We start from the raw sequence: 57,671 nt of genomic DNA, 5'->3' as shown, positions 1-57,671 counted from the left end.
GAAAGCCCCCACTGATTAAAGTTTCACTTTATCAAAAAAGACTCCGTTATATAGCAAACTCCTCTTTTACAATATGTATATTATCTCTAATCGAAAGTTCTCACAACTTTGTTTCATACATTACATAAAAGTTAAGAAGATTCTAAGCATAAAAACGCTATCCCCACATTATTTTTTTTGCAAGGAATGTTTGTATAGGTATAAAGTAATATTGATTTGATTTTGAAAAATCCCTGAAAATGCCCCAAAAATTACCCCTTTTTTTGTCAAAAAATAGTTTTTCCTCTATACCAATAGTGAAAAGTATCTATACTAAATCTTCCGGATAATGTTTCTCAATTTACTATATATTCCATTCGTGTTAAATTTGAATTGAAAAAGGTTTCTTTTTCATTACTTCCCTTTTCAAACCTCGAAAGCAATAAGATGGATGACGACACTCCTAGGAGTGTCTTTTTTTTCCACATCATCACATTGATTCTAATAAGAAATCTTTACAATATTTTTGTGATTAATTAAGAAATATATATTCCAACCTATAAAAATTATTTTACAATGATGAAAAACTTTCCTATCATTTCTTTCTGTGCATATTGAAAAGTTTCTAAAATCAGTTCTGCATATGAACCAAGAAATTGTTTACTCTCTTCAAAACATTCCCATTCAATCGTTAAAGGAAGAGCTATCCATCCAGTTAAACAATCCCATAAAGCATCAGCATTTTCTCCATAATACTCTGGGAAATCTAACTTTTCCTTTAATATTTTATGCAAAACTTCCTTGCTTATAAATTCATGTCCTTTTAAAACTATTTTTTCCATATTAATTTTCCCCTTGTTTTAGTAAAAGCTTTATATAATCTGTAGTTTAATAAATTATCCCATCATGTCACTTTATACCATGTCCCATCGTATTTACAAGGTGATAATTCTCCTATTTGTTTAGTTGTTCTAATAACAGGTGTAATACCCAATAAATCATTATTGTTGTTATAACTATCCTTACTTTGTTGATGTAAAAATTGTAGTTGTAATTCTGCTAAATGTTTATTAATATTACTCTACATGTCATTTTTTGTAATCCCCATACTCCCCTCTCCCAGACGGCTTCGAGGAACATGCCGAGTTCTTTTGTGACTTCCTTGCAATTTCAAAAGTTTGACACATCTATGGAAAAAGCTTATAAAGAAAAGTGAAGTTCCTATTATTCGCTTTCATGATCTTTGACATACCTTTTCTACTTTATTGCTAGGACAAGGTATTCATCCGAAGATTATAAACGAACGACTCGTACATAAAAGAAGAAGTATCACATTGGATACTTACTCTCACGTTGTACCAGATCTTCAAGAAAAAGCTGCAGAAGATTTTGCAAACAATCTATTTCATAAACAATAATGTTTGCAAATGTGGATTTTGCATAAAAATACTCGCAAATCCACATGACATTGAAAGGAGTTAAAAACATGAAAGAAATCAAATCAGAAAAAGAATTCCGCGATCTTATCGCAAAAGAAAATCCAGTAGTAGTTAAGTTCTTCACAACATGGTGCCCAGATTGCGTGCGTATGGACAATTTTATCAATGATATAATGGAAGAGTTCAATAAATTTGAGTGGTATTCCATTAATAAAGATGAGTTCCCAAGCATTGCTGAAGAATATCAAGTAATGGGAATTCCAAGTTTATTAGTGTATCAAAACGGTGAAAAGCTTGGTCATCTACATAGTGCAAATGCAAAGACAGAAGAGCAAGTTACTGAGTTTTTAGAAGTATATTAATAAAATATAAAAACTTACAAAAAAGCGCTTAGAAGCATATCTAAGTGCTTTTTTGTCTTTTTTGCCCTTACGAAACAATGTTCCCCCTTTCTTAAAATGCTAAAAGTACACAACAATGTTTGTATAGACCCACACGACCTTCGTTTGATACGCTTATACATAGAGAATCTTTGAGAGAAAGGTGCGTGAATAGTATGGAATCACTTTCTAACAAAGCTGCTGATAAAGGGGCAATGCTAAGCATTGTTGCTTATATATTTTTATCAACTGTTAAAATTGTAATAAGCTACATAGCTGTTTCTAGCTCATTGCGTGCAGATGGTCTTAACAATTTAACTGATATTGGCGCATCACTAGCTGTATTAATTGGGTTGAAAATTTCCCGAAAACCTCGCGATCCGGATCACCCATATGGTCACTTACGCGCGGAACAAATCGCTTCACTCGTCGCATCCTTTATTATGATGACGGTCGGATTCGAAGTTATCGTGAATGCTGTTCAATCCTTTTTCAAGGAGGAACAAACAACCCCTAATTTAGCAGCAGCTTGGGTTGCTTTGTTTTGCGCTGCTATTATGTATAGCGTATACATATATAATCGTAAAATTGCAAAGGAAACAAAAAGTAAAGCACTAGAAGCGGCCGCAAAAGATAATTTATCTGATGTTCTTGTAAGTATTGGGACAGTTATTGGTATTTTCGGTTCACAGTTTCAAATGCCTCTTCTTGATCCAATTGCAGCACTTATCGTCGGCATCATTATTTGTAAAACAGCTTTGGATATTTTCAAAGAAGCGTCACATCTGTTAACAGATGGCATTGATCCAGACAAAATGAAGCAATATGCCGAAACAGTTAAAACGATTCCAGGCGTTGAACACATTGTGGACATACGAGCACGCATGTATGGAAATCAAACGTATGTTGATATTACTATCGAAGTAGACGCACACATGGACGTAAGTGAAAGCCATCGTATTACTGATGAAATTGAAGAAAAGTTGCAACATAAATACAATATTTGGTACACACATATTCATGTGGAACCAATGCAAAAAGAACATATATTTAGTTATCAAGACCTAAATTCAAAAAAACTTAAAAAATAAAAGGTCCTAACATATTATATATGACTAATACGTTAGGACCTTTTATTTTTGGTAATGATTTTTGAAACTGAATTTGAATCGTATTTTTTGTTGAAGAACTATATCGACAAAAGATCAATCTCCACCTCTTGAATTCCCTGATCATTGCTGATCCTAAGCCAAACAACTATACCGCCTCTAGCAAAATAATTAACATATCATATTCAAGAAAGATTAGTTAGCTAATAGCATATGTTTTTATTGAAAGGGTGTGATTGAATTATGGATCGGCAGAAATGGGGCGTTGGAGGATTAGTATTCGTTGGCTGCATGTTTCTTGGTGGAGGAGTAGGATCTTTATTAGGAAGTTCCCAAATTGGATGGCTGATAGGAATGGGTGTTGGATTTCTTGGGATGGCTTTAACGAGACTGATTAGAAAATAACAGAACAAATGTTCTTTTTCCGGTAAATAAGGCAATATGCATGTAAATAATTACTTACATACTAGCCCTGTAACATGTAGCAATCGTACTCATACAAAGCCACTCTCTAACAGAAAGTGGCTCTTTTTTTCAAATTCACACCATGAACTTCTCTCATCATGTCGTTCCTTGTCCGTTTACCTTTTCATTTTTCCAGTATTGTTGACTAAAGATCTCGGCTAGTACTTCAACAGAGTTGTTTATTTCTTCCATATTGTTATCTACTCCACCGATTTCAATTAGTAATGAATTAGAGGATAAAGTGAAACTTTAATCAGTGGGGGTTTTCTTCATACCCCACTGATTATCAGCCCTCACCAATCGGGCTTTTACGGGCAGTTTATCTCCCGCCTAACTTCTTCAGAAAAGCGGCAGCGGCTCGCTCAGAATCGCAGGACGCCCACGCACAGGGCGGAGAGGCGCTTTTTGCCTCGTCCGAGGGGGCGAAACGACCGGAGATTCTAGCCGCTAGAGCTAGGCAACAAAGAAATGTGGAAGTGGCTCGTCCAGAATATGAGGGGGATGGAGCTTCTGACGTAGAGGTGTTTTTTTACCTCGCAGGAAGAAGCGAAGCCACCGAACATTCTAGCCACTGGAACTGGACAATGCTTCCGCTGAATTTTGAGGCGGGAGTATTACTGCCCACAAATAGCGGGATAAATTTGAGTCCTCAAGTTTTGTCGTCAGACAATAGGTGACTAACGGGTGCTTTGAACAAGAAAATAAAGGTGAGTACATATTATACATGACTAATATGCGCTCACCTTTATTTTTTAAGGATTTTTAGCTTTTAGGTCTTGATAAATTATTAGTTCATACAATTACTTGTCACTTTGATACAGAAGATTTATTGTCAGCTACATGTGGGAAAAATGTTTGATGAAACATGATACATAAAATAAGCCAACTCCCCCCAGCAGCCCAGCCCGCTAAAATATCAGACGGATAATGTACCCCTAAATATATACGACTAATAGAAATGGAAAAGATAAGAAAACAGGCAATAACAATAAGCAATAATTTTTGATGCAATTGTAGGCGATGTTCGGTAATTGTAATGTATGCAATAAACCCTAGAAATGCAACAGCATTCATCGCATGTCCGCTCGGAAAGCTGTAACCTGTCGCCGTAACAAGTTGTGATATATCAGGGCGTGGTCGTTCATACCATATCTTTAACATATAGTTCAAATGGCGCGAACCATAAAAATTTATCATTAACAAAATTGCTGTCATGTATCGTCTTCGAATCAAAAAATACATAAACAGGATAAACAATACAGGAAAATATACCTTTTTTGATCCAATATAAGACATCCATACAAAAAAAGCGGTAAAATATTCATTACGAAAGCTTTGTATATAATTACTTACTACATGATCAAATTGATCAATGAAAGATGTTTCATAAGAAAAAGATAGTCCGACAAAACCAACGAGTAAAACAAAAAGTAACATATATAAATGTCGATATCTCTTCATCTGCATAACCTCACTATACAAAAATGGAGCGGGTGTTTTATTTTCCCTCTCCATTTCTTTTTTATGCATGAATCATCACGAAATATAACTGCTAATTTTTTGCTGCATTGTTGGAATATCTTCACGCTTCACTGTGAAACGTAAAACCTTTTCATCCATATCTAAAGCTTCCGATAATAGTCCAGCAATTCCTCTTGCTTTTCGATCTACTTCCATCACAATTTCTAAACTATCGTATGAACGCGGGATGATTAGAAGTTCTAATTCATCGAGCTTTCCATAATATTGTCCGGATACAGGAACAAATTCAAACTCTTGTGCGAATGGTACATGATCGCGCAAACGGTATGGAAGTTCTTCACATTCAGCTTGATGGAGACGAAACCCAAGATTTTGGACTGCATCTAATACACTTTTTAATAACAGATTGGGAAGTATTTGAATGTAATCACAGTCGCTTGGGTCAATACTGAGTTTAATATCGAGACCAGTCTGTACCCAAACGGTTTTCATTCCAAATGTTACCGGCGCTTCAATCGGCATCGGGAAAGAAAATGGAATTTCTCGTTTTTCATTTATTCCGATAGTAATAGGAGTTGTTAAACGAACTTTCTTTAAATCATATGTTGAACTCATTTTCTTATCATCTACTTCGCGAATATACGTCGTAGATAACGTTAAATAAATACTATCAATTTCTTGTGCTACTGATCCGCCAGTAATATGTACAACCCCTGTAATTTCTTCTCCGATAAGCCATTCTTCCTGTGTTAACACAGTATCAACTTTTGCACTGCCAATACCAATGCTTGCTAAAAACTTTTGGAACATGTATCTCCCAACCTTTCTAATATACAGCGTACATCTTCTATTAATTCTTGAACATTTTCGTAATACGGCTCTTTCATTTGTAACATCCGCATAATTACATCACTGCTATTTACTGATAATGTCAATTCTTCATACCAAGGTCTTTCTTCTTTTGAAGATTCATAACTAGAATACAGCAAAAATAAAACAAAATGTCCTAGAGCATAAAAATCACTACGATAATGAATTTCACGCATATATGCTTGTTCCCCTTTATAAGACCCGGCACGTTCATCATTTTCACCAATAAAGCGAGCTAATCCAAAATCAATAATAGATATGTCATCACCATTCATTAAAATATTAGGAATTCGCAAATCGCGATGCACAATACCTTGACTATGAAAATAGGAAACAACATGAAGCACTTTATATAAAATTAGAAAAACTTCTTTCTCTGTATACATTTCTCCATATTCAAAAATAAAATCTTCAAATGTCTTCCCACGCATTTCCTCCATTACAAAAAAAGGTTCTTTTCTCCATGTGAAACTATGAAAAAAACTAGGAATTGCACGGTGCTTTAACTGCTGTAAAATCGCTTGCTCATATGTAAACGATTTCCTACCTGATGCATAACGCTGTTTACTTTTTCGAAGTTGTTTTAATACTTTTTCCTCACGAGACGACATGTCAGTAACAAGATATGTAAAACCATAACTTCCCATACCGAGAATACGCTGAATTTGATACCGCTGTGCAACGACTGTATCGATGGACAGCGGCCGATCAAACCATGCCAATACTTTTTGAAAATCCATCAACTACTAGAGAAAAAACTACGACTTTTATGTTTTCTTTTATAATGCTGATGCCCATACCCATGAGATGGATGATGCTTATTATAATCGCTGCTAGAATACGAACGACGTCGATGTCGATAATCACTACTGGAGTAAGAGCGGTATTTATGTTTATTCCCCAGCAAAGAATCAATAATTTTTTTGAACATCACTTCACCTCTTCAGAAAATTTTCACTTTTATTATACCAAATACAACACAATATAGTGATAGCGATTTTATAATTTATAAAATGCAAAAACGACGAGTCTGTCCCGTCGTTACTTCCCTTCATCACCTTCATCAAATATTTCATCAATCATACATTTCTCTAATAAATAATCGAATGCAATGTCTGCAAGATCTTCAATTTCCTCGCGTTTTGGTACATAGCCTCTTACAATTAATTGCTCATAAAAAAATTCCGCAATTTCTTCCGTATCAATCACGACTTCTATTTCCTTCATGAGCATCACCCCTTTAATTCTGTTTTATGAAGAAAAATAGAAATTATGTATAACAATAGAAAAACATTTTTCTTTTCTTGCTAGATATATAGGTTATATGAAAAGACACTTTTGCATAAGATGTAGTACAAGCTATATAAAGGAGGAAAACACAATGAAATATAAACAAGAAATGATACATACAGAGGAAGATTTTGTACATGATGATAAATGGGTGGACAAGCTTATTTCTATATTTATTATCTTTTTAACAATCGTAGGCATACCATATACAACTTATATTTTCTTTCAATTCCTTTTCTCTTTCTAAGTTATTTTTTTTCGGATAATTTAATTAAATAATTACGTACAACTTCCATCACAATTTTATATTCTTCATCTTGAAATGTGTCATATAATGTTCTGTAATCATTAAAAATATCTAGTAAACCATCAATAATCTCTTTTCGATTCGTTTTTATACTTACTTTTTTCGAATTATTAATAGACTTTAATTTACCTAAATCAAGCTTATTCATACCTGCCTTATCTTGTTTCATCTTCTTTAAAATGACATTTGCTGTTTGTGCATTCGCGATAAGTGCCAAATCAGATTCATCCGCTTCTAGCCACTCTCCATCTGTAATACGAGATAATTCATAAATCGTATCTTCCCATGCATCATTTTTATAACGCCATACTTCCGTCCGGTAGCCAACAACACGAAATACATCTTTTTCATAGCCTGTTACTTGAACGAGGTCACCAAATGTAAATTTATAATGTAGTTCAATCCACTCTAATTCACCATCTTTCATTGCTTGTTCCGTCACAAGCTGTAATGTATGTTCTACATAAAATCCATCGTGATTGTTCACTTCATATACATAAACGCCGTCAAGCATTTTTATATTTGTGACTTTACCGACCGTACCATATAACGTAATCACGACTATATCTCCTATATTGTATTTGGGTTGCTTTTTTCTCGTCATGTCTCTCTCTCCTTTTGAAGTCGTGATTTTAAGTATGTGACGATAACAGTATATGCGACCCACTTCGAAAACGCTTATCACATGAGGTTGTATAATTGAATATTTTTTCATAAAAAATACACTCCACTATCGGAGTGTACATAACACAAATTGAAAATGATTAATTAAAACGGTCTAAAAATAGACGTTTTACTCTACCGCTCTTGCATATATAATTCCCATGCGCGATCAAAAATGCTCATACTTTCTAATGAACCGCTTAATTCTAAGTATGAACTAATTTCATCATAATCCTCCGATTGCTTCGGAAAACTATGATCTTCATACATTGTTTCCGCCAAGTCGGATAGTTCATCTTTTAATAAAGAAGCACGGTGCTTCATCATATAATGATAAAATGACTTTTTCAACAATATTCCCTACCTTTCTAACTTGGCTACATTATACAAGGCAACCAAGAAAAAAACCAGCATAAAAAGTGCTGGTTAAAAATCAAAATAATTTCGCTTTAATAAACGAGGGCGTTCCATGAGCTCTGTATATGTGACTTGTTTTGGCAAATCGTTCGTATAAATCAAAAAGAGCTGATCTTCAATTTCTTTCACAATATCCTCTGATTGATAATGCATTCCGCAAGTTGAACATGCGATACAAGGTGTTTCTTCAATTGTAATTGTTTGTGTTCCATCTGGTAATTCCCAGTATACAGTATTTACACTTTCAATTGCTTCTTCACCTTCACACCACATACATCTCATACTGCATCTCCCTCAGTATTTGTACTCTCATTTAATTTTGTCATTTGCGCTTGATATTTTTTATCTTTCAATTGATCACGCTTTTCACGTTTATCTTTTAATGAAGCATGTGTCGTATTTGTTTCATAATCTTTGCGGCGATTCATACGCTGCAAGCCTTCTGGTACAAGATTAAACTTCTTATCGCTCATCAGTGCTGCTATACCAACATCAGAGCGCTTTTCTTCATAAGTAGGATAAATTTCTTTGAAATATCCTTCTGCTCTGCCTGCTACGTAATTCTCTGGCTCTGGATACGTTGTAATAACACCTTCAAAGTTGCGAAGAACAACTTTGTCAGCACTTTGTGAAATAATGTAGTTTGGCTGAACAGCGATTTTACCGCCGCCGCCTGGTGCATCTACAACAAATGTTGGCACTGCATAACCAGATGTATGTCCGCGTAACCCTTCAATAATTTCAAGACCTTTAGAAACTGGTGCACGGAAATGGCCAATTCCTTCAGATAAGTCACATTGATAAATATAGTAAGGACGTACGCGAATTTTCACTAAATCGTGCATCAATTTTTTCATAATTGGTACGCTATCGTTAATACCTGCTAAAATAACAGCCTGGTTTCCAAGCGGTACACCTGCATTCGCCAGCATTTCACAAGCAAGTTTAGATTCTTCTGTAATCTCAATAGAAGTATTAAAATGTGTATTTAACCAAACTGGATGATATTTCTTAATGATATTGCATAGGTTTTCCGTAATACGCTGCGGAAACACAACAGGAGCTCTCGTTCCAATACGGATAATTTCCACATGCGGAATTGCACGTAAGTTCTTTAAAACGTACTCTAAAATGTTATCGTTAATGAGAAGTCCATCACCACCAGAAATTAACACATCACGAACTTGCGGCGTTTCACGAATATAAGCAATCGCTTCGTCTAATTGCTTCTTTGGAACTCCCATTCCAATTTGTCCACTAAAACGACGACGTGTACAGTAGCGACAGTACATAGAGCATTGATTTGTTACTAGGAAAAGAACACGGTCTGGATAACGATGTGTTAATCCTGGAACTGGTGAGTCTTCATCTTCATGAAGTGGATCTTCTAAATCGTACTTCGTTTTATATAATTCCTCTGAAATCGGTACAGATTGCATGCGAATTGGACAACGTGGATCATCTGGATTCATAAGGGATGCATAGTATGGTGTAATGTTTAATGGGATTGTTTTTGTTGAAATTTTAACACCTTCTTCTTCTTCTGGTGTTAAATGAATTACTTTCTTTAAGTCATCTAATGTTTTAATTGTATTTGTTAACTGCCAAATCCAATCATTCCATTGCTCCTCTGTAACATCTTTCCATAGTTCTATCTCTTTCCAATGACGTTTTGGTTTATATACGTCGTGTAACATTGCTATTCCCCCTTTTTCAAACGCTCACTAATTATTAAAGCAATAATCATGCCAACTTTAACGGTTACATCTAGATTTTGATTCCTTTCTACTCGTACAACCTTGACTATCACAAGCTTCTTTACTATAAAAATATCTTTTTATACGAAAATAAAATAAAAATACCCCTTTAAAAAAACGGAATTTTCTTTACTTTTATATATGTAAGCGCTCATTTATTGGTGCAAATGCACAAAAAGCTGCCAATTATTCGGCATATTTCGCATACTTATTTAATTTATACTGCAATGTTTGTCTTGGAATGCCTAACAACTTTGCAGCTTGCAAAACATTCCCTTTTGCCTCTAACATCGCTTGTTCAATCAACTCTTTCTCCGTTTTATAAAGCGCTTCCCGAAGCGGTAATATCGGCTTTTTCTGCGGATGCGGCGTTTGTCGAAACGAACGCGGTAAACAAGATAGTGTTAACATTTTTTCTTCTGCTACAATGACCGCATGTTCAATCATATGCTTTAATTCACGTACATTACCTGGCCAATGATACTGAAGCAATCGCTCTTTTGCATCTTCATCTATACCAATCACATTCTTTTTATATTCTTTGTTATAAGCCTTCAAAAAGTGCGGGGCTAACAATAAAATATCTTCCTTTCGCTCGCGAAGCGGCGGAATAAATAAAGAAAACACATTTAATCGATAATATAAATCTGTACGAATTTTATTTTCACGAAGGCACTCATCTGGAGGTTGATTCATTGCTGTAATTACGCGTACATCAACTTTTCTTGTTTTATTATCACCGATACGGCGAATGACACCATCTTCTAATACGCGAAGCATTTTTGCTTGTAAATCTAACGGCATCGAATTGAGTTCATCTAAAAATAATGTACCACCATCCGCAAGCTCAAATAAACCTGCGCGCTCTATTGCACCTGTATAGCTCCCTTTTATTGTTCCAAACAGTAAACTCTCAAGTAATGATTCTGGCAAAGCAGCACAGTTTTGAGCGATAAACGCGTTATTTCTTCTTTTTGATGCTTCATGTATTGCTTGTACAAATAACTCTTTTCCCGTTCCTGTTTCACCGTAAATCAGTACGTTCGCATTCGTAGTCGCAACCTTTTGTGCCAGCTGTTTCGTCTGTAAAAAACGCTTATCATTCGTTATAATCGTATCGAACGCCACATGTCTGTATGGTGCTTTTTTCGCTGGTGATCGCTTCATTTTCGACTGCAAGTCAGCAATTTTTTCTGTCAACTTTTGAATAGTAGAATAATCTTTTGCAATTTCAACAGCGCCAGCAATACGTCCTTCTATAAAAATCGGTAGTGTTGTATTTACCGTATAAACATCTTCTCCACTTTGATTTTGGTATCGCTGCACTTGATGCAGGATTGGCTTTTTCATTTGCAATACCTTTAACAGTGTACTCGTTTCTGGCGTTAACGAAGGAAATGCCTCTAATAAATACTTACCAAGTACATCTTCTACATTCGATCCGTCATGTTTTGCTGCTACTGTGTTATAAAAAATAGTAACCCCATTTTCATCTACTGCGTGAATAGCTTCATCAATGCTACTTAAAATCGCTTCAATCACTTCTTGTGTTGAAATCGCCAGCAACGTACTCCCCTCCTTCGCTCAAAAATCAGCAATTATTGTGCCAGATTTTGAGCACCTACCGCTAAAATGAAACTCCCATCAGCGAGGACTTTTTCTCCCCCACTTATGGAAGTTGAACAAATTGATTCTTTTCGAACCTTTATTTCTCTCTTATACGATCTACTAAATACGTGATAAATCCTTCGCCCAAACGTTCATATCTTCTAACTTATCAAAAATATAACAGTTATTTGCGAGCCGGCCTGTGTACGTATATCCAAGCTGATAAAACGCTGCGTTCATACCAAATGAAAGTGCACGTGCGATTGTATATGAACAAAAAATACCTCTCTCTTGCAGTTCTTCTTCTAACTTCATCAGTAAACTTTTCATAAAACCATGCTTCCGATACTCTGGTATTGTTGCACAATTTGTTAATTCTGCATTTCCTTCTTTTACGTTTATTTCTGCTGAAGCGGTGCTTATAATCTTTCCTTCCGTTTCATACACGTAATAAATTGTATCTTCCTTCATCGTTTTCACAATATAATCGACTTCATTTAAAGGTGTTGGATAGATCTCAAATACTTTTCCAAATACGTCTGCAAGCTGCTTTGCATCTTCTTCCGTTGCTTTTCGCAAAACAAACTGTGCTGGTATTTCTTTTTCTATTACTTTCTTCGCAATTACACCACTTACAATTTCATCTTCCTTCACCCACTGCACACTATTTCGGCGTTCATCATCCCGATATTTCACCATAAAATGTGCATCATGCCCCTGGAAGTATTGCGGAATACTTGCTTCTAGTATAAAGCCAAGAGAGAGCCACTCAGAAACGTGCTCTCTCTTTCCTTTTATAATTAATTTCGTGAAAGAATGAGAGTTTGCGAGTTCTTCAACTTTATTCATTACTTGTTCGACATTTCCCTTATAATGGTCAACTCGAATGCGTTTATTAAAATAATCTAACGTGCCTTCTACTGTATAGTACTTCGTCTGTTCTGCAAATTCTTCGTAATATTTCATTTGTCCACCTCGCACCAATCTAGCAGTGTACATGCAATAACTTTTGCTGCTGCAATCATTTTATCAATTTCAATATATTCATTTGGATAATGTGCGACTTTCGTTTCACCTGGACCAAATACGATCGTTGGAATATTTGCGATTTGTGTAAATAACCCTCCATCTGTTCCCCACGGTGATGCCTCAATAATTGGCTCTGTACCTTCAATATGTACAAAATTATCCTTTAGCGTCGTGATAAGCGGATGTGTTTCTTCTAATTCACCAGGAACCCATCGTGCGCCAAACCATTCCACTTCTACTGGATATTCTGTAAACCATGGATCTACCTGATTTAACTGCCCTACCCAATTTTCAAATTCTTTTTTTGCCTCTTCCATACTTTCATTTGGCGCAACACCATATCTTCCTTCTAAAGTAAGAAAATCAGGCACAGAACTTGGCCAGCTGCCACCTTCAATTTTCCCGATATTAATCGGAATTGGAATCGGGATTCCTTTATATAACGGATCTGTAATCCGTTCATTTCGTTTTTCTTCTAGCTTCCTCATGTGCTCTACAACAAACATACTTTTTTCAATAGCACTTACACCTTCATAACGTGTCCCGCCATGCGCAGCTTTCCCTTTTACGAATAAACGAAACCACATTGAACCTTGTTGTTTCGAGAAAAATTTCATATTTGTCGGTTCTGGGATAATCACACCATCTGCCTCGTAACCTCGTAAAAGTGCCGCAAGCGTGCCTGCCCCGCCGCTTTCCTCTTCTATTACACTTTGAAAATATACATCTCCTTTTAGAGAAATACCTGTTTCTACAATTGCTTCTATCGCCAACATGAGCGATACATTACCGCCTTTCATGTCAGTTGTGCCGCGTCCATATATACGATTTCCAACTTTTTCTCCTGCATACGGATGATGCTGCCACTGATTCAAATCTCCTTCTGGCACAACATCGATATGACCATTTAAAATCATCGACTTTCCGCCGCCGCTTCCCTTTAGAGTTGCCACAATATTCGGGCTATCAGTAAAGTTTGTGCGCGGTGAAACGAAATACGGATGATCTTTCATTTTCGTAAACGATGGCTCCCAAATATCCAAATCTAAACCAAGCTCACGCAGCTTTTCAATTACAACTGCTTGCGCACCACTTTCATCTCCACTCGTACTTTTTTCTTGAATTAAACGTTTTAATAATTTCACACTCATATTTTCATGACTTTCAATATATTCACACACTTGTTTTTTATATTGCTCCAATTGTTACATCTCCTTTCAGTCAATCACTAATAAAGACGGACTTACATGAAAAGTAGCTTCTGTACATTTTTTTACATCTTCTACTGTGAACGGACTCATTAATTCTTGCAGCACTAATCCTTCTGGCGTTACTTCCATTACTGCCATATCTGTAATAATTATGTCCACACATCGTTTTGATGTAAGCGGCAGCGTACACGCTGAAACAATTTTTGATTTTCCATATTTATCAACATGATTCATTACAACAACAACACGTTTTGCCTTTTGTGCTAAATCCATGGCACCACCAATCCCTGGTACACGCTTACCTGGTACAATCCAGTTTGCTAAGTCACCTTTTTCACTTACTTGCAGTGACCCAAGAATGGTAATATCAAGTAATCCTTTTCGAATCATCCCGAATGCTGTGCTACTATCAAAATAACTAGCTCCAGCAATAATCGATGTTGGCAGGCCGGCTGCATTACATAAATTTTCGTCCTCTTCCCCTTTTATCGGTGTTGGCCCCATACCAACAATGCCGTTCTCCGCATGAAACATAACATGTATATCATCTGGCAAATGATTCGGAATAAGAGATGGGATGCCGATCCCCAGATTCACAATCATTCCGTTTTGAATTTCCTTCGCAGCGCGCTTTGCAATTTTATTGCGAACATCTACTCCCATGCCCATTTCCAATTCACTCCTCCCGATGGAACGATATAATCAACAAATACACCAGGCGTTATAATTTCTTCTGGATCGAGTTCCCCAAGAGGAACAATTTCTTCAGCCTCTACAATCGTAATATCTCCAGCCATTGCGACATGTGGATTCATATTGCGTGCACTTTTATCAAACACGAGGTTTCCAAACGGATCTGCTTGTTTTGCAAACACGATGGACACTTCTGCGGTTAGTGCGGTTTCAATCAAATATGTCTTCTCATTTATTTCAACTGTTCGCTTTCCTTCTTCTACAATTGTATCCACCCCAACATCAACAAGAACACCACCTAGTCCGACTCCTCCAGCTCGAATTCGTTCTGCTAATGTACCTTGAGGGGAAAATTCAATTTGCAATCTTCCTTCATTTAACTGCCGTCCTGCATTTGGATTTGAACCGATATGCGATGTAATTAACGACTTTACACGCTCATTTGTCACAAGACGGCCAATTCCAACATCAGGAAAACCAGTATCGTTACCGATTAAATGTAAATCATGAATTCCTTTATCTAAAATCGCTTGAATTAAAGAGGGAGGAGAGCCAATGCCTCCAAATCCGCCAAACATAAGCGTCATCTCATCATGAAAATATGGTATAACATCCTGTATTGTTTTTAACTTTCCAAATGTATTTGTAATAGTTGTCATACGATACTATGCCCTCCTTTTTGCGTCATTTCCTCTACACTTTTCGCAAAAATATGAAGTAATTCATCCAGCTCTTCATATGTAGTCGTAAGCGGCGGCGCAACTAACAATGCACTATCTTCCTTACCTGCTTGCCCCGATACAGCTTGATATAAAAGAAGACCATTTTTCGCTGCAACCGAAATAAGTTCAGATGCCTTTGTAAACGGTTGCAATTCTACTCCAATCAGAAAACCTTTCCCACGTACATCAGCAATAATTGTCGATTCTTGCTGCACCTTTTGCAGTCCCGCGATTAAATACTCTCCTTTTTCAGCAGCCGCTTCTGGTAAACGATGCTTCTCTGTATATTCAATCACCGCTAAAGCTGTCGCTGCGGAAAGTGGATTTGCACTCAGTGTATGCCCACTCATTACAGAACGAGAACCACGCAGAATTGGTTCCATCACGCGATCACTTACCATAGTTGCTGCAATTGGTGTATATCCAGCTCCTAACCCTTTCCCTAGCGTCATAATATCTGGCTGAACACCCCAATGTTCCATCGCAAACCATGCCCCAGTGCGGCCAAGTCCTGTCATAACTTCATCAGCAATAAATAAAATATCATAATGCTCACAAATGTCCTTAATCACCTTATAATAATCTTTTGGTGGTACGATTGCTCCCCCAGCTGCACCAATAATCGGCTCCGCAATAAATGCCGCAATATGCTCTGCTCCAATACGTTCAATGGATCGCTCTAACTCTGTTGCACACGAGAGCTGACACGTCGGGTACAACTTTTGTACTGGACAACGGAAGCAATACGGTGCTGGTAACGTCGGATAATCTTCCAAAATGGAAACAAAGCGTTGTCTACGCAGTGGATGCCCAGACATAGATAATGCTCCCATCGTAATTCCGTGATAACTCATCCAACGCGACAAAACTTTATGTTTCCCTTGAATACCACGCTCTTGAAAATGTTGAATTGCAACCTTCATTGCCGTTTCATTTGCCTCTGTACCGCTATTCACGAAAAAGCTCCAATTTAAATCCCCCATACTTAAATCGCTCAGCTTTTTTGCGAGCTTCTCTGCCGGCTCGCTCGTAAACTGCGAACGATATACAAAGGCAATCTCCTCCGCTTGCTGCTTAATAACTTCTGCAATCTCCGTTACACCATGTCCGATACTTGCTGTAATCGCTCCTGACGAACCATCAAAATATTTATTACCGTTTTGATCATATAAATAAACACCTTTCCCATGTGAAATCATCGGATACGGTTGACCAACAAGTGGCTTAATTAAGTAATCACGCATGACGTTACCCCCGTTTCTTCAACTCATATATATGTATGTAGAAAATCGATTCTTCTTTCATAAAAAAAAGAACTCTCTGCCTAAGCAGTGAATCTATTAGAAAGCCTTTATTATAGAATATAAAAATAAATGCATAAAAAACGAAATAGAAAGAAATTTCAGAAATAACAATCGATAAGTGAACAACGTTCTCTCTACATCCCTCCCCATCCAAACGAAACCAACAACTAAAAATCCCTTACTCCTCTCTTCTAAAATAGCATTTGAAGTGAAAACATGTTGCTAATGTGTAAAATTCGACAACACTCCGAGGAATTTCCTTCTTGCTTCTTCATTTTGTTTCCTATACTTTCAAACAAATTTAGACAAAATTTTCATAAAAAGAAACTCGTCCTATGATAAGACGAGTTTCTTCTATAATATATATTACCCCGCTACAACTTTTTCTCTTTTCTCTGTTTTCGTTGTTAAGTGTTCTACGATATTACGAGCAATATGAACACCACATGCGCTTGCTTGTGCTAATCCGCGTGTGACTCCAGCACCGTCTCCGCCTAAATACAGGCCAGAAATTTCTGATTCAAAATGTTCGTTTAGTTTTGGTCTTGCGGAATAGAATTTCGCTTCTACACCGTAAAATAATGTATGTTCAGATGCAATACCTGGTGTGACATGATTCAATGCTTCTGTCATTTCAATTAAGCTTTTCATTGTATTGTATGGCAAGACAAGACCTAAGTCTCCTGGTACTGCTTCTTTTAATGTCGGCTCAAGAAACCCTTCTTGAATACGCTTCGGTGTAGAACGGCGACCTTTTAAGATGTCTCCATACTTTTGTACCGTAACCCCGCCCATTGAAATACGATTTGCTAAGCGTGATACTTCATGTGCATATTCGTTCGGCTGATCGAATGGCTCAGAAAATTGATGTGATACTAAGAGCGCAAAGTTCGTATTATCACTACCTAGCGCAGGATCTTTGTACGCGTGACCATTCGCTGTCATAATACCAGAGTGATTTTCAACAACGACGTGACCGGACGGGTTACTACAAAATGTGCGTACTCGCGTTCCTACAGATGTGTTGAATACGAATTTCCCTTCATAGAGATGCTTATTTATTTCTTCCATCACAATATTTGAAGTTTCAACGCGAACACCGATGTCTACTTGGTTCGTGCTCATTTTTAAACGGCGTTTTTTCATAATTTTTGTGAGCCAAGCAGATCCATCCCGACCTGGTACAATGACTACTTTTTTCGCAGATAGTATTGTTCCATCTTTTAAAACAATTCCGCGTATGGTATGTTCATTCTCTTCTTTTTCAGTTACGATGTCGTCTACTTCCACTTTAAATTCCATGTCAATTTTCTCTTTTAAATATTCAAAAATGCTTTTTAAAATTTCTAAGTTTTGTTCTGTACCTAAGTGACGAACTTGTGCGCGCAATAGTTTTAACCCTGCTGCATAAGCACGTTTTTCAATATCACGAACTTCCTCCGTTAATGGATCTGTAATTGATGTAGTTGCGCCGTGTGCTAAGTTAATTTCATCTACATATTTGATTAAGTCCATTACTGTCAATGGAGATAAATAATCTGTCATCCAACCACCGAATTCACTTGTAATGTTAAATTTCCCATCTGAATATGCTCCTGCTCCGCCGAAGCCATTTGTGATTGAGCAGGCTGGTAAACATCCTGCATATCCTTTCTTTCCAGCAGCAGGCGGACATTTCGTTATTTTCTTCTGAAGAATCGGACAATTACGTCGATATATATCATGTCCTTTATCAATTAATAGCACTTTTGCATCTGGCATTTTACCAATTGTTTCATAGCTAGCAAAAATTCCCGCAGGACCTGCACCTACAACAATTACATCATAGTTCGTATTCATCTATTCATTCCCCCATTGCATTCCTTAGAAAACCCTTACTAAAGGTATCATGTTCCATTTGGGATGTCAACACAATACACGAACAATATCGAACATCAACTTTTTAACGTTCGTAAAAAATCGAGGTTTTTTATGTATTCCCAATAAAAAAATCATTTAAAACAAGAAAGAACCGATTAATTTATCCCGCATTACTAGACAGTAAAACCCCCACCTCAAGGTTGAGAGAGGCAAAGAAGCTAGGTGGAGGATAACTGCTGGCATGCGCCCGATTGGGCAGGATTTCCAGCAGCGGGGGATAAGCTCCCCACTGATGGAAATTTCACTTTATTATTAATCGGTTCACCATGACGCTCTTTCTGCATAACTAGAAGCGTACGCAAGTAGCTCCAATAATAATTAATAAAATAAACAACACAACAACAATCGCAAATCCATATCCAAATCCACAGCCTCCAGCGCCAAAACCGCAGCCTCCAGCACCAAAACCACCGTAGCCATACCCACAGCCAGAACCTGGATATCCTCCACCGTAACCCCACATAGTTTTTCACTCCTTACATCCATTTAAAATAGTTTACATTTACAAAATATGTAGGACAAACATCTTTTTGTATGTGTGTTTGCCTAGAAATAAAAAAAATCTCCAGGTTAGCTAGAGATTTCATCTACTTAAGACCTTTTTTGCATATCTTCTCCTTGTACATGCATATAGTTGTAATAATGATAATAGAGGGAGGCAAATCAATGAATTCATCTGAGGTAGAAAAATATGCCCAGCAAGCTGCAATGTATAAACAACTTGCTTGTTATTACAAATATACAAGTCCGCAAAAATATATGGAAGTATACTTAAGACACTATGAGGCGATGAAACAATTTGTACAAGCTTACGAGCAAAGCCGTGTATCACTACCATATTCAAGCGAGCAATCATTACCCTCTTACGTTCGAATCTTACACGCTTCTCCTGATTCATCTGCTATTGATATTGTCATAAATGGACAAAAAGTAGTAAAAAACATTTCGTTTAAGCAGTATAGTCCCTATCTTTCACTTACACAAGGACAATACCGGGTTGATATCGTACCTGCTGGCGAGGAAACTCCCATCTTTTCAACTCTCGCTCCTGTAATGGGAAATCATGTATATACTCTTGCCGCAGTTGGTAATGTTGATAAACTTCAACTGTTAAATCTAATTGATAATACACCTCTTCCATACGGACAAGCAAAAATACGATTCGTTCATTTATCTCCTGATGCACCTCAAGTAGACGTAGCGTTAAAGGATGGGGAAAAACTGTTTGAAAAAGTTTCATTTAAAGAAGTAACAGATTATTTACAAGTGAGTCCTGGCGTAGCAGATATAGAAATAGCTGCTGCAGGAACAAAAAACATTATATTAACAATTCCTGAGGTGAAAATTGAAGAAAATAAAATTTATACGATTGTTACACTTGGTTATGTAAATAAATCTCCAAAATTGGAAAGTTTATTTTTGACAAATTGAATTTCCCATAAACACATAATCATATCTATATAAGTTAAAAAACGATATAAAACCTCCTTTCTTTTTAGGGAGGAGACCAGAGCTAGACAAAGATGTCGAAAAATAAAAATGAATATATATAATTTTATAAGGTAGCCTTTATAATATACAATCTCGTTATTTTATTATTCTGTAAATATAAAAAACAGAATAGAAAAAATACTCAATTTCTTTTATAATTATATAGGAATCTATATATTTCCAGGAGGTTGCTCATGACTCATTTTGAAGAAAATTTAAAAAAGTACGCGCAATTAGTTATACAAGTTGGGATTAATATTCAAGAAGGACAAACTCTCGTTATCCATGCACCTATTACATCTTCTCGCTTAGTTCGTGAATTATCAAAGCAAGCCTATAAATCCGGAGCAAAAAATGTCCATGTCGAATACTCCGATGAAGATTTAACATTAATTAAATACTTACATTCACCACTAGAAGGTTTAAAGGAATTCCCCCACTGGAAAGCAAAAGGACTTGTTGAATTAGCGAAAAACAATGCTGCTTTTTTATATATCAATGCGTCTAATCCTACTCTTCTTCAAGACATTGATGCAGAAAGACTAGCAATTGCTATGAAAACAAATGCATCTGGCATGAAGGAATTTAACGCATACCGAATTAGTAGTCAATGTAGTTGGTCAATTATCTCTGTACCAACCATCGAATGGGCCTCGCAAATCTTCCCTGAACTCAATGCCGAAGAAAGCGTCAATAAATTATGGGACCTTATCTTTACAACGACAAGAGTAACTGATGACAACCCAATACAAGCATGGCAAAAGCATATTCAATTATTAAATAGTAAAGCGCGTCATTTAAATAAGAGAAAGTATAAAAAATTACATTACAAATCTGATAAAACGGATTTAATGATTGAACTACCTGATAACCACAAATGGTTAAGTGCCCAATTTCAAAATAGATTACATACTCCGTTTATACCGAACATGCCAACAGAAGAAGTATTTACTGTCCCATTAAAAACAGGGGTAAATGGTGTAGTAAGAAGTACAAAACCCTTAAATTACGGCGGTACATTAATCAATGATTTCTCTCTGACTTTCCGTGAAGGAAAAGTTATTGATTATTCAGCCGAAACTGGCTATGAAACTTTGAAAAAATTACTGGAAACAGATGAAGGAGCCCTGCATTTAGGAGAAGTTGCGCTCGTTCCGCACAATTCACCTATTTCTAATACAGACGTTATCTTTTTCAACACATTATTTGACGAAAATGCATCTTGTCATCTCGCATTAGGCAGTGCACTTCCTATGTGTATTCAAGGTGGTATTAATATGAGCAAAGAAGGGCTTCGAGCAAACGGATTAAATGATAGCATTACTCATGTTGATTTTATGATTGGATCTGCCAATCTCGATATTGACGGCGAAACATCGGATGGAAAACTTGAGCCTATCTTTAGAAAAGGTAATTGGGCATTTTAATTTTTGTGTCAAAACATAAAAAATTTGAGTTTTAAATAAAGTGAAACTTTAATCAGTGGGGGTTTTCTTCATCCCCCACTGATTATTAGCCCTCACCAATCGGGCTTTTACGGGCAGTTTATCTCCCACCTAACTTCTTAAGAAAGGCGGAGGGGCGCTTTGTGCCTCGTCCGAGGGGGCGAAACGACCGAAGATTCTAGCCGCTAGAGCTGGACAACAAAGAAATGTGGAAGTGGCTCGTCCAAAATGCGAGAGGGATGGAGCTTCTGACATAGAGGTGTTTTTTACCTCGCAGGAAGAAGCGAAGCCACCGAACATTCTAGCCACTGGAACTTGACAATGCTTTCGCTGAATTTTGAGGTGGGAGTATTACTGCCCCCAAATAGCGGGATAAAAACGGCATGAAAAAACAGCAACTCATTTTATATCCATCACATTTTGATATGACAACAGTCAAAAAAACACACCGTTCAAAATGAGAACGGTGTGTTTTTCAATGTAACAAACTACCACACTATGGCATTTCTTAAAAAAATATATAAATCCATTTTAATTTTCCGGCATAAATGTCGCTGCTATACACGACCAGACGCCCTCGCTCTGCCTAAAAAGAAAGACGTTTTTAGGCGGGTTTTCAATTTGTATAGATTGTCAGTGCAAGTATCCACATCTCTACCATCATACATTTGACTGTATGCTATATTACTTTTTCAAACGAAATATGAAATTCTGTCCACTCTTCTGTTGACTTACATGTGATAGATCCCTTATGTTTCTCCACAATTTGTTTACAAACAAATAAACCAATCCCAGTTCCTAACTTTTTTGTAGTTACAAATGGTTCAAATATTGTTTCTATATTTTCCGGTGGAATCATTGGTCCATTATTTTTAATAAGAATATGTATTAACTCTTCGTCTTCGCACACATCAATAACAATTCTCTTACTTTCTTCCATTCCTTCAAGAGCGTCAATAGAGTTCATTAAGATATTTAAAAACACTTGCCTAACTTCACTTCGATATCCCATAAATGGTATTGGGTGCGACAAATTTTTCTCAATAGAAACATTTGCATTTACTAAACTCGGATATAAGAATTGGATAATATCATGAAATAAATCATTCAACCAAAATCTTTCTGCTTCATTCCACATTTCTTTTTTTGACACAAGTAAAAATTGCGAAATTCTAAAGTTTAATTGATCAAGCTCATGTGAAATAATATCTAAATATGGAAGATGCGGTTGATCTGATTTTAACAACTTTACAAATCCCATAATAGATGTTAGTGGATTGCGGAACTCATGAACAAAACTTGCTGACATTTGCCCTAATATTGTCAATCTCTCTTTATGTGTTTCGTTAATGAATTTTTGCTTTTCCTCTAAATTTTTCGATATAATTTCTGAGTATTTCAAAACCGTATAATAAATTAAACGATCAAAACAAATATGTATTTTTGCCATGATTGGTTTCAATTCACGAGCACTCACATCTAATTCACACATTGCTTCAAATAATTCATTACGTCCTACATTCGCATTATAAACAAAGTCGCCAATATTTGCATCTGCCCCCGCACGCTCAATGGCAATCTTCTCACATAATGGCCTAATAAGCTCAATACCTTTCTCATTCATAATAAGCTCAATCATTAATGATAACAATTTTTCTCCATTTTCAACAATTTCTTTTCTAAAAGGATCATTTTCTGAAATAATAATTTTGTTTTTCCAGTTCTCTACGAATAGCTGATTATTCATTTCTAAGTACGTACAAAACATTTTACTAATATCTTTATCGATCGGAAAAACCCCCATTCCCTCCATTTCCATACGAAAAACACCCTATATATTTTGAATATTAACACAAAAAACATTTTTCGTTAAGATAATATTGTCACATTTTGTTATTTCATGTTGATAAAATTTTTCAATATAGTATGTGAAATTATTTTTTTTTGCATCCTTTTCATTTTTTTCATACAATAGAAACAGGAAAGGTGTGAAAAAAATGGTAAATAAAAATGTGGAAGACTATCTTCAAGAAGGCATTCACGGACAAAAACAAAACAAACCTGAAGAGCGTAACAAGTTTTTAGGCACATTACGTGAACGTGTAGAAATTGCGTTAACGATCGGGCAAGTGATGCAAACAAACGTATATACAGAAATTAAAAACGGTATAGGTTCTTCTCAAAGATTAACATTGTATGTGAACGGTAGCATCGCTTATCCACATTTATCTAAATACATTAAATTAGCAAATGAAAAACAAGTGCCGTTTACAATTGTACAAAATAAAGATGCAAATACACCAATTGGACTTGTACTCTCACATGATACAGCAGTGGACAAAGAACATATTTATGTGGAAGATGAGATTTATAAGCAAGAGATGAACTGACAAAATACGCCCGACTTCTAACCGGGCGTATTTTTGCGAATTCTTTATGATAAACAAAAAACCTCCCCATATAGGAAAAGGTTATGAACTGACTTGTTCTTGAAGTGAGACATGTTGCTTTGCAACTTCTACAGGCTGCACCGCAAGCTGCTTCGTTACTTCAATTTGCTTAATGTAATGGCCATCTAATTCAACAATACGAAATTTATAATTTTCAATATCAATACTATCACCTTGTTCAATTTCAAGATGTTCTGTTAAAATCCAACCTCCAATTGTATCCACGTCTCCATCGTCAATTGAAAGCCCTAATAATGTATTGACTTCACTAACAAGTACTTTTCCTTCTAAAATTGTTTTTGTTTCGCTAATGCGCTGAATCTCTGGCTTTTCATCTGTATCAAATTCATCTTGTATGTCACCAACAATTTCTTCTAATATATCTTCAACTGTTACAAGTCCAGAGGTTCCACCGTATTCATCCACTAAAATCGCCATATGTGTACGTTCACGCTGCATTTTTACAAACAAATCATGAATAGCAATAGATTCAATAATTTGGATAATCGGACGAGCATACTGTACAACAGTTTCTTTATTTGTACCATCATGTTTCACAAAATCTGTAAAAATATCTTTAAAGTTTACAAAACCGATAACATGATCCTTATCTCCATCAATGATAGGATATCTTGTATACTTCTCATTTGACATCATTTTCATTGCTTCCATAACAGATTGTTCTTTTTCTAAAATTACCATTTCTGTACGCGGAACCATAATTTCTTTCGCAATTCGATCGTCAAATTCGAAAATTTTATTTACATATTTATATTCTGATTGATTAATTTCACCATTTTTATAACTCTCTGATACAAGCATACGTAACTCTTCTTCTGAATGCGCTGCTTCATGCTTCTGCATTGGTTTAAGCCCAATCATTCTCGTAACAATACGCGCGGAACCATTCAATGTCCAAATAAACGGATACGCAAGTCGGTAGAAAGAAATAAGCGGTCTTGCAATTGCTAAGCTAATCCCTTCCGCCTTTTGAATTGCCAACGTTTTCGGAGCTAACTCCCCTACCACGACATGAAAAAAGGTAATAAACATAAAAGCTAAAAAAACCGATAGGACAGTTGCCACCGAGGGAGGCACTTCCAATCTTATAAAAATCGGATCAAGCATACGTTTAACCGCCGGTTCTCCTAGCCATCCAAGGCCGAGCGCTGTCAATGTAATCCCTAGTTGACACGCTGATAAATACTCGTCTAAGTTTGTAATGACTGTTTTCACAGCAATTGCACGTTTATTTCCTTCTGCAATTAAATAATCGATGCGCGAGCTCCTAACTTTGACAATTGCAAATTCAGACGCAACGAAGAAAGCAGTTAAGGCAATTAAAACAATCACCATACTTATACTAAATATGTCCAAATACGTTTCCTTACTCACTTTGTAAGTAAGGAAGCCACCTCCTAATTGTTTTATTCTAAAGAAAAGACTTCTCTAACAATCTTACAAGTTTCTACACTAGCAATCACCTTTTATACATTATATGCATGCATAAAAAAGATATTTACGTTTATGATAACGAAACTTATACTCTCCGTCAAATAAGAGAAACAACTGAAATTATATAAATACAAATCAAAAAATCGACATAAAAACCCTCTTTCTTTTTAAGCTGGCGAGAGCATCTGGCCATGCATAGAAGCGGTCAGGGCCTAGGAGGCAGATATCGAAAAATTACAATAGATATATACAGACAATTTTTTCATTTTCGAGATGTTTCCTTCCTAAAAAAAATTATTTTTGTGAAAAAGCACTTTCTTTGCCGATTCCTCACTTCTTTTGTCAAGCATGCAGGGAACAAAAAAGCTATCACGAAACCTTCTAACAATAAGACATAGGAGGGATTATTGTGGAATATAAAACGCCGATGATTGCCAAAACGTTAGATATTAGTCCAAAAGCTGTCATCCGCCTTGCGCAGCAAATTGGATTAGAATTAAAAAAGAATAAATTTGGACACTATGTTTTTTACGAAAAAGATTTACAGCAAATGCTTGAATTTCAGCACTCTACATCAAGTAACGAACATAAACCCTCTTCCTATCCTGCTGCTGAAGCAGCACCATCAAATGAAATGCAACAATTTATAAAAGAATTAAAACATATTTCCTTACGATTAGATCGGCTAGAAGAAAAATTACAAGAAAAGGCAGATGATGTTGTAAGCTATCAATTGTTACAACACCGTAATGAACTAGAAGAAATGCATACAAAAATTGAAAAATTAGAAGCGGCACTTAAACGAAAAGAATCTATCTATATTACACCAGAAGTCGCAGCGTCAAAACAAGAAGAAAAACCAAAGCGACGTAAAATGATTTTAAGTATTTTTGGATTTTAATATATATAATGAAAAAGGTGATGTTCATCGAACATCACCTTTTTCATTATGATAACATCGCTTTCATATCTTCTTCTGCTGTTGTAATGAGTTGTAAACGAAATGCGGCTTGTAACACTTGTAGTACACCTGGTGATATAAACTCCGGTGCTTTTGGACCGATACGAATATCTTGAATACCAAGGCTAAATAATCCGAGTAAAATGGCTACAGCCTTTTGCTCAAACCAAGACAATACAATGCTGACTGGTAGCTCATTCACTTCACATTGAAATGCTTCCGCTAAAGCGGCTGCAATTTTTACTGTTGAAATCGAATTATTACATTGTCCGAGATCAATATAACGCGGTATATTCGTTCCTGGCACAACGCCATAATCTACGTCATTAAATCGAAATTTCCCGCAAGATGTCGTTAAAATAACTGTTTCTGGTGGTAAGGATGTTGCTAATTCACGATAATATTCCCCACCTTTTCCAGGTGCATCACAACCAGCAATGACGAAGAAACGTTGAATTTTACCAGCTTTCACCGCATCAATAATTTCTGGTGCAAGCGATAATACGGTTTCATGATGAAATCCCGTTGTTAACTGTTCTTCTGATTCCATTTGTACATCTGGAAGCTCCAACGCCGTTTCAATAAGCGATGTAAAATCATTATTTTCAATTTTGCGTACTCCCTCTAATCCTGTAACATCATAGGAAAAGAAGCGATTTGCATATGTTCCTTTAATTGGCATCACACAATTTGTCGTTGCTAATATAGCTCCTGAAAATTTTTCAAATAAACGACGCTGATCATACCAAGCTTTTCCGATATTCCCCTTTAAATGCGCATATTTTTTCAACTGCGGATAACCATGTGCTGGCAGCATTTCAGAATGTGTATAAATATTGATACCTGTTCCATCTGTTTGCTTTAATAACTCCTCTAGTGCAAACAAATTATGTCCTGTAACAACAATCGCTTTCCCGTAAGCGCGATTTTGTGTAATTTGTACTGGTTCTGGTACCCCAAAATGATCAGTATGTGCCTTATCAAGTAATTCCATCACGCGAATCGCGGCTTTCCCGACTTTCATTGCCATATCTAAATGTTCTTGTTCATTAAAGTTTGAATTTGTTAACGTCATATATAACGCTTCATGCGTTACTGCATCTACAAATGGGTCTGTGTACCCGAGCTGTGCTGCATGGGTACGATATGCAGCAATTCCTTTTAAAGCAAAGACGATAATATCTTGTAAACTTGCAATGGTTTCATCTTTTCCACAAACTCCGATAATTTTACATCCTCCGGTAGACGTTTGTTCACATTGATGACAAAACATCATTCCCATCCCCTCTCTAGCAATCTGTATAGTGTAAGCGTAATACAAATTGCTATCGAAAGGTGTGATGATAATCACATGGAATGATGCAATTTTGTGACAATAATTACCTTGTTAACATAATGTTTTTACTGTTTTCTTTAATCAATGCTTGTGCATGTGCATTTCCTTGAATCACATCACGAAATTCTTTCAAAGAATACATATGCGTCAATCCTTTCATAACATGAATACGAACTGGTACACCTTGCAGTTCATCATTAACAGTCAATGCGTCATCGATTGGATCAATTGGAAACCCTAATGAACGTAAGTACATATACATACGCTTTGTTACAACCGCAATATACCACTCCACCTTTACTTCTAACGCATGTATAAATAAAATCGTCGCAAGTTGTTTAAATTGCCCACGACCGCGAGATGTTTTTGCAATACTTAACTTTCCAATTTCATACACATTTTTTAACCCTTTTATATATTCATTTTCAGAAAACGGATAAAAAAACTCGGAATTTGATTGTTCAGGTGTTGTATAATGTACACATTCAACAGTTCCGATATAATGATTGTCTTCTATCAATAAAAATCTTGAAGGTGTTAAATTTCGTTCTACAAACATTAAGTTTCGTTCTTCACAAAAATCTCCCCATAATTGTTCGAACCAAAAATGTTCTTCCTTTGTTTGAACACGTTGGAACATACTCCCCCGCCTTTCTCATCACCCTTTACTTTTGTTAGCGCTTTCATCACCTATCATATAAAAAGGAAACATGCTATGCAAGAAAAATTATATTTCCATTTATAGTTTCCATATATAAACAATGATTCCTGTATTGTTTTTACATTTATAAAAAAATTTCATAAAAAACAAGTTGCATGTTGAGGATGCCTTCCTCATCTCAAAATGCAAAAGCAAAACTGACCACTAGGGGGATAAAGTGAAACATTATTTCCTTATCCCCGCCAACCATTTCTGGAACATATTCACTAATTCTCTTTTCCCCGCTAACCTCTCTTCGCCTCTTTTTGTTTTATACGGATACAATTGTAGAAATACACCACAACCTGCTTCAATTTTTTTTGCATGCATATTACTACCTGGATATACACATATAACTTCATAAATTGCACGGCGGTGAAATAATCGTTTTCCATTCTGCTCTTCTACATATTTAATTGACCAATATTTGTACATCTGCTCGGTTGCTTTCGTATTTCCAACTGGCTGAAAAATGTTATACATCGGACTATATTTCACTTCAATAATAATAGATGATTGATATACATAGGCAGCTTCCTCTCGCTTATAACAATCAATACGAATATCCGGTTTTTTTGTATCTTCTCCATTATAAAAATGACTCTGTTTACTGAGCGCAATAAGCGGATGTGTTTCAATTAAATCATTGAATGCTACATGCAGCTGCAACTCTTCTTTTTCTAACACAATTGTTGTTCCATCTTGTAAACCGTCTAAATAAAAATACGATTGAATTTGTTCTGTAATTGACGGATCATCATTAAAACCAATCTCCTGTAAAATTGCCACAACAGTAAAATATGCATAGTACTCATAAATTAAAAATGTCGGCTTATAAACAAATAAAAACGATGGTTCTAATTCATTGTGCTGCGGTAAAAATTCAAGCTGACGTAATAACTGGTGATACACAGGAGGAAGTGAATGTGTTGTAAGCGTAACTTCTTCCTGAACACCTCTCCAAAATGGTGTGTATAAAAGATGTGAAAAATACATAAGTGTACTTTGCAAAATGGTATATAGCACTTTATATTCTTGAATTTTCATTGCCATTTTGCGCAAATCAGTGTCTTTTAGCAAATGAATGTTTCCATATTTTTGTTTGTCACGCTCAGTCACAGAGCCATTTCGCTCAATCGTCTGTAAAATGGTATGTACTGCTTTTTTCTCTTCGCTTCGCGTTTGCTGTGCCCGCTCTAGTTTCTGAATCGTTTCGCGCAAAAATAAACCAATTTCCAATAGCTTATTATAAAACATCTTCGTTTTATATTTTACATAGCCATTTTCTTTACAATGCTTTTGCTCTGTAAAGCGGCGATTATACCATTTTGCATACGGTTTTTTTTCATGTATAATGGTACTCTTTCTTGTGGGTTTTCTCTCTTTTATTTCCCATATATATTCTTGTTCAAAAAATTTCTTTTGCTGCACTTCATAATATAGCTGCTTTACTTTTTTCATTTTTTGCGGCAACATACGGAGCATACGCATATATGAATAATCTTCAATATCTGCAAACGTAACAAATGTCTTTTTATAATATCCACGATCTAAAATGATTCCACCTAGTACAGACTTTACATATTGCTGAATTAACTCTAGTTGATCATCAAAAAAATTTTTCGGAACGATTTGAAACGCCCCGTAAAACAGCTCTTCTCCAACCTGCACTTCAAAGTGATATACACCGCAGCGCCATGGATATATATAATCCGTTTTTCCATGCTCATACAACAAAACGGTACGCTGTTTTTCATGCAGTTCATATTTCCATTCCATATGGTGCTTTTGTCCTTCATATACTTTATTCCAAATGAACGTAATCTTTATTGGATATTGTGATTGTATATGGAGCCGAAGCGGTTTTAATTCTTGTACTTTGTATACACATGAAGAAATCGTAACTGGTGAAACGCAAAGTTTATTTAATACAATATGTTCCCCCTTCTCTTCTGCTCCTACTATCACTTTCAATAGAAAGGGAAGCCTTTCCCCTGTCTCTATGATTTCTGTTTCATACGTACTTTCATTTAACATATCCGTATAGCTCCAACTCTCGCTGTTTTTGTTTCATATACAACAGTGAGTGTTCAAAAGTTGATACACGATTTGCAAGTGATGATTGTAATAATTGTACAAGAGACATCTCTTTTTTCCCCTCTTCACGAAGCAACGCCCCCATTGTCGCTTCTGTACCACGTAACTTCGTTAAAATACGTTGTTTTATTTGTAAGTCAAACGCTTCTTCACGACTTATTAACAAAGATCTCCCTTCATCATATGGGATATTTTGCAAATAAGATGCAATTGCCGACGCAACGCGAAACGAAATTCCTTTTGAAGCATCGTGAAGAAATAACAGTTGATGCACTTTATCTAATAACTCCAATTCTTCATCTGTGAACACGTCAAGCATTACCTTGTGGTGAACCCAATTCATTCGAAATTCTAATGCTGCAACAGATAATGCACACGGAATATTCATCATCTTTCTCTCCACCATACTCATCTCACAAAATGGGATTTTTTGAAGGAATACGACATTTACACGGTCTAATAAACGGTCAGATAGCTCCTTTGTTGTTTCATCAAAATTAACTGTACCAATAAAGATGACATTATCACCAATTTCTATTTGCGGTGGTACATCCTGTTCTTTTTCATTACTAGCTGCATATAAAGTTAAAATACGATTTTTCCGATCTAGCTGCAATAGTGATAGAAAAGGAGTAAACCAATGTTCAATATATGACAAGTTCATTTCATCAAATACAATCATATATAATTGATTTGGATTTTTAGCGGCATCTAACAGTGTTCGAACAAGTTTAGTTTCACTTTCCATATACGTTCCATTTGAATGAAGATAACCTAATACGTCATGAGGTTCTTGATACGATGGTGACACAGGAATCCAAATGAAATCTTTCCCAAACGTTAATCCGAGCGCTTCTGCATAGGCTTGCACAAACTGTGATTTTCCGATTCCAGGCATACCACCTACTATTGTTAATAAATTTGTCTTTACACAAATATGAAAATTGTAAATATCGCTTTCATCAATATATAATTCTTTTTCTGTGATAATTTTCTTTACGTATTGTATAAAAGAATACTCACGTTCATTCCATTCATTTCCCTTTTCTTGTTTACGTGTATCGCTGATTTCAATTTGTTTTCCATTCGCTTTTATTTGTTTTTCTAATTGTTCATATACTTCTGCTCGAACAAAAAACAAACTATTCTCTACATTCATATCGACATACTGCATCCAATCATCCATATCGAGGTAACGAACATCACGCCTCAGTTCTCGATATGTAATGGTACTAATAGAAGGTTTTAAAAATACATTTCCATATATCCGCCCTTCATGCCATAACAACCCTGGCGTACCAAAATCATGCGGAAATTTGGGCACTAGAAATGAAACATATCCTTTCCCAAGTTTTCTTTCAAATACTTCTCTCGCTTTTGGGACTGATAGTTTAGGAGAAGGAATCATTTTATAGGAGCTTGCAATTTCTCGTTCTTCAGCAGCTATTAATTCTGCATATAAAGTGTTCTCCATATAAGAAAGTTGGAATAGCAACAATTGTTTTTCTCGTCTTCCTTCTTTTATACTTGCAAAGAACTTTTCATTTTGTTTATTTTTATATAAACCCTCAAATATATGTGAATCTCCTCCAAAAGCCGCTTCAATTATGTTTGGGATTGGCGAAAGACAAACAATAAAAAATGACCCTTTCTTCTTCTTTTTCTCTTCTACAAATTTCCCAATAAAACGCATATGCTGTAATCTCTTTACAAAGCTTGGGTGAAGAGCTTTCTCAAGTTTCATCTCGCTCACCTTCTTTTTTCAATGCTTTTATCATTGTATGAACAATAAAAGCAAACTAGAAACAAAAAACCTGACACTTATTGTCAGGTTAATGAAAGTTTCCTATTTCTTGAGAAATTGCATTGTGAACAATCTTCATTTTCGCTAATACATAACGTAATGTATCTTCTGCATTCTTATCTTCGTGTACATGCATATTGGCTAAAACTTCTACAGAACAAGCTAAATTTTCTACCGCTCCGCGCAGTTCGGGATGTTGATTAAAGAACGCTTCTTGCACTAATAATTTCCGAACATCTTTTGCTAACTCTACAATCCGCATCAATTGTTCCTTTTCTTCCATACCAATCCCCTCCTACACATTTCTATAACTATATATTCTGTTAATCTCTAAAAATTCCTGCTAACTTTTAAAAATTAACATGCAAGAAACCTTGTTTCCCCACAAAAAAAAGGATCTATGCCCACACTGTAACATAAATCCTTTTTTGTATATTGATATCTTTACATTCCAATCTTTCCAGTAGCCAGCATATAAATAGAAGCAACTGCTGCAAGTAAAATGATAATCATTACATATTGTTCAGCGCGAGTAAAACAGCGATTTCCTTGTTCTTTTCTTGCAGCGACATACACAATAAGTCCGATGCCATAAACTAAAGAAACAAGTAATAAATTTTTCAATCCAGCTGCATATACAAGCCAAATCCCATATACAGATGCCATAGAAGCAAGTATCCCATCTTTCCATCTGTTTCCTTCATATGCTTTTGTAATCACTAATTTCAACTGATATAGTGCTGAAAATACATATGGGAGTAAGATTGATGTTGATGCAATAAAATACATGATCTGATATGTGGATGCTGAAAATAACACAATAATAAATAATGTTTGAGCAACACAATTTGAAATCCATAATGCCATATGCGGTGTATCGTTTTTGTTTGTTTTCGTAAATACCTTCGGAAATACGCCGTCTTTTCCAGCAACGTGAGAAATTTCCGAAACAAGTAAAAACCAACCAATTAATGTACCAATAAGCGAAGCAATTAATCCTAAGTTAATTACATACGCTCCCCATGAACCGACGACATGTTCTAATACATGTCCCATTGACGGTGTTTCAAGTGCCGCTAATTCCTCTCGTGACATTACCCCTAGTGATAAAACAGAAATAAGAATATAAATGCTCATTACTAGTAGTAAACCAAATACAGTTGCTTTTCCGACATCACGGCTATGTTTTGCTCGCCCTGATAAAACGACGGCTCCTTCTACCCCAATAAATACCCAAAGCGTAACGAGCATCGTGTTCTTCACTTGTCCAAATACAGAAGATAATGAGACCGTACCTTTCCCCCAAAAATCATGCGTAAATGTATCCCAGCGAAATGCAATAACCATAATCACAATAAATAATACAATTGGGACAAGCTTACCAATTGTCGCAATAAAATTCATAATCGAAGCTTCACGAATTCCAACTAATATAACAAAATGAAGTGTCCACAATAAAAGTGATGCACCGACAATAGATGCAACATTATTACCACCTTTAAAAATCGGGAAAAAATATGCTAATGAGTTAAATAGCATCATAATTGTTGCAACATTGCCTAATATTCCAGCAATCCAATATCCCCATGCACTGTTAAATCCAATATATTCCCCAAATCCAGCGCGTGCGTAGCTATAAATACCACCCTCGAGTTCAGGCTTTCGATATGCCAACGATTGATATACGAGAGTAAGCGGAATCATTCCTAGTCCTGTAATACACCAACCAATTAAGGTAGCACCGCTGTTTGCTCCTGCTGCTAAATCGTGCGGTAAACTAAATACACCGCCTCCAACCATTGTTCCTACTACAAGTGCGATTAATGGAAAAAATCCTAATTTCTTTTCTATTGGTATCACCCCATCTGCAATTTCTTGATGTGTTCATTCCGTTCTACCAGGCATTCATATTATGAGTTATTTATATAAAAAATACGTACCCTGAAAATGACGAACTGTATCACTTTATATTCTTTCACAAAAACATTACTTATTCTAAAAGAAAACGAGCAAAAATGGAATACTTTTTCGAAAAAAAGTATAAGTATGCATAAAAAAAGTCGTTTATTTTTACATAAACGACTTTTTTATATTACATTTGTAAATTTTATCCTGCTATTTGTAGGCAGTAAAACCCCGACCTTAAGATTGTGTGGAGCCCGATTGGACAGGTTTCCCATCAGAGAGTGATGAGGCCCCCTCTGATGGAAGTTTCACTTCATCTATTTTAATAGTCCTTCTTTTTGTAAAAATTCTTTTGCTACATTCTCTGCTGCTTTGCCTTCTACATTCACTTCATAATTCATGTTACGCATTTCTTCGTCCGTAATTTTCCCCGCAAGTTTATTTAATGATTTTTCAATTTCTGGATGTTTCTTTAACGTTTCTTCTCGTACTAATGGTGCTCCTTGATATGGTGGGAAGAGTCCTTTATCATCTTCTAGCACTTGCAAGCCGTATTGCTGTAATTCACTGTCTGTTGAATAAGCATCAATGACATTCACATCACCAGATTGAATCGCACTATACCGTAGCTTCGGTTCCATTGTTTTTAAATGAGGAAATTGTATATTATATAATGTTTGTATTCCTTTATATCCATCTTCTCGATCTGCAAATTCAAGCGTAAACCCAGCTTTCATTTCAGAAGAAACATTTTTCAAATCAGAAATTGTCTTGACGTTATACTGCTTCGCTATTTGTTCTGGCACTGCTAATGCGTACGTGTTGTTATACTTCATTGGCTTTAACAGCTTCATATTAAATTTCTGCTCCATCCCATTTCGTGCCTGCTCATATACTTCTTGACGATCTGTACTTTTTGGTGCTTCCTTTACGAAAGTCGATAAAGCCGTTCCTGAAAATTCAGGATAAATATCGATTTCTTTAGATTTTAACGCTTCAAATACAAAAGATGTTTTTCCGAATCCTGGTTTTACCTCTACTTTTAAATCGGTATCCTGTTCGATTAATTGTTTATACATCTGAATTAAAATTTCCGGTTCTGAACCAAGCTTACCAGCAATTATAATATCTTTCTTTTGTGTACTCCAAAGAAATGGTGCGATGATGATTCCAACTACAACGGCAATTGCAACAATCGTTCGCCTTGGTGAACGTCTTACATGCAAGGTCATGCGTAGCACACCATCAAAAAATAATGCTAATAATGCAGCTGGAATAGCACCTAACAAAATAAGGGCATGGTCATTCCGATCAATTCCAAGCAGAATAAGCTTTCCTAAGCCCCCTGCTCCAATTAAAGCAGCTAATGTCGCTGTACCAACAATTAATACCATTGCCGTCCGAATTCCTGCCATAATAATAGGCCAAGCAAGTGGGATTTCTACCTTCCATAATCGTCTCCAATTGTTCATCCCCATCGCTTTTGCTGCCTCAATAAGCGATGGATCTAATTCACGAATCCCCGTATATGTATTTCTTAAAATAGGAAGCAGAGCATAAATCACAAGGGCAATTATAGCTGGAACCTTTCCGATACCAACTAACGGAATTAGTAACCCAAGAAGTGCCAAAGAAGGAATCGTTTGCATCACAGCAGAAGTACCAATTACCCATTCAGCAATACGCTCTTTTCTTGTTAACAAAATCCCAAGCGGAACTGCGATAAGAATTGCAAAAAATAAGGCAATCAACGAAATTTGCAAATGTTCTAAAAGGGCACTTAACAGTTCTTGTTTACGCTCTTGCATTGTTTGTAAAAAGGTTGTCACTTTCTATGCCCTCACTTTCATTTGCTCTACTATGTATTGAACGATATGTTGACTTGTTAATGTACCGATATATATACCGTTTTCTTCGATCGGTATTTCTTTTTCTTGTTCTAAACGAAGTAAAGCATCATGTAGGGAAACTTTAGTCGAAAGTGGATAACCATCACCTTGTTTTCCTTCTTGTGCTAATATCGATACTATATCTTCTACTTTTCTATGATCATACCAGGATAATCGTGGTCTCCCAATAAATTCTTCTACAAATTTATTTGCGGGATTTTGTATAATTACTTCTGGTGTATCAAGTTGGACAACTTTTCCATCTTTCATTATACAAATACGATCACCAAGCGCTAACGCTTCTTGCATATCATGAGTTACGAAAACAATTGTTTTTTGAATCTTTTTTTGCAAATCCACTAAATCACGCTGCAGCTGCTCACGGCTTAAAGGGTCAAGCGCACTAAACGGTTCATCCATTAAAACAATTTTCGGATTGGCAGCAAGTGCCCGTACAACACCAACGCGTTGCTTTTGACCACCAGATAATTCGTCTGGCATACGTCCCCTGTATATATCAGGATCTAAACCAACCATTTCTAATAATTCATCCACACGCTTTTGAATTTTCTCTTTACTCCATTTTCGCATTTCTGGTACAACCGCAATGTTTTCTGCAATTGTCATATGTGGAAATAGTGCAATTTGTTGCAATACATATCCAATATCCCATCGTAATTCATGAATGTTATAATCCCGAATGTTTTTCCCATCAATAAAAATTGAACCTTCTGTTGTTTCAATCAATCTATTGATCATTTTCATTGTCGTTGTTTTTCCACATCCACTCGGGCCAATCAAAACAAAAAATTCTCCTTTACGAATCTCTAGCTGCAAGGAATTTACAGCCTTCGTTTTATCATCAAACGTTTTTGAAACGTGTTCAAATCGAATCACAAATACAACTCCTTTTTCATTCTTTCCTCTATTCTCACGGAAATCCGAGCTATTTTCAAATGATTTGTCTTTTCAAAATGAAAAAGAGCTCTATTTTGAGCTCTAATAATCCATGAAAACCGTCTTTATAATCGCTGCATACTCACGTATATATGCCTTTTTTCTCGAACGCTTTGGTGTCGGTGCAGCAAGTGCTTCCATCTTTATCCCTAAGCGATCTGCAATAATTTTTGTTCGGTATAAATGATAGGTGTTACTTACTACAACCGCATGCTTTATATGATATAAATCCATAGAAAACTTTATATTTTCATATGTACTTGTAGAACGATCTTCAAGTAAAATTCTTTCTTTTCCAATACCGTTTCTTATTAAATAACGGCCCATACTAAGTGCCTCTGAAATATCCTCATCGTCTCCTTGTCCACCAGATACAACTACTTTTGCCTCTGGATGTGAGCGTAAATAACTTAGTGCTACATCTAATCGATTTTGTAGTGACAAGGAGGGTTTATCTCCAAATAATTTTGCCCCTAAAACTAAAACATAAGGTGCTGTATGACTTACTTTCTCATTGGCAATTTTTTTCATGCGGTATGTTATATACACAATATACAATGGCGGCAGTAACATCAGTAATAATAAAAACCATTTCTTCATCGCAGTTCTCTCCCTTTCTTTTCATTATATGAAAAAAAGGAATTATGCAGAAGTGTTTTCCCTACACTTATTTCATTTCAAAAAATAGCGAGGAGACAACCCTCGCTATTTTCCCTATCCTTGACGTTGTCCTGCATTTTGAGCATTGCGTGCTTTCTTTGAAGAAGTATGATCTTGCGTTTGATTGCCTTTATGCTTCGCTGAACCTAGTGCTTTTGTTTTTCCCATATCATTTCACACCTTTTTTAAAATGTTATATCTATAGGATGCGTATTAGATTTGCTGCTATACAACCGTTTTATTGGTAATATGAATTCGTTCTTGCCGCTGCATTTTCACATATAAAAACGCAATACATGTTGCGCTAATTAATAATAGGCTCAGTGCATAAAACGGCACCATGACACCGATTTGAGACACAAACGTTGTAAAGGCAATAAGAAGAATAACTCGTACACCTGTACCAACAAATCGAAATAGACTATCAACACGCCCAATTATTTCATTTGGAACCTCTTCCATCATAAGCACACTTCGCGCAACACGTGTTCCTGCATTTCCCATCGCCTTAAAAATAGCAAGGCCGTATAATAAGTAAACGGATGGTTGTATGATCATTACGGTAATTGAAATTGTATATATGAGCATCGTGAATACAATAGACACTTCTGTTTTTACATATTTCATAAGAATTGGAATGCCAATTCCCGCAAGCATCGCACCAATACCGTACATCATTCCTTCTGTACCATATACCGATCCATTTGCCTTTAGTACGTCTGAAATATATACAGGCATTAAATAATTTGTCATCATCACACCGATAAACGGCATATATGTCGCAAATAAAAACCAAAATAATCGCTTTCTTTGCTTCATAAAATGAACACCTTCAAAAATTTGTTTTACGAATGGCTGTTTTCCCACTTTTGTTCTCTGTTTTGTATACGGAATAAACGATAATAAAATAAATGCTCCTACATAAGATATCATATTGATCAATAAAATCCATTTCACATCGACAATTGCAATCATAAGACTTGCAACAGCACCTGCGATGACTTGTGTTAATTGTCCCTGTATTTCCATCGTTCCACTTAATGATTTATAATGCTCCGGTGCAAACACTTCTTGGTTAAATGCGAAAATGTTCGGATAAAACACTAAATAATAAAATGAACCTGTTATATACAGCACAATGTAATGGATTGTTTCATAGGAGTGACCTGTAAATCCCCAACATACCATAGCTAAAGCAGCGATTGCTCCAATAGCTTCATTCACTAAAAGTAACGTTTTACGAGAAAAACGATCAATACAATGTCCGATAAACGGTGTACACAAAAACATAACAAGTGTAGACATAATCGAAATATATCCGAACATTGTATTGCCGCCTGGCGCCGTTACAAGCAGCCACGAAATCGTAATCATCGTAATCCCAGAGCCAATTGCCGATAAGCTATTGGCTCCAAGAATAAAGTACAACCGCGAATCACGGTAAAGAGATGACATATTAATCAGCTCCTAACTGTTTTTTCAGTTCTGGAAAAATGCTCATGTATCCTCTCAATTCTCTTAACAAATCCGCAATTAGCGGTTTCGCATCTTCCCCTAATTCTCCGTTTTGTACATGAAGACTATCAATAACAACTTGTTTCGGAATCACATTCGCATATACTCCTCTTGCCACGAGACGCATACTATTTAAAGCATTTATACCACCCTTACCACCGCCTGCAACTGCAAGAAGGCTAACTGGCTTATGCATGAACTCGCTGCTTCCAAGAAAATCAAATGCATTTTTTAATGCACCGCTCATCGCATTATGATATTCCGGTGTGCATAGTACAACACCATCTGCTTCTTTTACAAGTTTCTTTAATTTTGCTACTGCTTGTAATTCATATTGAGAATTTTCTCCGTTATATAATGGAAGCGCTTCAACAGCTAAATCATATAATTCTCCGTTATAAGTTTGTGCAATATGCTGTGCAATGACGCGAGTTTTACCAAATTTACGTGGTGTACCGTTAATAACAACTAGTTTCATGATTATTTCTCTCCCTTGTTTGAATTTCTATATTTATCTTATCAGAAAATTCCCTCTTATAAACCGTAAGAAAGACGGAAGCCGCTTGAGAAAATAGTATGAAAAAACAAAACAGAAACTCATACTTTCGTATGAGTTTCTGTCATTACTCTTCCTATACAACACCATGCTTCACCGCATACAAAGCCGCTTGCGTTCGATCATCTACATGTAATTTAGCTAAGACATTTGAAACGTGTGTTTTCACAGTTTGTTCTGTAATATGTAGCTCTACTGCAATTTCTTTATTACTTCTTCCTTTGGCGATTTCTCGCAGCACTTCTTTTTCTCGCTTCGTTAACATAGATAAATGATCTTGCTTGATCTCCATTGCCGCAGGGCGCCCTAATAAAGTAGGCGTTACTTTTGGATGAAAATTCGCATTTCCTTGATAAACCGCAATAATAGAAGCTACAAGTTGATCCGGCTGTACTTCTTTTAATTGATATCCATCTGCACCTGCTTCTATTGCTGGAAGAACATAATCTTGTTCTGAAAAACTGCTTAACATTAGTATTTTAATAGATGAGTCATATTGTTTTATACGCTTCGTTGCTTCAATTCCGTCCATTTTCGGCATCGACACATCCATTAATATAACATCAGGTCGTTCTGTTTGAATAAATTGTAATGCCTCTTCTCCATCTCCCACTTCACCAATAATGTCAAATTCTTCTTTTGTCTTTAAAAAGAAAACAAGTCCCCTTCGGACAATATGATGATCTTCTACAAGCAGTAATTTAATTTTCAATACATGTCTCCCCTTTATACTGGTAACTGAATCTCAATCTTCGTTCCTTCACCTAGTTTCGTTTGAATATGAAACTTTCCTTTCAACAACTCAATGCGTTCCTTCATACTTTTTAAACCAAGCGCAGAATCTCTTACTTTTTCTTTCATAAACCCTATTCCGTTATCCTCAATTTGGAACTTCAATATATTATTTTCTATTTTTAAATGTACAAATACGTTTTCGCAAGAAGCATGTTTTTTACAATTATGAAGTGCTTCTTGACTAACACGCCATAACATTTCTTCTATTTCATCGTCTATCGAAATAACTCCATCAATTCGCATAATTACATGAATACCAAGGAGCTTTCCATAATTTCGAATTGCTTCAGCAAGACCTTTTTCTAAGCCCTCAGGCCGTAACTGCCAAATTAATAATGTCATCTCTTGCAGTGCCTCTTGTGATAACTCTCCTATATACGTTAACATCTCCTTTAACTCTGTATTCTTCGTCATATCCATTGTTCCTCTAGCTGTTAACATAATTGAAAAAAGAAGCTGTTTAACAGAATCATGTAAATCACGTGCTAGGCGATTTCTTTCTGCAACGACTACATATTTCCGTTCCTTCTCAACTAGCCTAATCCGTTGAATCGTTGTCCCAATTTGAAAAGCAATCGCTTCTAATAAAGCTAATTCTTCTTCTGCAAAGTGCGTTTTATGAGGAGAAGCAACATTTAATAATCCAAACCTCTCCCCTCCTGCCTGAAGTGGAATCGTCGCATGATGCGTAATACTCTCTGTTTCTCCCCATTCATATTCAATCGCATCTTCTATACGCTTACATTCAATAATATTTGTTGCTTTTTGCAAACGCCCCGCAACAAATCGATCAATACACCAACAATCACCTTCGCACATTGGTTTCTTTTCTTCCCATGTAAGTGCTGGTGGTAAATTTGTATCAACGAGCATTTGATGCGTTCCTTTTTCATCAATAAAAAAAATCCATCCTGTTTGTAAATTCATGACTTGCAAGAGCGTATGCAGGACTTTCTCTAACATTTGCTGCAAATCAGTCGCTTCATTTAATAACTCCGCAATTTCTTTTAACGCTTGCAATCGATGCATTTGTTTTTCATTTTCACTCATGTTCATCACCATTTCCTATTATAACATTAAGAAATTTCTAAATACTACAAATGAAACAAAACTTATATCACTATATACATACAAATGAAAAAATCGACATAAAAACCCTCTTTCTTTTTAGGCAAGCGAGAGCATCTGGCCATGCATAGAAGCGGTCAGGGCCTTTTTCTGCCACATGCAAGGTTTAAAACAAAAGGAGCAAGCGAGTACTGATCATATTGTATTCTGCATAGCAACGACTTATAAAGAAAAGCGGAGCCGACTGTTTAGGCTCGTTGGCTAAGGTTCTTTCACACAGAAGGTGTTTTTTACCTTCTTGTGTGGAAGAACCTTAGACATGAGGGCCTAGGAGGCAGAGCTAGACAAAGATGTCGAAAAATTAAAATGGACATATATAATTGTTCGAATGTCTGCATCTCTCTTTTTCTAGGAATCTTATTGCCAGCGAATAACCGATCCTGTATCTTTTCGAATATATGTGCCACTTTCATTTTTTTCTTCTATTTCATCATTTTGCGTCGCTTAAATTGTTAACATATCCTTTTCAAAGTCGACTTTACTATTTTCTATCTCCCTCTTCCATAAGAAAGGAATTCGAAAAGAGGATAAAGAAAAATATACAGAAAGAAGTTCTAAAAGAAACAATTTTTTACATTAAAATAAAAAAGAAAGGTGATAAAAAATTGAGTGTTTTGAATAAATTAATTAAACAAGCTAAAAATCCACAAGGTTTTGTCGGCTCATCTATGTTATGCATCATGAATGTCGCCCATACTAGTATGACAAAATGGGCTTTAAGTAAGGTGAAAATTAGTGAGCGTGCAATCATGCTTGATATAGGGTGCGGCGGTGGAAAAACAATACATACCCTCTCTAAAATGAATCCGGATGGAAAAATATATGGTATAGATTATTCCAAACAAGCCGTAGAAAACTCTATCAAAACGAATAAAAAAGATGTGGATTCAGGAAAAGTGCTTATAAAACAAGCAAGCGTATCGGCTATACCTTTTTTAAATGACTTTTTTGATATTATTACTGCTTTTCAAACACATTATTTTTGGCCAAATTTAGAGAATGATGTAAAAGAAGTATTTCGAGTCCTCAAATCAAATGGCTATTTTATTATCACAGCTGAGCTATATAAAATAAATTATCATATGAAAGAATTCAAAACAAAAGAGGATATAGAAAATTTACTAAGAGAAACTGGATTTAGCAACGTAGTATTTCATGAGTATAGAGGGTCAATTTGTATAATTGCAAGAAAATAACGAAACCGCCAGAATCCCTATTTTTCTGGCGGTCTTTTCTTCCTACTTCACTTCGGCTTGTAAACAAGATTTTACATGCTGCAGGGCAAACTGATGCCCTTGTTCATTTAATGATGCAACTGCTTTTTCATACACGACAATGCGGAATCCTTTATTATAGGCATCAATTGCTGTATGTAACACACAAATGTCTGTACATTATCTTTGAATTTACCATGTGCATAATCACAATAGTACATAATTAATAAGTTTTAATGTATTGCTAATAAACGTTAAGAAGTTTTGAAATACTACCAGCGTTTTAATATAAAAATCTATTTTAAGATATTTATAAAATATCATTTTCTCCAATTTAAGGAGAAAATATGCTTTTAGTTTTCTTCTTTAGTTATTTATATTAAACATACATCTATGTGATATCCATCAGCACCCCATAATGATCACTCGGTAATATCGCTTCTTTAGTAACTGGATAATCCCCAAAGACTTCCACGTTGTCTATGGATGAAATATTCAATTTATTATTTTTGTTAATTAAAATCCAATCATATCGAGCTTGTAATTTTAAACTTGATTCATTTTTTATGTTTAAATTATTTATAAAGTCTAGAGTTGGTTGAGGTTTAATATCATTGTGTTCTTCTTTAAACTGCGCTACATCTATCCAGTAATTATCAGTTAGGTATTGGTGAATACTCGAATAAGGGTCGTCATTAAAATCCCCACAAAGAATTTCGCATGTTCTAGCCTTATTTTCTGTAAAAATCCAATCATGTACTGCTCTAATTTGTTCATTTCTTATGAAAGTGGATTTCCAATTCAAATGAACATTTGTTATGCCAAATTCATAATTTCCATATTTGAAAGTGATTCTAATGGCACAGTAATTTGATTCTTTAGTATTTTTGTTCCAAATAACATCTTCAGTACAAATTGGGATTTTACTTAAAAATGCAAGTCCTTCATCTGGAGAATCTGGATATTCTTTGAAAATACAAAATGGATAACCTGTTTGATTCGCAATGTGTTGTGCAACATTTATCCCTTTTTCACCATCAATAGTGCTCCTGACTTCCTGAATAGCAAGAACCTCAGGATTAACATTTTTGATTACTTCACAGATTGCCGCTAGCCGTTCACCCCACAAAGTTTGATTATTCCAAATATTAAAAGTAGCAATTCTCATTATTCTCCTCCCGCTTTACCAATATTAAACTAGTAAAAACTGACCCTTCTCTTGAATATGCTAGATTATTTTTTCTAGATTAACTGATGTATTATCAATAAAAAAATAAGAAAGAGTATCAGACTGCAGAAACTCGTTCCGAAGAATTATGACTCTTTCCCTCATTTGTGCATCAGTTGGTCTTTGAAGATCACGTTTCAAATGAATTTTCTGGTCTGCCCACAAAATGACATAACACACTACTATCCCTTGTTTAATCCAATGTGTCGTGTACTCATAACATCATCCCAAAATGCGACCCAATCAATTATAACGTCATACTCAGCGTCTAAAAAATCATTACACAATGACATGATATTTTTCCAAACGAGTTCCTTTGCATTTTCAGATTCCCAAGACTTCTCACGTCCTGAAACTGGCATATAACTGATATGCAATTTTTATTCAATGATTTCAGTATGAAAACAAAGCTGCATATGATTAATCATTATTTCTCCAAGATCAGTAAATGTTGCTACGCCTCGTTTGTGTATTGCCGTTTTGAAGCCTTCTGCATCTGCTCCAGCTATTGTCAAAAAATCACAAATATCCGTACAAACTCCGACAGTATGAACTTTTTCAACTCCTAATTTTTTTAAAGTGGTAGCCAAATCTGTTTGAAAGAAAGCATTATAATTTGTTTTTGGGACATAAATTAAATTTTGATTTCTACTATTTTCTTGATGCCATTCGTATAATTCGCCGTATAATTGTTGTCCTTCTGTATTCACAATATTATGTGGTGTCCATAACTTAAAGTGCGGATCATCAGCTTGGTGTGCATCCATTGTAACTACAACAATATTTCCCTCCTCTAAAAATCGAGTTGCTAATTCTTTAATATACGGTACAATTTCCTGTGCTGGTTTACCAGCAGTCAAAGTACCATTATCCGCCACAAAATCATTACTCATATCTACAATTAATAAAGCTTCTTTTCCCATATTTGTTCATCTCCCATTATCGAATAGATTTTAAATATATTCTTTCAATACTTTTTATACATTCAGCCACATTTACTAACTGTTTTTACAGACTCCCCAAATCAATATAACTTCCAACGAGTTCAACTCCAAAATCCTGGATCGCCTCTCCAACATTTTCTATTACTTGTCCTGGTCTTCCGCATGTTAAAGCTCCAGCTTCCGCTACGAAATCATATGTATAATCAATGTTAATAAGTGCTCGTTTCATCTTTTCCATTCCTTTCGTTTCATAGTAAACAATAGAAAACGCGTTATTTTGACACGTTATGATAAATTCGACATGTATAGTGAAAATCCCTATAAAAACAAAAGAAACCTGCTTATAAAGCAGATTTCTTCTTACAGTGCTGGTTTATTTTCAAACTTCGCCTCGGCAAAGTTAATTACTTTTCCATTTGAATCATTATTTTCATACTGGATTACTGTTACGGTATGAATACCTGGTTGTAGTGTTTCTTTTTTTAATGCGATTGTCGTTTGGGTTAGTTCATTTGCTTGATGCGTTTCTTCAAATCGTTTATCAACGTATACAAATGTTTGTTTATCCCCCTGGAAATTTGCAAGTTCGATTTCTACTTGTTGAATAATCGTATCTTTTTTAATAAATACGACAGGTACATTCCCATTTTCTGATGTACCATCAGGTGTAATAACTTTCACTTTTCCTTCACCAACTGAAGTTACTCCTTCAGGAAATGAGTACTTGCTTTCTTGCTGCGCATTAACTGTTTGTTCTTGTTGCGTTTCTTTCTTCACATTCTTTTCTTTTGTTACTCCGCAGCCCACTAACAACATAACAGATAATCCAGTGATTATGAATTTTTTCAAAATCCATTCCCCCTGTATCTTAATGTCTAATTTATTATATAAAAATATTTTTTTAATATATACATCTATTTAGAGTACTTTCGTAAACAAAGCATCTTACTTACACATCTAACTGTACCACACTTATCCCCCTATTTTCATCATTATTTCATCAAGAAATTTTTAGTAAATCCTTTTTAGCATTCTTCTCAACTCTTGTATTTCTTTCATTTCTACACAAAAATAATCTTAGCTCTTCCAGCTAAGATTATTTCAACGCTTCTTCTTATCAATAAAAGTTTCACCTTATCGGATAAACTTCGTAATTTCCGCAACTTCTTTTCGAGCTAGTTTTTTCGGTTGTTCTTTCGGATGTCCTAATGCAATCACCATATTGATTTGTTTATCAGATCCAATTTCTAAATAATCTCTTAGCTCGTTCTGTGCTAATAACACTGGTCCCGTCATCGGGCATGTACCGAGGCCCCTGGCATGAGCCGCAAGCATTAAGTTTTGCGAGGCTAAGCAACTACTTTTGATGCCTTCTTCTTCCCAAACAGACTCTGGAACAAACTCAATCGGATCAAAAATCTTTTCCCGAAACTTAGACTGATATGGGGTTGCTAAACAAATGATTAAAACCGGTGCATCCGAAAATGCTGTTGCATATGTTCCAAAAGAGCGAGTCAATAATTTCCCCGCTTTTTCCTCTCCTTTTTGTGCTGCTTCTTCTGCTCGCTTATGTAGTGCATTCCATGTCATTTCTTCTATGTCTTTAATTTTGTCACGATTCATAATAACGACAAATTCCCACGTTTGCGAATTTGTATCACTCGGTGCATATCTCGCACAATCGATAATTTCTTCAATATCTTCCACAGAAACATCTTGCTCTGTAAATTTACGAACGCTGCGGCGTCCATGAATAATATCTTTAAATGCTTGATAATCCATATAATTTAAAATCCCCTTTTATAACATTTTCAAAATCTCTACCAGTCTGATTATATCATATAACAAAAAAAGCTGGACACGTTCCAGCTTTTCATGTATTTCTTCACTTCTAACGCTGAATAAAGCATAGTTTTACTTTGTATTCATAATATAAATACTTTCTTTATACGCCGCCTGCAACTTTCTTATAATTGGTTGGTCTCCCGTTTGATACCACTCTTCTCCAATTTGCTTCACTGGTACAATTTCAATAGGTGTAGCTGTAAAGAAACACTCATCCGCACCATATACTTCTTGAAGAGAAAATTGTCGTTCTTCAACAGGAATGTTTAACTTCTTTGCTAAGGAAATGACATGATGACGTGTAATTCCATACAAAATATATTGGTTTGCAGGGTGTGTAATCAGAGTTCCGTTTTTAACAATAAAGAAATTAGAATGACACCCTTCTGTTACAATGCCATTACGAACTAAAATCGCTTCGTAGTAACCTTCTTTAGCAATTTTATTTTTAATCATAATATTAGGAAGTAAATTAAGCGATTTTATATGACAATAATGCCAACGTATATCCTCAGCAACTGTTGCTGTAATTCCGTTTTCCATCAAAGTATTTGGCCTTGGAAATGGTACGATATTTGCATAATATGTAGGCTGTAGATTGGACTCGAACAAGTGGTTTCTAGGCTGTACACCTCTTGAAATTTGGATATATACATTTCCATCCTCTTGAAATTGATTTTTCTCAACCAATTGCTGCAATTGATACATAAGTTCTTCTTTTGTAAAGGGTGGGTCTAATTCAATTGTATTCATAGATTGGAAAAAACGATCTAAATGGAGATCCAATAAATGAGGTTTCCCATCATATAAACGAAATACTTCATATACTCCATCTCCAAACTGTAATCCTCGCTCTTCTAATGAAATCATTGGTTCTTTATCTTTCGTATTCACAATGCTTCCATTAAATAAAATCCAATCTTTATGATTACTTTTCATACCATTTCCCCTCCTCTTGATAAAGATACTTCTATTGTACAACTCAAATTATCTTAAAAGAAGAAATTTTCAATCTTTTTACACAACAAAATATTCTCTCTATTTATTGTTCTTGGAAACGCGATATATAAATCATCCCCATTTGAAGCCATGCCGAAAGAAACTAGATTTTCCAAAAGGACTTGCTCATATTGTATATAAAAACATAAAATATTAGACGTAAACTGCTTATTCTCATTTTTTATCTTCCGCAAAAAGGGGGAAATAACTTGGGATTTTTGGAAGGATATAATAATTTCAGCGGAGCATTTTCTCCTCTAATTGTACGTTCAATTCACTCTTACAGCCAAAGATGGAAACAAAAATTTCACAGAAAACAACGCCACATACTACGAACGAATACAAGAAGACGTTATTCTCTCAAGCAATTGCCGTGATGGAAAATCTCAAGAAAAACACCTAGCATTCCTTGTAGAATACAAAAGAACCTAGGTATTTTAACGTTTCGCGTTATTTGGCAAAATTAAGGTGAAAAAAGAATCCATATAGGAAAAATCCACTGAATAAGAAAAAGGAGTTCACCACCTACTATATACAGACGATGAACTCCTTTCCATTTTCTACATACTGATAAAATGCCGTTATTTTTTCAAAGTAATCACTTTTTTCAATGCCTTCATGTAGGACTAATCTAACTATATGTCCACCATCTCCTGCATCAATAACGAGTTTCATCACTCAACCTCTTTCTTTGCCCTTCATTCTAAAGTACATATTATTGTACTCGTCCTACTTTATGAAAGACGGTTTCCATCATCTCGCTTCAACCAATTTAAAAGCAAAATATAAGTTTGATAGTGGACATATCTCAAACAAAATAAACAACATAGGATTCCCATTCCGATGTAGCTATAGAGCAAACCTAATTTCAAGAAAATTGCAATCGTTGGTGGAAAAAGAGTGATTTTTTGCAAAATATATAGCATAAAAAATAACATTAAAAATAAAGGGAAATACTGCAGTTCATATGGTGTACGTCTCTTACTTAATATATTTCTTATAAAGAATTGAAAGAGCTCTGCAAATAAAAAGCAGCCAAGAATTACAATAAGTGCTAGTGTCATCCCCATACACTTCCCACCTTACTTTATAATGTACTGATAAAACAACACATCTTGCCACTCATCAAACTTATAACCTACTTCTTGAAAACATCCTACATATGTAAATCCCATCTGTTCATGTAGCTTCACACTTATATCGTTTCCCTTCGTAATCCCGGCAATAATAGTATGATGTGCTGCCTCTTCTGCCAATTGAAGTATGCGTCCTATCAATTTCTTCGCTGCACCTTTCCCGCGCGCTTGTTTTTCCACATAAACTGAAATTTCTACTGTTTGCTTATATGCCTCTTTTTCGCGAAATGGTGATAAAGAGCAATACCCAAGTACAGTACCATCGTCTTCAGCAACGATGACGGGATACATTTCATTATGCGCATCAAACCACATATTCATTTCTACTAATGTCTTCTCTTGTAAATCAAATGTAGCGGTTGTATGGATAATTGCATCATTATATATATGTAAAATAGATTTTACGTCTTCTTTATATGCGCTGCGAATTTCCATTTCTCCGTCTCCCCCATTACACTTTCTTTATGTAAACATGATTACTTTTTTGAAAACCAAGTTGTTCAAAAAATGATTCTATTCTTTCATTTTTATTTATAAATGTAATTTGAATCTCTTTCACATGCTCTTTTTTTACTATCTCCTCAAACGTATAATAAGCATTTGTTCCATATCCGTATCCCTCATAATCGTGATGAATAAGAAGATACGCTAATATCGCTTTCTCTTGTTTCACAGTGTAGTCAACAATACCTATATATGTATCATCTGCTTTCATACAATACGCTACATCTTGAACTGGTAGATCATGAGAAGAAAACATTTCTTCTACTACTACTTTTGTTTCGTCTGTTACTTTTTCAAACGTTAACATATTTATTTCACTCCTTATTATTGTATCAAACAGGACAAGTATTTATGAAAAAAACCTTAAGATAGCAATGCTATCTTAAGGTTTTCTCTTTATACTAAGCTATAAGCGCGCTTTGTTTCTTCGTGGAACGCATTTGTATCATATTTATGCTCAACAAAAATTTGATGCCATACCATAAATGCAAGTACTGTCCAAATTTTACGGCTATAATCGCCTTTATCTGCACAATGTGCTTCTAACAAGTCTAATACGTACTGCTTATCGATTAAATGCTCTGTTTTGCTTTCTTTAATGATATTTACAGCCCAATCATGCATTTCATCTTTTAACCAGTGACGGATCGGTACTGGGAAGCCTAACTTCTTACGATCTAATACGTGATCCGGTACAATACCGCGTACTGCTTCACGTAAAATCGCTTTTGTTGTACCATTTGCAATCTTTAATTCTGTTGGGATTTTAGAGGCAACATCAAATACTTCTTTATCTAAAAATGGTACACGAAGTTCTAATGAATGTGCCATTGTCATTTTATCAGCTTTTAATAAAATGTCACCGCGCAGCCATGTGAACATATCGATGTATTGCATTTTACTTACATCGTCATAGTTCTTGATATCATCATACAACGGCTTCGTGATATCCATGTAATTCACACTCTCATTGTAGTGCTTCATAAGTGCTGCTTTTTCTTCTTCACGGAAGATTTTCGCATTTCCATAGTAACGCTCTTCAATCGATGTACATCCGCGCTCTAAGAAGCTTTTCCCTTTGAATCCTTCTTTTAATGCACCACTTAACGCTTTTAATACGCGTTTTCCTGGGCTAGGGATGTATGAGAACATTTTTAAAGAGTTTGGTTCACGATAAATGTTATATCCGCCAAACAGCTCGTCTGAACCTTCACCAGAAAGAACAACTGTTACATGTTTACGCGCTTCTTTTGCAACGAAGTACAACGGTACAGCTGCTGGATCCGCTAATGGATCATCCATGTGCCACATAATTTTTGGGAATTCATTCATGAATTCTTGTGGTGTTACGAATACGCTATAGTTTTTTACACCTAATTTTTCCGCTGTTTCTTTCGCTACGTCAACCTCACTAAAACCACGACGTTCAAAGCCTACAGAGAAGGTTAATAAATTTGGATTCATTTCTTTTGCGATAGACGCGATAATCGATGAGTCGATACCACCAGATAAAAATGAACCTACTGGTACATCACTGCGCATATGCATTTTCACAGAATCGTATAATACATCACGAATGGCCTGAATATGCTCTTCTTTCGTCGCATCAGATGCATTGAAATATGGTTGCCAATAACGACGGATTTCCATCTTTTTACCTAGTTCTTTTATAAAGTAGTGACCTGGCTCAATTTTGTTAATATCAACTGTTAACGTTTCAGGCTCAGGAGCATATTGATACGTAAAGTAGTGTTGCAGAGAAGCTGGGTTTACCCCTTTATCTTCCATCACATGTAAGATACTTTTCTTTTCAGATGCAAAGAATGTTGTATCCTCGTGCTGCGCAACATAAAGCGGTTTAATACCGAAATGATCACGCGCACCGAAAAGTTTTTTCTCTTCGCGATCCCAAATCATAAATGCAAACATACCACGAAGGTAATCTACACATTTTTCTTTCATATGAGCATATAATGCAATGATTACTTCTGTATCAGATTGTGTCGCAAATGTTGCACCTTTTTCAAGAAGCATTTCGCGAAGCTCTACATAGTTATAAATTTCACCATTAAAAATAATTACATAACGATCATTTTCATACGTTAACGGCTGATGTCCTGCCTCTAAGTCAATAATACTTAAACGGCGGAAGCCAAATTGTACGTGTTCATCACGGAAGTACCCTTCATCGTCTGGACCACGGTGAAAGATAATCGTATTCATATTTTCAAATTGATGTTTTTCTTCTGCCGAAAACCCTCTAGGGTTTTCACATAAACATCCTACAAAACCACACATACTTTCTTACCCTCTTTCGGTTTTCATTCTTTTTCTATACTACTATATCAACCCTATCTATACTAGCATAATCATAGCAATATGGCGACAAAAAGTACATAAATCCACCTTGTTTTTTCAACATATACGTCACTGCTATGCATAACAAAACATAATTTTCTCATATTTCCCCTTTCATTTAGCAGGAGAAGGCCTGGATCGCTTCTATATATGGTCAGATTCTCTCATTCCTCTAAAAAGAAAAGATGTTTTCTGTCGTTTTTCATTTTGTATTTATCCCGCTATTTGTGGGCAGTAATACTCCCACCTCAAAATTCGGCGAAAGCATTGTCCAGTTCCAGTGGCTAGAATCTCCGGTCGTTTCTCCCCCTCGGACGAGGTAAAAAGCGCCTCTCCGCCCTGTGCGTGGGCGTCCTGCGATTCTGAGCGAGCCGCTTCCGCTTTTCTTAAGAAGTTAGGTGGGAGATAAACTGCCCGTAAAAGCCCGATTGGTGAGGGCTGATAATCAGTGGGGGATGAAGAAAACCCCCACTGATTAAAGTTTCACTTTATATATAAAGCGGTTCTATTCTTATCTTCATTAACCTTCCATTTCTTACTTAGCTGAAAAAACATACTCACACTTAGGCTTTTTTGTCATATGATATTTCAGATTTATCTTTAGGAGGAGAAATTATGAGTGATGAAAAAAAACCTTCACGTCCACAATTTCGAAGTTACTTAAAACAAATTGATGACTTTTTCGAACAGACTCCGCTTCGTGATGTTATTACTGATATGAACCATTTTTTCCAAAAAGGAAACCGTTTAGTAACATTTCCAGTTGATTTATTTGAAGTGGAAAAGGACCTTGTTATAAAAGCTGAACTTCCTGGTGTTCAAAAACAACAGATTCAAGTTGAAATACAAGGTGAATACTTACAAATTACTGTAAAAGAAGATGTTTTAGGCGAAGAAATGAACGAATCCTATAATTATTATCGCCGCGAACGCACAATGTCAGAAGCTTCTCGCGTTATAAAATTACCGTATCCCATTAACAAAAAACAAGCAAAAGCTTCTTACCAAAACGGCATTTTAGAAATTCGTGCACCAAAGCTTCCACAGCAACATGATATTTTATCGATTGAATAAGAAAAGGATGCTCATTCGCATCCTTTTCTTATTGCGTTAAACGTCTAATATCACGCAATATATCATCATATGGTGTATTATTCATACCACTGTATTCCTTCATCACTTTTCCGTTTTGGTCCACTAAGTAAAATCTTGTGCTATGCATGACTTGATCTGTACTTTCTGGTTTATCAACCAACGCTTTAAAATTGTCTTTCGCAAATTTTTTGATATCATTTTGCGAATAACCCGTTAACAAATTCCAGTTCTTCGTATCATCAGTAAATTTCTGCACAAACGTTTTTAATTTTTCAGGATTATCTCTCTCTGGATCGACACTAAATGATACAAATTGAACATCTAGTTTTTCTTCTTTCGCCAATTTTTGCAACTTCGCCATATTCGCTGTCATTGGCGGGCATACTGTTTGACAGTTTGTAAATACAAGATCTGCCACCCACACTTTTCCTTTTAAATCTTTTGTACCAAATTTTTCACCATTTTGATTTATGTATTGAAAACTTTCAACATCCCAATTTAACGGATTTCGAAGTTTCGATCCTGAACCGCACCCAGCTAAGACTAGTAAACAAAAAGCGGTAAGAATACCCATCCATTTTTGATATTTCTTCACTCTAGAACACCCTTCTCTCTTTCAAAATATAACATTTTCTCTACCCCAATGTTAACAAGCAGTAAAGCTCAACTAATGAGATCGTATGGAACATTCTCCTACTAACCGAAGTTTTACTTTATTGTAACAAAGGTAAACACTATGAGGGAACAGTTTACTTCACTTGTTCACTAAATCGTACTAATTTTTCAATTGCTTCTTCTTTATGAAATGTGCTAAACCATCTATAATTTTCGCCGTCTAAAATTCGATAATGTTGACTAACAATGTTTTGTTGTAAACAGAACTCTCCTCTTTTCTCAATTTCCTTCCACCATATATGTCCACCCATCGTTTTTTCTTTTTTGTATTCCATTTGATGGCGAGCGATTGTTTGGACAACTTCAAGAACAGATCCCCCAAATGCAGACTGCAATACTTCGCTGTTTTGAAACAGTGCACATACCGCAACAACGGTCGTCCACGAAGGTAAGATGCGCTCTTTTTCAATTTGAACAAGTGTCTTTTTGGAAAGACCTAAAATCTCTGCCATGTCTTCTTGTGTATAATTATATTCTGTTCGAATCAACTTCATTTTTTTCGCAATTATTAGTACTACTTCGTCTTTATTCATTTGAACACCCCTTCTTACTTTGCAAATAGTATCCTCTTGTATTTTTATACTTTTTTAATACTTAGTCAATTGAAATCAGTACATGTTTTTGATTCGTATGTATCCTGCACGAAAAAAGCTACTTGAATATAATCAAGTAGCTTTTTCCTATTCTGCAAAATAAGAGAATCCAATTGCGCCAGCGCCTGTATGTGTACTAATAACAGGTGTTGTAAAGAAGATTTCTGATTGTGTAAACCCACTAATCTTTTCAACTGCTTCTTTTATTTTCTGCGCTAGCGGTAATGCTTTTGCATGTGGAATCGCAACTGCTTTTACTGTTTTACCAGCTATATCTTCTTCAAATATTTTCGCTAATGCTTTTACGACTTGTCCTTGACTACGTACCTTAGTAATCGGATTGAGGACTCCGTCTTCAACACTAGCAATCGGCTTAATATTTAATAAAGATCCGAGCATTGCTTTTCCTTTACCGATACGACCGCCTTTCACAAGGTTTTCTAACGTATCAACAACAACGAATAAACGTGTGTTTTTTCTAACTTCTTCAATACGTTTTAAAATCTCTTCTAAAGAACGACCTTCTTGTACCATTTTCGCTGCTTCAACTACTTGATAAGCCAAAGCGTGGCTAGTAAATAAAGAATCCACTACCGTTACTTTTGTATCTGTCATTGTTGCTGCACTGCTTGCTGTTGCAACTGATCCACTTAATCCATTTGTTAAATGAATCGAAAGAACTTCACTACCGTCTTCACCTAAACGATCATACAATTCTACAAATGAACCAACTGCTGGTTGAGATGTTTTTGGCAACTCTTCCGATTTTTCCATTTCTTCAATAAACTCATCTGGTTGTAAATCTACACGATCTAAATAAGTTTGTCCGTTCACAAAAATTGATAATGGAATAACATGAATATCATATTTCTCAATCACATCTGGTGATAAATCTGACGTTGAGTCTGTGACAATTTTAATTTTTTGCATGTTTTATTTCTTCCCTTTCCACTACGCTCTCCCTGTTATTATACTAGTATTCCCTCTGCTTTCAACAGTTTAAGGTAATTTTCCCACGAAATTCTTGTTTTTCATGTCTAAAAAGAAAAGGGCAGAGCACTTTTGCTCTGCCCTTTTCTTATGCATTTTTTTCTAACGTATTTGTTTCATATACATTTGAATAATCATTCCATTTTAAGCAATTCTGCAAATATTCCCGAAATGAGTACGAAAACCTTGGTTGTTTTTGTTTTTGAATTTTAGAAATAAAGAGCTGAAGACGCGACTGGATTTGAAACGCTAATGGGTGCTGTGTTTGTAGCACAGGGATTTCAACCACCTTTACGCATTTTCCTGTTGGATGAGTAAAATAAAAACTCTTCATAATCACGATATCAATCCTCTTTTTTTTGGATTTATAATGTTAGTATAAACCGACAAAGACAAAAAGTTTGTCTAAATTTTGGAGAAACATTATTTTTTTCTTCTTTATATTGTATACGCTTACACAAATAGTATAACAAAGAAATATAAAAAGTGCCCGTCATAAGGAGGCACTTTTCGAATTAACATCATTTTCAAGACTCTGTTTTCGTTTATAAACAATTTTTGACAAAGCAATACTAATTTCATAAATACATATAAGAGGTACTGCTACCAAACTATGAGATAAAAAATCTGGTGGCGATATACATGAGGCTATAATAACCAATATTATATATGCATATCTCCTAATCCGTTGTAATAATTGCGGTGTTAAAACACCTATACTTGTTAAAAACATAAAAACAATAGGTAACTCAAATATAATTGCAAAAGGTACAGTTAAATTTAGTACGAAATAAAAATATTTTTCCGTTGTAAACATCGTATTAAACATTTCATTTCCAAGCTGTGTTAAAAAGTGAAATAAAAACGGCATTACAACAAAATATCCAAAGCATAACCCAGCAATAAATAAAATAAATAGCACTGGAATGTATATTAAAGTCATTTTTTGTTCCTTTGGATGCAAACCCGGTTTTACAAATGACCATAATTGAATTGCAGCTATTGGTATTGTACAAACAACCGCAAATAGTGAAGCAATTGAAAAGAAGATCCATAACACATCACTTGGCCCTAAAACCGTCAACTTCATTGTTAAATCTTTTACAAGGAAAAAATAAATATCTTTTGCGTATACAAATCCTATGATTAAGAAAAAAACAAATGATAGGACTGTAATAATTAAACGCTTTCTCAGTTCACTAATATGCTCTATAATACTCATTTCTCGATCATTCATTTTTTCACCACTCTTTTTTCATCCGATAAAAAAGATGCAAGAGAGATTCTCGCCTTACATCTTTTCTAAATTATGCATATACTATTTGTGTTCTTTATCTTGAAAAGCATCATCCGTTAATTCTTTTGTTGACTTTTTAAATTCTTTTAAAGTTTCCCCTAACGCTCGTCCAATTTCAGGTAACTTTTTAGGACCGAATAAAATAAGCACAGCTACTAAAATTAAAATTAAGCCAGGAAAACCAATATTGGAAAACATATTCCATCCCCCTTATTAGTAGATTGAATGGTTCCACTATCCCTTGAATTCATTTTGTCAGAAAAGTTTGTAAACGTCAACGTATCCGTTGTCTTTTGCCAAAAAAATTTGAAAATATAATTTTCGTACATTTTTCATTTCCTATTCCCTTTGTATATGATATGGTGAAAGAAACTATATTCCTCATTTGAATACACGAGAAAGGAGTCGAAACATGACTCAAAAAATGACTCGCATGACTCAGTTTGTTAAAGAAGAAATCGCAAACGCAATTACGCATGGTATCGGTGCCATTTTAAGTATCCCTGCGTTAATCATTTTAATTATTCACGCATCAAAGTACGGAACTGCATCAGCAATTGTAGGATTTACTGTATATGGTGTAAGCATGTTTTTACTTTACTTATGTTCAACACTATTACATAGCATCCATCATCCAAAGGTAGAAAAGTTATTCACTATTTTAGATCATTCTGCCATCTATTTATTAATTGCTGGCACATATACACCGTTTTTACTCGTTACACTGCGCGGTCCGCTGGGCTGGACATTACTTGCAATTATATGGACACTAGCAATTGCAGGAATCATTTTTAAAATCTTTTTTGTACGTCGTTTTATTAAACTATCAACTTTATTTTATGTCATTATGGGATGGCTTATCATCGTTGCTATTCGGCCATTATATGAAAGTTTAACAGGTAGCGGCTTCACATTATTATTAATTGGCGGCATTTTATATTCTGTCGGTGCCATCTTCTTCCTGTGGGAGAAACTTCCATTTAATCATGCGATTTGGCACGTCT

At 35.5% G+C, this 57,671-nt stretch carries 61 protein-coding genes and 4 pseudogenes (1 of these 65 only partly in view); 12 read left to right on the top strand and 53 right to left on the bottom strand.

Annotated elements, in window-relative coordinates; translation table 11 throughout:
- Window positions 1-545 precede the first annotated feature (545 nt).
- Entirely contained in the window at window positions 546-821 is a 276-nt protein-coding gene (locus tag MR076_RS14680; RefSeq protein WP_242221766.1) for a barstar family protein, read from the bottom strand.
- A gap of 318 nt (window positions 822-1,139) precedes the next feature.
- On the opposite strand from MR076_RS14680, the pseudogene MR076_RS26590 reads away from it, so the two are divergent.
- From MR076_RS26590 to MR076_RS14665, 4 genes and pseudogenes are all read left to right on the top strand, one after another.
- Window positions 1,140-1,397, top strand: a pseudogene (locus MR076_RS26590) (tyrosine-type recombinase/integrase); the annotation flags it as partial.
- Window positions 1,398-1,465: 68 nt separating this feature from the next.
- Window positions 1,466-1,780: a thioredoxin family protein gene (locus tag MR076_RS14675; RefSeq protein WP_242221764.1), complete on the top strand. Its 315-nt coding sequence runs from the start codon at window positions 1,466-1,468 to the stop codon at window positions 1,778-1,780.
- A 194-nt stretch (window positions 1,781-1,974) separates the two neighbouring features.
- Entirely contained in the window at window positions 1,975-2,889 is a 915-nt protein-coding gene (locus MR076_RS14670) for a cation diffusion facilitator family transporter (protein ID WP_242221817.1), read from the top strand.
- 261 nt (window positions 2,890-3,150) lie between these two features.
- Window positions 3,151-3,312, top strand: a complete 162-nt coding sequence (locus tag MR076_RS14665) for a hypothetical protein (RefSeq protein ID WP_176524540.1) — start codon at window positions 3,151-3,153, stop codon at window positions 3,310-3,312.
- A 156-nt stretch (window positions 3,313-3,468) separates the two neighbouring features.
- Here the strand turns inward: MR076_RS14665 and MR076_RS26810 are convergent, their stop codons facing one another.
- The 6 genes from MR076_RS26810 to MR076_RS14635 form a co-directional block, all read right to left on the bottom strand.
- Entirely contained in the window at window positions 3,469-3,585 is a 117-nt protein-coding gene (locus tag MR076_RS26810; RefSeq protein WP_242221815.1) for a hypothetical protein, read from the bottom strand.
- A 594-nt stretch (window positions 3,586-4,179) separates the two neighbouring features.
- Window positions 4,180-4,833 carry a phosphatase PAP2 family protein gene (locus MR076_RS14655; protein WP_242221759.1) on the bottom strand — a complete coding sequence of 218 codons (654 nt, stop codon included), beginning with the start codon at window positions 4,831-4,833 and terminating at the stop codon, window positions 4,180-4,182.
- Between the two features lie 75 nt (window positions 4,834-4,908).
- Window positions 4,909-5,664, bottom strand: coding sequence for a sporulation protein (locus MR076_RS14650; protein ID WP_242221755.1), 756 nt, complete (start codon window positions 5,662-5,664; stop codon window positions 4,909-4,911).
- Window positions 5,646-6,464, bottom strand: coding sequence for a serine/threonine protein kinase (locus tag MR076_RS14645; RefSeq protein ID WP_242221753.1), 819 nt, complete (start codon window positions 6,462-6,464; stop codon window positions 5,646-5,648). The genes MR076_RS14650 and MR076_RS14645 overlap by 19 nt, the downstream gene beginning before the upstream one ends.
- Window positions 6,464-6,655 carry a hypothetical protein gene (locus MR076_RS14640; RefSeq protein ID WP_242221751.1) on the bottom strand — a complete coding sequence of 64 codons (192 nt, stop codon included), beginning with the start codon at window positions 6,653-6,655 and terminating at the stop codon, window positions 6,464-6,466. Before MR076_RS14640 ends, MR076_RS14645 begins: the two co-directional genes overlap by 1 nt.
- Before the next feature lie 110 nt (window positions 6,656-6,765).
- Window positions 6,766-6,951 carry a YozD family protein gene (locus MR076_RS14635; protein ID WP_242221749.1) on the bottom strand — a complete coding sequence of 62 codons (186 nt, stop codon included), beginning with the start codon at window positions 6,949-6,951 and terminating at the stop codon, window positions 6,766-6,768.
- Window positions 6,952-7,105: 154 nt separating this feature from the next.
- On the opposite strand from MR076_RS14635, the gene MR076_RS14630 reads away from it, so the two are divergent.
- Window positions 7,106-7,261, top strand: a complete 156-nt coding sequence (locus MR076_RS14630) for a DUF3930 family protein (protein ID WP_242221747.1) — start codon at window positions 7,106-7,108, stop codon at window positions 7,259-7,261.
- Window position 7,262: 1 nt separating this feature from the next.
- Here the strand turns inward: MR076_RS14630 and MR076_RS14625 are convergent, their stop codons facing one another.
- From MR076_RS14625 to MR076_RS14570, 12 genes are all read right to left on the bottom strand, one after another.
- Complete coding sequence (locus MR076_RS14625; protein ID WP_242221744.1) at window positions 7,263-7,925, bottom strand: hypothetical protein; 663 nt, start codon at window positions 7,923-7,925, stop codon at window positions 7,263-7,265.
- 194 nt (window positions 7,926-8,119) lie between these two features.
- Window positions 8,120-8,335 carry a YozE family protein gene (locus MR076_RS14620; RefSeq protein WP_035430313.1) on the bottom strand — a complete coding sequence of 72 codons (216 nt, stop codon included), beginning with the start codon at window positions 8,333-8,335 and terminating at the stop codon, window positions 8,120-8,122.
- 75 nt (window positions 8,336-8,410) lie between these two features.
- Window positions 8,411-8,683, bottom strand: a complete 273-nt coding sequence (locus MR076_RS14615) for a YokU family protein (RefSeq protein ID WP_242221742.1) — start codon at window positions 8,681-8,683, stop codon at window positions 8,411-8,413.
- Window positions 8,680-10,098 carry a lysine 2,3-aminomutase gene (gene kamA / locus MR076_RS14610; RefSeq protein ID WP_242221739.1) on the bottom strand — a complete coding sequence of 473 codons (1,419 nt, stop codon included), beginning with the start codon at window positions 10,096-10,098 and terminating at the stop codon, window positions 8,680-8,682. Before kamA ends, MR076_RS14615 begins: the two co-directional genes overlap by 4 nt.
- A gap of 246 nt (window positions 10,099-10,344) precedes the next feature.
- The gene (locus MR076_RS14605) at window positions 10,345-11,724 is read right to left on the bottom strand and encodes a sigma-54 interaction domain-containing protein (protein ID WP_242221737.1); all 1,380 of its coding nucleotides are present in this window, start codon (window positions 11,722-11,724) and stop codon (window positions 10,345-10,347) included.
- 162 nt (window positions 11,725-11,886) lie between these two features.
- Complete coding sequence (ablB, locus tag MR076_RS14600) at window positions 11,887-12,732, bottom strand: putative beta-lysine N-acetyltransferase (RefSeq protein WP_242221735.1); 846 nt, start codon at window positions 12,730-12,732, stop codon at window positions 11,887-11,889.
- The gene (locus MR076_RS14595) at window positions 12,729-13,997 is read right to left on the bottom strand and encodes a peptidase (RefSeq protein WP_242221733.1); all 1,269 of its coding nucleotides are present in this window, start codon (window positions 13,995-13,997) and stop codon (window positions 12,729-12,731) included. Before MR076_RS14595 ends, ablB begins: the two co-directional genes overlap by 4 nt.
- 15 nt (window positions 13,998-14,012) lie before the next feature.
- Window positions 14,013-14,675 carry a CoA transferase subunit B gene (locus tag MR076_RS14590; protein ID WP_242221813.1) on the bottom strand — a complete coding sequence of 221 codons (663 nt, stop codon included), beginning with the start codon at window positions 14,673-14,675 and terminating at the stop codon, window positions 14,013-14,015.
- Entirely contained in the window at window positions 14,660-15,358 is a 699-nt protein-coding gene (locus tag MR076_RS14585; RefSeq protein WP_242221731.1) for a 3-oxoacid CoA-transferase subunit A, read from the bottom strand. The genes MR076_RS14590 and MR076_RS14585 overlap by 16 nt, the downstream gene beginning before the upstream one ends.
- Entirely contained in the window at window positions 15,355-16,665 is a 1,311-nt protein-coding gene (locus MR076_RS14580; RefSeq protein ID WP_242221729.1) for an aspartate aminotransferase family protein, read from the bottom strand. The genes MR076_RS14585 and MR076_RS14580 overlap by 4 nt, the downstream gene beginning before the upstream one ends.
- 426 nt (window positions 16,666-17,091) lie before the next feature.
- On the bottom strand, window positions 17,092-18,564 hold the full coding sequence (locus tag MR076_RS14575) for an NAD(P)/FAD-dependent oxidoreductase (RefSeq protein WP_242221727.1): 1,473 nt from the start codon (window positions 18,562-18,564) through the stop codon (window positions 17,092-17,094).
- Window positions 18,565-18,931: 367 nt separating this feature from the next.
- Window positions 18,932-19,108 (bottom strand): YjcZ family sporulation protein, encoded by a 177-nt coding sequence (locus MR076_RS14570; RefSeq protein ID WP_242221724.1) that lies wholly within the window; start codon window positions 19,106-19,108, stop codon window positions 18,932-18,934.
- A gap of 203 nt (window positions 19,109-19,311) precedes the next feature.
- On the opposite strand from MR076_RS14570, the gene MR076_RS14565 reads away from it, so the two are divergent.
- Both MR076_RS14565 and MR076_RS14560 read left to right on the top strand, forming a co-directional pair.
- Complete coding sequence (locus MR076_RS14565; protein WP_242221721.1) at window positions 19,312-20,076, top strand: DUF4397 domain-containing protein; 765 nt, start codon at window positions 19,312-19,314, stop codon at window positions 20,074-20,076.
- A 254-nt stretch (window positions 20,077-20,330) separates the two neighbouring features.
- Entirely contained in the window at window positions 20,331-21,563 is a 1,233-nt protein-coding gene (locus tag MR076_RS14560) for an aminopeptidase (protein ID WP_242221719.1), read from the top strand.
- A 697-nt stretch (window positions 21,564-22,260) separates the two neighbouring features.
- Here the strand turns inward: MR076_RS14560 and MR076_RS14555 are convergent.
- Window positions 22,261-23,400, bottom strand: coding sequence for a BA2291 family sporulation histidine kinase (locus MR076_RS14555; RefSeq protein ID WP_242221718.1), 1,140 nt, complete (start codon window positions 23,398-23,400; stop codon window positions 22,261-22,263).
- A gap of 178 nt (window positions 23,401-23,578) precedes the next feature.
- On the opposite strand from MR076_RS14555, the gene MR076_RS14550 reads away from it, so the two are divergent.
- Window positions 23,579-23,971, top strand: coding sequence for a YueI family protein (locus MR076_RS14550; protein ID WP_242221715.1), 393 nt, complete (start codon window positions 23,579-23,581; stop codon window positions 23,969-23,971).
- An 81-nt stretch (window positions 23,972-24,052) separates the two neighbouring features.
- Here the strand turns inward: MR076_RS14550 and MR076_RS14545 are convergent, their stop codons facing one another.
- On the bottom strand, window positions 24,053-25,408 hold the full coding sequence (locus MR076_RS14545) for a hemolysin family protein (protein ID WP_242221713.1): 1,356 nt from the start codon (window positions 25,406-25,408) through the stop codon (window positions 24,053-24,055).
- 487 nt (window positions 25,409-25,895) lie between these two features.
- On the opposite strand from MR076_RS14545, the gene MR076_RS14540 reads away from it, so the two are divergent.
- Window positions 25,896-26,387, top strand: coding sequence for a chromosome segregation protein (locus tag MR076_RS14540; RefSeq protein ID WP_242221711.1), 492 nt, complete (start codon window positions 25,896-25,898; stop codon window positions 26,385-26,387).
- A 46-nt stretch (window positions 26,388-26,433) separates the two neighbouring features.
- Here the strand turns inward: MR076_RS14540 and hcp are convergent, their stop codons facing one another.
- The 14 genes and pseudogenes from hcp to MR076_RS14470 form a co-directional block, all read right to left on the bottom strand.
- Complete coding sequence (hcp, locus tag MR076_RS14535) at window positions 26,434-27,720, bottom strand: hydroxylamine reductase (protein WP_242221810.1); 1,287 nt, start codon at window positions 27,718-27,720, stop codon at window positions 26,434-26,436.
- A gap of 106 nt (window positions 27,721-27,826) precedes the next feature.
- Window positions 27,827-28,423: a hypothetical protein gene (locus MR076_RS14530; protein ID WP_242221709.1), complete on the bottom strand. Its 597-nt coding sequence runs from the start codon at window positions 28,421-28,423 to the stop codon at window positions 27,827-27,829.
- Between the two features lie 246 nt (window positions 28,424-28,669).
- Window positions 28,670-30,520: a hypothetical protein gene (locus MR076_RS14525; RefSeq protein WP_242221707.1), complete on the bottom strand. Its 1,851-nt coding sequence runs from the start codon at window positions 30,518-30,520 to the stop codon at window positions 28,670-28,672.
- Complete coding sequence (locus MR076_RS14520; RefSeq protein WP_242221705.1) at window positions 30,510-32,324, bottom strand: hypothetical protein; 1,815 nt, start codon at window positions 32,322-32,324, stop codon at window positions 30,510-30,512. Before MR076_RS14520 ends, MR076_RS14525 begins: the two co-directional genes overlap by 11 nt.
- Before the next feature lie 88 nt (window positions 32,325-32,412).
- On the bottom strand, window positions 32,413-32,667 hold the full coding sequence (locus MR076_RS14515; RefSeq protein ID WP_242221704.1) for a LemA domain protein: 255 nt from the start codon (window positions 32,665-32,667) through the stop codon (window positions 32,413-32,415).
- 161 nt (window positions 32,668-32,828) lie between these two features.
- Window positions 32,829-34,256 carry an arginine-ornithine antiporter gene (gene arcD, locus MR076_RS14510; RefSeq protein WP_242221808.1) on the bottom strand — a complete coding sequence of 476 codons (1,428 nt, stop codon included), beginning with the start codon at window positions 34,254-34,256 and terminating at the stop codon, window positions 32,829-32,831.
- A 350-nt stretch (window positions 34,257-34,606) separates the two neighbouring features.
- The gene (locus tag MR076_RS14505; RefSeq protein ID WP_242221701.1) at window positions 34,607-36,118 is read right to left on the bottom strand and encodes an ABC transporter permease/substrate-binding protein; all 1,512 of its coding nucleotides are present in this window, start codon (window positions 36,116-36,118) and stop codon (window positions 34,607-34,609) included.
- A gap of 3 nt (window positions 36,119-36,121) precedes the next feature.
- Window positions 36,122-37,075, bottom strand: coding sequence for an ABC transporter ATP-binding protein (locus MR076_RS14500; RefSeq protein ID WP_242221699.1), 954 nt, complete (start codon window positions 37,073-37,075; stop codon window positions 36,122-36,124).
- A 102-nt stretch (window positions 37,076-37,177) separates the two neighbouring features.
- The gene (locus tag MR076_RS14495; RefSeq protein ID WP_242221697.1) at window positions 37,178-37,735 is read right to left on the bottom strand and encodes a YdcF family protein; all 558 of its coding nucleotides are present in this window, start codon (window positions 37,733-37,735) and stop codon (window positions 37,178-37,180) included.
- 285 nt (window positions 37,736-38,020) lie between these two features.
- Window positions 38,021-39,250 (bottom strand): MFS transporter, encoded by a 1,230-nt coding sequence (locus tag MR076_RS14490; protein ID WP_242221695.1) that lies wholly within the window; start codon window positions 39,248-39,250, stop codon window positions 38,021-38,023.
- Between the two features lies 1 nt (window position 39,251).
- Window positions 39,252-39,788 (bottom strand): NADPH-dependent FMN reductase, encoded by a 537-nt coding sequence (locus tag MR076_RS14485; RefSeq protein ID WP_242221693.1) that lies wholly within the window; start codon window positions 39,786-39,788, stop codon window positions 39,252-39,254.
- Window positions 39,789-39,942: 154 nt separating this feature from the next.
- A complete protein-coding gene (locus MR076_RS14480) occupies window positions 39,943-40,578 on the bottom strand; it encodes a response regulator (protein WP_242221691.1) in 636 nt (211 codons plus the stop codon).
- A gap of 14 nt (window positions 40,579-40,592) precedes the next feature.
- Complete coding sequence (locus MR076_RS14475; protein ID WP_277928477.1) at window positions 40,593-41,711, bottom strand: GAF domain-containing sensor histidine kinase; 1,119 nt, start codon at window positions 41,709-41,711, stop codon at window positions 40,593-40,595.
- A gap of 444 nt (window positions 41,712-42,155) precedes the next feature.
- Window positions 42,156-42,278 (bottom strand): annotated as a pseudogene (locus MR076_RS14470) (alpha-crystallin domain-containing protein); the annotation flags it as partial.
- Between the two features lie 116 nt (window positions 42,279-42,394).
- Here MR076_RS14470 and MR076_RS14465 point away from each other — a divergent pair.
- Window positions 42,395-42,985 carry a class I SAM-dependent methyltransferase gene (locus MR076_RS14465; protein WP_242221688.1) on the top strand — a complete coding sequence of 197 codons (591 nt, stop codon included), beginning with the start codon at window positions 42,395-42,397 and terminating at the stop codon, window positions 42,983-42,985.
- Window positions 42,986-43,027: 42 nt separating this feature from the next.
- On the opposite strand, the pseudogene MR076_RS14460 reads toward MR076_RS14465, so the two are convergent.
- The 12 genes and pseudogenes from MR076_RS14460 to asnB form a co-directional block, all read right to left on the bottom strand.
- Window positions 43,028-43,183: pseudogene (locus MR076_RS14460) on the bottom strand (isochorismatase family protein); the annotation flags it as partial.
- Window positions 43,184-43,394: 211 nt separating this feature from the next.
- Window positions 43,395-44,171 carry an endonuclease/exonuclease/phosphatase family protein gene (locus tag MR076_RS14455; protein WP_242221686.1) on the bottom strand — a complete coding sequence of 259 codons (777 nt, stop codon included), beginning with the start codon at window positions 44,169-44,171 and terminating at the stop codon, window positions 43,395-43,397.
- A 440-nt stretch (window positions 44,172-44,611) separates the two neighbouring features.
- Window positions 44,612-45,154, bottom strand: coding sequence for a cysteine hydrolase family protein (locus MR076_RS14450; protein WP_242221684.1), 543 nt, complete (start codon window positions 45,152-45,154; stop codon window positions 44,612-44,614).
- Between the two features lie 154 nt (window positions 45,155-45,308).
- Window positions 45,309-45,404, bottom strand: a pseudogene (locus MR076_RS14445) (cysteine hydrolase family protein); the annotation flags it as partial.
- A gap of 131 nt (window positions 45,405-45,535) precedes the next feature.
- A complete protein-coding gene (locus MR076_RS14440; RefSeq protein ID WP_242221682.1) occupies window positions 45,536-46,024 on the bottom strand; it encodes a hypothetical protein in 489 nt (162 codons plus the stop codon).
- Between the two features lie 285 nt (window positions 46,025-46,309).
- Entirely contained in the window at window positions 46,310-46,957 is a 648-nt protein-coding gene (locus MR076_RS14435) for a nitroreductase family protein (protein ID WP_242221681.1), read from the bottom strand.
- 132 nt (window positions 46,958-47,089) lie between these two features.
- Window positions 47,090-47,959: a D-amino-acid transaminase gene (dat, locus tag MR076_RS14430; protein WP_242221680.1), complete on the bottom strand. Its 870-nt coding sequence runs from the start codon at window positions 47,957-47,959 to the stop codon at window positions 47,090-47,092.
- A 588-nt stretch (window positions 47,960-48,547) separates the two neighbouring features.
- Window positions 48,548-48,694 (bottom strand): hypothetical protein, encoded by a 147-nt coding sequence (locus MR076_RS14425; RefSeq protein WP_242221677.1) that lies wholly within the window; start codon window positions 48,692-48,694, stop codon window positions 48,548-48,550.
- Between the two features lie 59 nt (window positions 48,695-48,753).
- On the bottom strand, window positions 48,754-49,089 hold the full coding sequence (locus MR076_RS14420) for a hypothetical protein (protein ID WP_242221675.1): 336 nt from the start codon (window positions 49,087-49,089) through the stop codon (window positions 48,754-48,756).
- A 12-nt stretch (window positions 49,090-49,101) separates the two neighbouring features.
- The gene (locus MR076_RS14415; RefSeq protein ID WP_242221673.1) at window positions 49,102-49,590 is read right to left on the bottom strand and encodes a GNAT family N-acetyltransferase; all 489 of its coding nucleotides are present in this window, start codon (window positions 49,588-49,590) and stop codon (window positions 49,102-49,104) included.
- Between the two features lie 16 nt (window positions 49,591-49,606).
- On the bottom strand, window positions 49,607-49,966 hold the full coding sequence (locus MR076_RS14410; protein ID WP_242221671.1) for a GNAT family N-acetyltransferase: 360 nt from the start codon (window positions 49,964-49,966) through the stop codon (window positions 49,607-49,609).
- A gap of 89 nt (window positions 49,967-50,055) precedes the next feature.
- Window positions 50,056-51,957: an asparagine synthase (glutamine-hydrolyzing) gene (gene asnB, locus MR076_RS14405; RefSeq protein ID WP_242221669.1), complete on the bottom strand. Its 1,902-nt coding sequence runs from the start codon at window positions 51,955-51,957 to the stop codon at window positions 50,056-50,058.
- A gap of 675 nt (window positions 51,958-52,632) precedes the next feature.
- On the opposite strand from asnB, the gene MR076_RS14400 reads away from it, so the two are divergent.
- Window positions 52,633-53,091 carry an Hsp20/alpha crystallin family protein gene (locus tag MR076_RS14400; protein WP_242221668.1) on the top strand — a complete coding sequence of 153 codons (459 nt, stop codon included), beginning with the start codon at window positions 52,633-52,635 and terminating at the stop codon, window positions 53,089-53,091.
- A 28-nt stretch (window positions 53,092-53,119) separates the two neighbouring features.
- On the opposite strand, the gene MR076_RS14395 is transcribed toward MR076_RS14400, so the two are convergent.
- From MR076_RS14395 to MR076_RS14370, 6 genes are all read right to left on the bottom strand, one after another.
- Complete coding sequence (locus MR076_RS14395; protein WP_242221666.1) at window positions 53,120-53,707, bottom strand: SCO family protein; 588 nt, start codon at window positions 53,705-53,707, stop codon at window positions 53,120-53,122.
- Between the two features lie 154 nt (window positions 53,708-53,861).
- A complete protein-coding gene (locus tag MR076_RS14390) occupies window positions 53,862-54,320 on the bottom strand; it encodes a helix-turn-helix transcriptional regulator (protein WP_242221665.1) in 459 nt (152 codons plus the stop codon).
- Window positions 54,321-54,467: 147 nt separating this feature from the next.
- Entirely contained in the window at window positions 54,468-55,310 is an 843-nt protein-coding gene (locus tag MR076_RS14385) for a DegV family protein (RefSeq protein ID WP_242221663.1), read from the bottom strand.
- Between the two features lie 148 nt (window positions 55,311-55,458).
- Complete coding sequence (locus tag MR076_RS14380; RefSeq protein WP_242221659.1) at window positions 55,459-55,710, bottom strand: DUF2535 family protein; 252 nt, start codon at window positions 55,708-55,710, stop codon at window positions 55,459-55,461.
- 153 nt (window positions 55,711-55,863) lie between these two features.
- Window positions 55,864-56,607 carry a twin-arginine translocase subunit TatC gene (gene tatC / locus MR076_RS14375; RefSeq protein WP_242221657.1) on the bottom strand — a complete coding sequence of 248 codons (744 nt, stop codon included), beginning with the start codon at window positions 56,605-56,607 and terminating at the stop codon, window positions 55,864-55,866.
- Window positions 56,608-56,688: 81 nt separating this feature from the next.
- Window positions 56,689-56,865 carry a twin-arginine translocase TatA/TatE family subunit gene (locus MR076_RS14370; RefSeq protein ID WP_242221655.1) on the bottom strand — a complete coding sequence of 59 codons (177 nt, stop codon included), beginning with the start codon at window positions 56,863-56,865 and terminating at the stop codon, window positions 56,689-56,691.
- A 214-nt stretch (window positions 56,866-57,079) separates the two neighbouring features.
- On the opposite strand from MR076_RS14370, the gene trhA reads away from it, so the two are divergent.
- On the top strand, window positions 57,080-57,671 hold the 5' portion of the coding sequence (trhA, locus tag MR076_RS14365) for a PAQR family membrane homeostasis protein TrhA (protein ID WP_242221653.1). The gene runs 65 nt beyond the window's last position; 592 of the gene's 657 nt are visible here — the first part of the coding sequence; the start codon lies at window positions 57,080-57,082; the stop codon falls past the right edge of the window.

The sequence above is a fragment of the Bacillus cereus group sp. BfR-BA-01380 genome (assembly GCF_022663535.1).
Classification (GTDB): Bacteria; Bacillota; Bacilli; order Bacillales; family Bacillaceae_G; genus Bacillus_A; species Bacillus_A cereus_BB.
This window is presented reverse-complemented; position numbering and strand designations above follow the sequence as displayed.

Excerpts from the sequence above, each read along its gene's own strand:
- MR076_RS14455 (WP_242221686.1), bottom strand. The coding sequence starts at position 44,171 with ATGAGAATTGCTACTTTTAATATTTGGAATAATCAAACTTTGTGGGGT.
- MR076_RS14370 (WP_242221655.1), bottom strand. The coding sequence starts at position 56,865 with ATGTTTTCCAATATTGGTTTTCCTGGCTTAATTTTAATTTTAGTAGCT.
- MR076_RS14520 (WP_242221705.1), bottom strand. The coding sequence starts at position 32,324 with ATGAAACTTGAGAAAGCTCTTCACCCAAGCTTTGTAAAGAGATTACAG.
- MR076_RS14645 (WP_242221753.1), bottom strand. The coding sequence starts at position 6,464 with ATGGATTTTCAAAAAGTATTGGCATGGTTTGATCGGCCGCTGTCCATC.
- MR076_RS14590 (WP_242221813.1), bottom strand. The coding sequence starts at position 14,675 with ATGGGCATGGGAGTAGATGTTCGCAATAAAATTGCAAAGCGCGCTGCG.
- dat (WP_242221680.1), bottom strand. The coding sequence starts at position 47,959 with ATGAAAAGTAATCATAAAGATTGGATTTTATTTAATGGAAGCATTGTG.
- MR076_RS14550 (WP_242221715.1), top strand. The coding sequence starts at position 23,579 with ATGGTAAATAAAAATGTGGAAGACTATCTTCAAGAAGGCATTCACGGA.
- MR076_RS14490 (WP_242221695.1), bottom strand. The coding sequence starts at position 39,250 with ATGTCATCTCTTTACCGTGATTCGCGGTTGTACTTTATTCTTGGAGCC.
- MR076_RS14575 (WP_242221727.1), bottom strand. The coding sequence starts at position 18,564 with ATGAATACGAACTATGATGTAATTGTTGTAGGTGCAGGTCCTGCGGGA.
- MR076_RS14420 (WP_242221675.1), bottom strand. The coding sequence starts at position 49,089 with ATGGGGATGACACTAGCACTTATTGTAATTCTTGGCTGCTTTTTATTT.
- hcp (WP_242221810.1), bottom strand. The coding sequence starts at position 27,720 with ATGTTTTGTCATCAATGTGAACAAACGTCTACCGGAGGATGTAAAATT.
- MR076_RS14635 (WP_242221749.1), bottom strand. The coding sequence starts at position 6,951 with ATGAAGGAAATAGAAGTCGTGATTGATACGGAAGAAATTGCGGAATTT.
- MR076_RS14570 (WP_242221724.1), bottom strand. The coding sequence starts at position 19,108 with ATGTGGGGTTACGGTGGAGGATATCCAGGTTCTGGCTGTGGGTATGGC.
- MR076_RS14655 (WP_242221759.1), bottom strand. The coding sequence starts at position 4,833 with ATGAAGAGATATCGACATTTATATATGTTACTTTTTGTTTTACTCGTT.
- MR076_RS14680 (WP_242221766.1), bottom strand. The coding sequence starts at position 821 with ATGGAAAAAATAGTTTTAAAAGGACATGAATTTATAAGCAAGGAAGTT.
- MR076_RS14425 (WP_242221677.1), bottom strand. The coding sequence starts at position 48,694 with ATGAAACTCGTTATTGATGCAGGAGATGGTGGACATATAGTTAGATTA.
- tatC (WP_242221657.1), bottom strand. The coding sequence starts at position 56,607 with ATGAATGATCGAGAAATGAGTATTATAGAGCATATTAGTGAACTGAGA.
- kamA (WP_242221739.1), bottom strand. The coding sequence starts at position 10,098 with ATGTTACACGACGTATATAAACCAAAACGTCATTGGAAAGAGATAGAA.
- MR076_RS14555 (WP_242221718.1), bottom strand. The coding sequence starts at position 23,400 with ATGGAAATGGAGGGAATGGGGGTTTTTCCGATCGATAAAGATATTAGT.
- MR076_RS14475 (WP_277928477.1), bottom strand. The coding sequence starts at position 41,711 with ATGAGTGAAAATGAAAAACAAATGCATCGATTGCAAGCGTTAAAAGAA.
- MR076_RS14675 (WP_242221764.1), top strand. The coding sequence starts at position 1,466 with ATGAAAGAAATCAAATCAGAAAAAGAATTCCGCGATCTTATCGCAAAA.
- MR076_RS14495 (WP_242221697.1), bottom strand. The coding sequence starts at position 37,735 with ATGAAGAAATGGTTTTTATTATTACTGATGTTACTGCCGCCATTGTAT.
- MR076_RS14530 (WP_242221709.1), bottom strand. The coding sequence starts at position 28,423 with ATGTTCCAACGTGTTCAAACAAAGGAAGAACATTTTTGGTTCGAACAA.
- MR076_RS14565 (WP_242221721.1), top strand. The coding sequence starts at position 19,312 with ATGAATTCATCTGAGGTAGAAAAATATGCCCAGCAAGCTGCAATGTAT.
- MR076_RS14435 (WP_242221681.1), bottom strand. The coding sequence starts at position 46,957 with ATGGATTATCAAGCATTTAAAGATATTATTCATGGACGCCGCAGCGTT.
- MR076_RS14485 (WP_242221693.1), bottom strand. The coding sequence starts at position 39,788 with ATGAAACTAGTTGTTATTAACGGTACACCACGTAAATTTGGTAAAACT.
- MR076_RS14580 (WP_242221729.1), bottom strand. The coding sequence starts at position 16,665 with ATGCGTGATTACTTAATTAAGCCACTTGTTGGTCAACCGTATCCGATG.
- MR076_RS14385 (WP_242221663.1), bottom strand. The coding sequence starts at position 55,310 with ATGCAAAAAATTAAAATTGTCACAGACTCAACGTCAGATTTATCACCA.
- MR076_RS14615 (WP_242221742.1), bottom strand. The coding sequence starts at position 8,683 with ATGAGATGTATGTGGTGTGAAGGTGAAGAAGCAATTGAAAGTGTAAAT.
- MR076_RS14410 (WP_242221671.1), bottom strand. The coding sequence starts at position 49,966 with ATGTTAACGTTTGAAAAAGTAACAGACGAAACAAAAGTAGTAGTAGAA.
- asnB (WP_242221669.1), bottom strand. The coding sequence starts at position 51,957 with ATGTGTGGTTTTGTAGGATGTTTATGTGAAAACCCTAGAGGGTTTTCG.
- MR076_RS14650 (WP_242221755.1), bottom strand. The coding sequence starts at position 5,664 with ATGTTCCAAAAGTTTTTAGCAAGCATTGGTATTGGCAGTGCAAAAGTT.
- MR076_RS14400 (WP_242221668.1), top strand. The coding sequence starts at position 52,633 with ATGAGTGATGAAAAAAAACCTTCACGTCCACAATTTCGAAGTTACTTA.
- MR076_RS14630 (WP_242221747.1), top strand. The coding sequence starts at position 7,106 with ATGAAATATAAACAAGAAATGATACATACAGAGGAAGATTTTGTACAT.
- MR076_RS14625 (WP_242221744.1), bottom strand. The coding sequence starts at position 7,925 with ATGACGAGAAAAAAGCAACCCAAATACAATATAGGAGATATAGTCGTG.
- MR076_RS14665 (WP_176524540.1), top strand. The coding sequence starts at position 3,151 with ATGGATCGGCAGAAATGGGGCGTTGGAGGATTAGTATTCGTTGGCTGC.
- MR076_RS14450 (WP_242221684.1), bottom strand. The coding sequence starts at position 45,154 with ATGGGAAAAGAAGCTTTATTAATTGTAGATATGAGTAATGATTTTGTG.
- MR076_RS14390 (WP_242221665.1), bottom strand. The coding sequence starts at position 54,320 with ATGAATAAAGACGAAGTAGTACTAATAATTGCGAAAAAAATGAAGTTG.
- MR076_RS14525 (WP_242221707.1), bottom strand. The coding sequence starts at position 30,520 with ATGTTAAATGAAAGTACGTATGAAACAGAAATCATAGAGACAGGGGAA.
- MR076_RS14560 (WP_242221719.1), top strand. The coding sequence starts at position 20,331 with ATGACTCATTTTGAAGAAAATTTAAAAAAGTACGCGCAATTAGTTATA.
- MR076_RS14670 (WP_242221817.1), top strand. The coding sequence starts at position 1,975 with ATGGAATCACTTTCTAACAAAGCTGCTGATAAAGGGGCAATGCTAAGC.
- MR076_RS14585 (WP_242221731.1), bottom strand. The coding sequence starts at position 15,358 with ATGACAACTATTACAAATACATTTGGAAAGTTAAAAACAATACAGGAT.
- MR076_RS14415 (WP_242221673.1), bottom strand. The coding sequence starts at position 49,590 with ATGGAAATTCGCAGCGCATATAAAGAAGACGTAAAATCTATTTTACAT.
- ablB (WP_242221735.1), bottom strand. The coding sequence starts at position 12,732 with ATGAAATATTACGAAGAATTTGCAGAACAGACGAAGTACTATACAGTA.
- MR076_RS14640 (WP_242221751.1), bottom strand. The coding sequence starts at position 6,655 with ATGTTCAAAAAAATTATTGATTCTTTGCTGGGGAATAAACATAAATAC.
- MR076_RS14515 (WP_242221704.1), bottom strand. The coding sequence starts at position 32,667 with ATGGAAGAAAAGGAACAATTGATGCGGATTGTAGAGTTAGCAAAAGAT.